The organism is Frankia sp. CgMI4, assembly GCF_001756285.1.
GTDB lineage: Bacteria > Actinomycetota > Actinomycetes > Frankiales > Frankiaceae > Frankia > Frankia casuarinae.
Genome location: NZ_MAQZ01000082.1, coordinates 1 through 49,460, shown reverse-complemented (window position 1 = coordinate 49,460; position 49,460 = coordinate 1). Strand labels below are relative to the sequence as shown.

The 49,460-nt window shown below is 70.8% G+C and carries 34 protein-coding genes and 2 pseudogenes; 10 read left to right on the top strand and 26 right to left on the bottom strand.

Annotation, left to right across the window (positions count from 1 at the left end; genetic code table 11):
• The coding region (locus Manayef4_RS15520) for an acyltransferase family protein (protein ID WP_305773817.1) at positions 1-2,342 on the bottom strand (2,342 nt) is incomplete at its 3' end.
• A 189-nt stretch (positions 2,343-2,531) separates the two neighbouring features.
• Between Manayef4_RS15520 and Manayef4_RS15515 the strand changes: the two genes are divergently transcribed.
• The 3 genes from Manayef4_RS15515 to rpsA all read left to right on the top strand — a co-directional run bounded on the left by Manayef4_RS15515 (position 2,532) and on the right by rpsA (position 7,644).
• Entirely contained in the window at positions 2,532-3,833 is a 1,302-nt protein-coding gene (locus Manayef4_RS15515; protein WP_070132054.1) for a glycosyltransferase family 39 protein, read from the top strand.
• A 193-nt stretch (positions 3,834-4,026) separates the two neighbouring features.
• Entirely contained in the window at positions 4,027-5,682 is a 1,656-nt protein-coding gene (locus tag Manayef4_RS15510) for an acyltransferase (RefSeq protein ID WP_070132053.1), read from the top strand.
• 483 nt (positions 5,683-6,165) lie between these two features.
• Positions 6,166-7,644: a 30S ribosomal protein S1 gene (gene rpsA / locus Manayef4_RS15505; RefSeq protein ID WP_070132052.1), complete on the top strand. Its 1,479-nt coding sequence runs from the start codon at positions 6,166-6,168 to the stop codon at positions 7,642-7,644.
• 149 nt (positions 7,645-7,793) lie between these two features.
• Here rpsA and Manayef4_RS15500 read toward each other — a convergent pair whose 3' ends face one another.
• On the bottom strand, positions 7,794-7,976 hold the full coding sequence (locus Manayef4_RS15500) for a Trm112 family protein (RefSeq protein WP_011435508.1): 183 nt from the start codon (positions 7,974-7,976) through the stop codon (positions 7,794-7,796).
• A 287-nt stretch (positions 7,977-8,263) separates the two neighbouring features.
• Between Manayef4_RS15500 and Manayef4_RS15495 the strand changes: the two genes are divergently transcribed.
• On the top strand, positions 8,264-8,800 hold the full coding sequence (locus Manayef4_RS15495; protein WP_011435509.1) for a glutathione peroxidase: 537 nt from the start codon (positions 8,264-8,266) through the stop codon (positions 8,798-8,800).
• A gap of 94 nt (positions 8,801-8,894) precedes the next feature.
• Here Manayef4_RS15495 and Manayef4_RS15490 read toward each other — a convergent pair whose 3' ends face one another.
• From Manayef4_RS15490 to Manayef4_RS15405, 18 genes are all read right to left on the bottom strand, one after another.
• The gene (locus Manayef4_RS15490) at positions 8,895-9,950 is read right to left on the bottom strand and encodes a glycosyl hydrolase (protein ID WP_070132051.1); all 1,056 of its coding nucleotides are present in this window, start codon (positions 9,948-9,950) and stop codon (positions 8,895-8,897) included.
• Positions 9,947-10,951, bottom strand: coding sequence for a hypothetical protein (locus Manayef4_RS15485; RefSeq protein WP_070132050.1), 1,005 nt, complete (start codon positions 10,949-10,951; stop codon positions 9,947-9,949). Before Manayef4_RS15485 ends, Manayef4_RS15490 begins: the two co-directional genes overlap by 4 nt.
• A 127-nt stretch (positions 10,952-11,078) precedes the next feature.
• The gene (locus Manayef4_RS15480) at positions 11,079-12,719 is read right to left on the bottom strand and encodes a hypothetical protein (protein ID WP_175443401.1); all 1,641 of its coding nucleotides are present in this window, start codon (positions 12,717-12,719) and stop codon (positions 11,079-11,081) included.
• A gap of 746 nt (positions 12,720-13,465) precedes the next feature.
• Positions 13,466-15,340 (bottom strand): choline/carnitine O-acyltransferase, encoded by a 1,875-nt coding sequence (locus Manayef4_RS15475; protein ID WP_070132049.1) that lies wholly within the window; start codon positions 15,338-15,340, stop codon positions 13,466-13,468.
• A gap of 211 nt (positions 15,341-15,551) precedes the next feature.
• Positions 15,552-16,409, bottom strand: a complete 858-nt coding sequence (locus Manayef4_RS15470) for a methyltransferase type 12 (RefSeq protein WP_108913794.1) — start codon at positions 16,407-16,409, stop codon at positions 15,552-15,554.
• A 194-nt stretch (positions 16,410-16,603) separates the two neighbouring features.
• Positions 16,604-17,473: a hypothetical protein gene (locus Manayef4_RS15465; RefSeq protein WP_011435515.1), complete on the bottom strand. Its 870-nt coding sequence runs from the start codon at positions 17,471-17,473 to the stop codon at positions 16,604-16,606.
• Positions 17,474-18,092: 619 nt separating this feature from the next.
• Positions 18,093-18,557 carry a hemerythrin domain-containing protein gene (locus Manayef4_RS15460; protein WP_070132048.1) on the bottom strand — a complete coding sequence of 155 codons (465 nt, stop codon included), beginning with the start codon at positions 18,555-18,557 and terminating at the stop codon, positions 18,093-18,095.
• Positions 18,558-18,906: 349 nt separating this feature from the next.
• The gene (locus Manayef4_RS15455) at positions 18,907-19,530 is read right to left on the bottom strand and encodes a hypothetical protein (protein ID WP_070132047.1); all 624 of its coding nucleotides are present in this window, start codon (positions 19,528-19,530) and stop codon (positions 18,907-18,909) included.
• A 2-nt stretch (positions 19,531-19,532) separates the two neighbouring features.
• Positions 19,533-20,144, bottom strand: coding sequence for a hypothetical protein (locus Manayef4_RS15450; protein ID WP_011435518.1), 612 nt, complete (start codon positions 20,142-20,144; stop codon positions 19,533-19,535).
• A 194-nt stretch (positions 20,145-20,338) separates the two neighbouring features.
• The gene (hypE, locus tag Manayef4_RS15445) at positions 20,339-21,400 is read right to left on the bottom strand and encodes a hydrogenase expression/formation protein HypE (RefSeq protein ID WP_070132046.1); all 1,062 of its coding nucleotides are present in this window, start codon (positions 21,398-21,400) and stop codon (positions 20,339-20,341) included.
• The gene (gene hypD, locus Manayef4_RS15440) at positions 21,393-22,499 is read right to left on the bottom strand and encodes a hydrogenase formation protein HypD (protein WP_011435520.1); all 1,107 of its coding nucleotides are present in this window, start codon (positions 22,497-22,499) and stop codon (positions 21,393-21,395) included. The genes hypE and hypD overlap by 8 nt, the downstream gene beginning before the upstream one ends.
• The gene (locus Manayef4_RS15435) at positions 22,496-22,777 is read right to left on the bottom strand and encodes a HypC/HybG/HupF family hydrogenase formation chaperone (protein ID WP_011435521.1); all 282 of its coding nucleotides are present in this window, start codon (positions 22,775-22,777) and stop codon (positions 22,496-22,498) included. Before Manayef4_RS15435 ends, hypD begins: the two co-directional genes overlap by 4 nt.
• Positions 22,778-22,780: 3 nt before the next feature.
• Positions 22,781-25,342 (bottom strand): carbamoyltransferase HypF, encoded by a 2,562-nt coding sequence (hypF, locus tag Manayef4_RS15430; RefSeq protein ID WP_070132045.1) that lies wholly within the window; start codon positions 25,340-25,342, stop codon positions 22,781-22,783.
• Positions 25,339-26,427 carry an NHL repeat-containing protein gene (locus Manayef4_RS15425; RefSeq protein ID WP_035733752.1) on the bottom strand — a complete coding sequence of 363 codons (1,089 nt, stop codon included), beginning with the start codon at positions 26,425-26,427 and terminating at the stop codon, positions 25,339-25,341. The genes hypF and Manayef4_RS15425 overlap by 4 nt, the downstream gene beginning before the upstream one ends.
• A 146-nt stretch (positions 26,428-26,573) precedes the next feature.
• On the bottom strand, positions 26,574-27,824 hold the full coding sequence (locus tag Manayef4_RS15420; RefSeq protein WP_011435524.1) for a hypothetical protein: 1,251 nt from the start codon (positions 27,822-27,824) through the stop codon (positions 26,574-26,576).
• A 62-nt stretch (positions 27,825-27,886) separates the two neighbouring features.
• Positions 27,887-28,453, bottom strand: a complete 567-nt coding sequence (locus Manayef4_RS15415) for a hydrogenase maturation protease (RefSeq protein WP_011435525.1) — start codon at positions 28,451-28,453, stop codon at positions 27,887-27,889.
• Positions 28,454-28,466: 13 nt separating this feature from the next.
• Positions 28,467-30,074 carry a nickel-dependent hydrogenase large subunit gene (locus tag Manayef4_RS15410; RefSeq protein ID WP_070132044.1) on the bottom strand — a complete coding sequence of 536 codons (1,608 nt, stop codon included), beginning with the start codon at positions 30,072-30,074 and terminating at the stop codon, positions 28,467-28,469.
• Between the two features lie 75 nt (positions 30,075-30,149).
• Positions 30,150-31,121, bottom strand: coding sequence for a hydrogenase (locus tag Manayef4_RS15405; protein ID WP_070132058.1), 972 nt, complete (start codon positions 31,119-31,121; stop codon positions 30,150-30,152).
• Here Manayef4_RS15405 and Manayef4_RS25045 point away from each other — a divergent pair.
• The 3 genes from Manayef4_RS25045 (at position 31,075) to hypB (ending at position 32,976) form a co-directional block, all read left to right on the top strand.
• Positions 31,075-31,236 carry a hypothetical protein gene (locus Manayef4_RS25045; protein ID WP_175443400.1) on the top strand — a complete coding sequence of 54 codons (162 nt, stop codon included), beginning with the start codon at positions 31,075-31,077 and terminating at the stop codon, positions 31,234-31,236. The two genes, Manayef4_RS15405 and Manayef4_RS25045, sit on opposite strands and share 47 nt — an antisense overlap.
• 162 nt (positions 31,237-31,398) lie before the next feature.
• On the top strand, positions 31,399-32,076 hold the full coding sequence (locus tag Manayef4_RS15400) for a hydrogenase maturation nickel metallochaperone HypA (protein ID WP_254665675.1): 678 nt from the start codon (positions 31,399-31,401) through the stop codon (positions 32,074-32,076).
• A 96-nt stretch (positions 32,077-32,172) separates the two neighbouring features.
• Positions 32,173-32,976 carry a hydrogenase nickel incorporation protein HypB gene (gene hypB, locus Manayef4_RS15395; RefSeq protein ID WP_254665674.1) on the top strand — a complete coding sequence of 268 codons (804 nt, stop codon included), beginning with the start codon at positions 32,173-32,175 and terminating at the stop codon, positions 32,974-32,976.
• 277 nt (positions 32,977-33,253) lie between these two features.
• Here hypB and Manayef4_RS15390 read toward each other — a convergent pair whose 3' ends face one another.
• The 6 genes from Manayef4_RS15390 to Manayef4_RS15365 form a co-directional block, all read right to left on the bottom strand.
• A complete protein-coding gene (locus Manayef4_RS15390; protein ID WP_070132056.1) occupies positions 33,254-33,475 on the bottom strand; it encodes a hypothetical protein in 222 nt (73 codons plus the stop codon).
• A 193-nt stretch (positions 33,476-33,668) separates the two neighbouring features.
• The gene (locus tag Manayef4_RS15385) at positions 33,669-34,973 is read right to left on the bottom strand and encodes a TIGR02679 family protein (protein WP_070132042.1); all 1,305 of its coding nucleotides are present in this window, start codon (positions 34,971-34,973) and stop codon (positions 33,669-33,671) included.
• Positions 34,970-39,301, bottom strand: coding sequence for a TIGR02680 family protein (locus Manayef4_RS15380; protein ID WP_070132041.1), 4,332 nt, complete (start codon positions 39,299-39,301; stop codon positions 34,970-34,972). Before Manayef4_RS15380 ends, Manayef4_RS15385 begins: the two co-directional genes overlap by 4 nt.
• A complete protein-coding gene (locus Manayef4_RS15375; RefSeq protein WP_011435533.1) occupies positions 39,298-40,566 on the bottom strand; it encodes a TIGR02678 family protein in 1,269 nt (422 codons plus the stop codon). The genes Manayef4_RS15380 and Manayef4_RS15375 overlap by 4 nt, the downstream gene beginning before the upstream one ends.
• Positions 40,563-42,410 carry a TIGR02677 family protein gene (locus Manayef4_RS15370; protein WP_254665673.1) on the bottom strand — a complete coding sequence of 616 codons (1,848 nt, stop codon included), beginning with the start codon at positions 42,408-42,410 and terminating at the stop codon, positions 40,563-40,565. Before Manayef4_RS15370 ends, Manayef4_RS15375 begins: the two co-directional genes overlap by 4 nt.
• A 973-nt stretch (positions 42,411-43,383) precedes the next feature.
• Positions 43,384-44,820, bottom strand: a complete 1,437-nt coding sequence (locus Manayef4_RS15365; protein ID WP_070132039.1) for an FAD-binding oxidoreductase — start codon at positions 44,818-44,820, stop codon at positions 43,384-43,386.
• Positions 44,821-45,196: 376 nt separating this feature from the next.
• Here Manayef4_RS15365 and Manayef4_RS15360 point away from each other — a divergent pair.
• The 3 genes and pseudogenes from Manayef4_RS15360 to Manayef4_RS15345 form a co-directional block, all read left to right on the top strand.
• Positions 45,197-47,494: pseudogene (locus Manayef4_RS15360) on the top strand (helicase-related protein); the annotation flags it as partial.
• A gap of 967 nt (positions 47,495-48,461) precedes the next feature.
• Positions 48,462-48,761: pseudogene (locus tag Manayef4_RS23155) on the top strand (zinc ribbon domain-containing protein); the annotation flags it as partial.
• Between the two features lie 21 nt (positions 48,762-48,782).
• Positions 48,783-49,460 (top strand): transposase (locus tag Manayef4_RS15345; protein ID WP_349257448.1); only part of this gene is annotated, 678 nt, incomplete at its 3' end.

Here is a 49,460-nt window from a genome sequence, read left to right as displayed (position 1 = left end):
GGCGTGGTCGGCGCGGGTGCGGCGGCCGCTGCTCCCCGGGCGATCCGGAGAAGCTGGGGAATGATCGCGACACCGATCCGTCGGGCACCGCCATTGGAGATGTGCACACCGTCGTCGTCGCGTAGCCRGACACCGTCCAGTTCGTCGACGTACTTGTCACCCGGAGTGAGAATTGACGTGATGTCGATCACGGTGACGCCGGGATGGCGAGCCGCCGCGGCCCGCAGCAGCGCGTTGAACCGCACCACCCGTTCGGCCTTCGTCTCCGGGTAGATGCCGCCGTTCGGCGCCTCGGTCGGCTTGAACACCGGGGTCGTCAGGAGCACCACCTTGGCACCCTTGGCGCCGAGCGTGTCGATGGCGAGGTCGAGTTCCCGGCCGAGGTAGGCGTCGAACCCCGGATCGCCGATGTGCGTCCACCGGCCGTCCCGCATCTGGTCGGTGACCTCCCAGCGACCGACCAGCAGGATCGCGAGCGCGGGGTTGACCTCGTTCACCCGTTGGGCGAACMGTTGCGGCCACTGGTCGCATCCGTCGGTGGTGGGACCGGCGCTGCCGAGGATGCRCCGCTGCATCCCCCGTGCGACGCCACACCCCAGCTTGGAGAAGTCGTGGATCTCCATACCCTGCTGGGCGGCCATCGAGGAGAAGTCGCTGAACCCCAGGGTGAGAGCCACCGAGTCGCCGCCGAGCAGGACCTTGATCGGGGGGTTCCCGCCGGCCTTGACGGCGACGGCCGGTTGTGGGGAGGTCGCCGCCCGCCGCGCCAACGCCTCCAGGTCCGCGGGAGTGCGCACCGACGCCGACGTCCCGGCGGTCGCCAGCAGGATCACCGCGAGCACCCCGCCCAGGGCGGCGGGCACCGTCACCCGCGGGACGGGGAAGCGTACTTTGCCCCGCCGGATCGGGTTCTCCACGAGGTGGAACGAGGCCAGTGTGATCGCCAGCGTGGCGGCGAGGCGGAGCCCCAGCAGGACCACGCCGTTCGTCCCGGTGCGGGTCGCCGTCAGCGTGAGGAAGATCGGCCAGTGCCACAGGTACAGGCCRTACGAGATGCGGCCGACGAAGGTCAGCGGGGCGGTGGCCAGCACCCTCGCCACCGGGCCTCGGGGCGCTTCCACGAGCGAGGCGACCAGCAGCATCACGATGATCGCAACCCCGAGGAAGCCGCCGGCGTAGAGTCCGCGGCTCTCCCCACCCACCGTTGTCCAGAGGAGGATCATCGCAGCCGTGGCGACACAGCCGACGACCGACATGACCGACCGGGCCCGGGCGGAGATCGGGGTCGTCCGCTGGGCCCGCCAGACGGCGAGGGCGGCCCCGACCAGCAGGGCCTGGGCGCGGCTGTCGGTGCCGTAGTAGATCCGGGAGGGGTTCGTCCCGACCACGAGCAGGGCGAGGCCCACCAACGCGGACGCCTCGGCGCCGAGGACCGCGACCGTGAGCGCGAGCGACTGGGCCTTCTGGCGCTGCCGGCGCCAGCGGTCCACGGTCTTCGCGCTGTGCCGCATCAGCAGGTAGACGATCAGCGRCCACAGGACGTAGAACTGCTCCTCAACGGACAGTGACCAGGTGTGCAGCAGAGGTGACGGAGCCGAGAAGTGGTCGAAGTAGCTCTGGTCGGACAGCGCGAAACGCCAGTTTGCGACATAGAGCAGCGTGGAGAGCGCGTCCAGCCGCAGGGTTCCCACGTCGCCGGGGGAGGCGATCCAGCGGGCGTAGGCCGCCACCCCGAGCAGCAGCAGCAGCAGCGCCGGCATCAGGCGGCGGGACCGGCGGATCCAGAAGGCGCGAAGGTCGATGCGCCGGTTGTAGCGGTACTCGGCGATCAGCAGGCCGGTGATGAGGAACCCGGAGAGGACGAAGAAGGTGTCGACGCCGAGCAGGCCGCCGGGCATCCACGAGACGCCGGCGTGATATGCGATGACGGCCGTGACCGCGAGCGCGCGCAGGCCGTCGAGCGCGGGGGAGTGCCCGAGCGGCGCGAGCACGGGTCCGGTGGCGTCGAGATCCTCCTCGACCCGCAGCGGCCCCGTCGCCTCGCGCGTGCCGGTCCGCGGCCGGGTGCCGGCCCGGGCTCTCGCCCCGGGTGCCGTCACCGTCCCGGGAGACCGGTAGGGAGGTCCGGYCGGCGGCCGGGTGGCCCCGGGCGCCGGGCGAGTCCCGCCCAGGCGGGTATTGATCGGGACGGTGTCGGTGGGCTCCGGTCCGGGTGCCACCCGGCGGTGGCGCCCACCGGAGGCGAGCGGGAAGGTGTCGGCGTCGTTGCTGGTCAGCCTCGTTCCCTCCTCGTCGCCGGGGGTTGCGTCGGCTGCGACCTCGCCAGGACATACGACAGGCAAGGCTAATCGCAGCGGCGTGGAAGGACGTACGCGCGGTGTGCTCGCCGCTGTCGCGGCGGACGCGGTGTCGAGCCGTTATCGGGACATTGGTACCTTCCGCGCGTGTCTGAGACCACGGCGGGGCTCCCCCGGATGGTGGCCCCGGCGCCGGCGGTGTCCACGGGCCAACCCACGTCTCGATTCCCCGTGATGTCGGGGTTCTCCGCGATGCTGGGGCGGGCGCGGCCCGTGCGCTGGCACCTGTGGCTGGCCGCGATCGGGCTGCTCGGTCTCGCCGTCCGCCTGTTCTACCTGTTCCACTGGCTGCATCCGGCGGTCGTGGAGGGGGACCCGTACTACTACCACGAGGCGGCGAACCTCTTCGCAGCCGGCCGGGGCTGGCCCGATCCCTACGAACTCGCCCTGTCCGGCCGCTACGTCCCCGACGCCCAGCACCCCCCACTGACCAGCGGGCTGCTGGCCGTGCCATCGGTGCTCGGATTCACCAGCTTCCTGTCCCACCAGCTGTTCTCATGTCTGCTCGGCGTGCTGTCGATCGTGCTTGTCGCCCTCGCCGGGCGGCGGATCGCCGGCCCCGTGACCGGACTGGTGGCGGCCGGGATCGCCGCTGTCTATCCGGGCATGTGGCTCAACGACCCGCTGTTGATGTCGGAGACGACCGGGATCCTCACCTGCGCGTGGATCATCCTTGCCGCCTACCGGTTCCGAGACCKGCGGACAGTCGCCGACGCCGCCTGGCTCGGAGCGGCCCTCGCTGCGGTGATGCTCGCGCGAGCGGAACTGGCGCTGCTCGCCGTGGTGCTGGTGGTGCCACTCGTCGCCACGGCCCGTGAACTCGCCTGGCGGCGCCGGATCGCCCTGGTGGCCGTCGCGGCGGCGGTGAGTGCGCTCACGATCGCGCCCTGGACCATCTACAACCTGTCCCGGTTCAGTGAGCCGGAGTACCTGTCCACCGGGCTCGGCTCCACCCTGGCGGTCACCCACTGCCCGGCCAGCTACTCCGGCCGGTACGTCGGCTGGTGGTCGTTTGACTGCATCCTGGCGTTGCCACCCTCGCCCCAGGAACGCTCCGAACGGGATGTGTTCTACCGCCGGGCCGCGTACGACTACATCAAACACAACGAGCGCAGCCTGCCCCGGGTGGCCGCGGCGCGGCTCGGTCGGACGTGGGGGGTCTACCGGCCCTGGCAGCAGGCCCGGCTGGACACCATCGAGCGGCGCCCCCTGCTCCTCAGCCAGGTCGGGATGGTCACGCTGTGGCCGTTGGAGATCGCGGCGCTCGCCGGGGTCGTGGTGCTGCGCCGCCGCCGGGTCGTGCTGCTGCCACTGCTCGCCGTGCCGATCGCCCTGAGCCTCGCCTCGGTCGCGATCTACGGGACGACCCGGTTCCGGGCCGCCGCGGAGCCCGCGATCGTGCTGCTCGCCGCCGTCGCGATCACGGCCGCCGCGCGGTGGCTCGGGCGTCGTGTAGTGGCTCGGGTGCCGCGGTAGGTTCGCGGACCGGCCGGCCGGGGCCCCTGGGTGCGGATCCGCTGGCGGGCTTCTGTGCGCGGACTGGCTGGCCGGGTAGACCGTCCGGCCGGGTAGAAAGGGTGGGTTCGCTCGGGGTGTCGACGTGGTCGCGCACACCGGACTGGTACGTTGCCTGGGTGCCGGACCTCGCTGATCTCCGGGCGCTCGGTCGGTGAATGGACCCGCCCTTTCCCTCACGGCCGCAGCCGATTCCGGCGCAGCCGCCGGCCCGGCCGGCACCGCTTCCATCCCCGAACCGCGCACTCCCGCGCCGGTCCGTCCACCCAAGGTCGTCTTCGACGGCTTCGACGGCCTGCGCGCGATCGCAGCGGTCCTCGTGGTCGTCGTGCACACCGCGTTTCCCGCTGGTTTCACCACCAGCAGCCGGCTGGGCCCCTACACCGCCCGGGGTGAGATCGGTGTCGCGGTCTTCTTCCTGATCTCGGGGTTCSTGCTCTACCGTCCGTTCGTCGCCGCCCGGTTCGCCGGCATCCGCGGCTCGGACGCCGCCGGCTACCTGGTCCGGCGGTTCATGCGGATCGTCCCGCTGTACTGGGTGGCGCTCGCCGTCACGCTGACCGTGGTCAGCAGCAAGCGGGTCGGCGTGCACGGCTTGGCCGGTCTGCTCCAGACGGCGTTCTTCGTCCAGGGTTATCAGGAGCACTGGGCGATCCAGGGCCTCACCCAGGCCTGGACCCTGGACGTCGAGGCGGCGTTCTACCTGGCGATACCGGTGTACGCGTGGCTGCTGCGGCGGCGGGACCGTCCGCCCGCCGCCCAGTTGCGCGTGGAACTCGCCGCGCTCGCGGTTACGTTCGTCGCCGCCAAGATCGTTCACTACCTGGTGATTCCGTCCACGCAGACCTGGATGAACGGCTGGAACGTCTGGCTGCCGGTCTGGTGGGACCTGTTCGCCATGGGMATGCTGCTCGCCGTGCTCTCGGCCTGGTACTCCCGGCAGGGCAGGTCGCCGCGCTGGGCGGAGCTGCCCGRCTCGGGCACGGTGTGCTGGGGCATCGCCGCGTTCTTCTACTGGGTGTCGAGCAGGCATCTCGRCCTGCCGCTCGTGCCGATCTTCGAAGCCACGCGGAGCCAGGACATGGGCAAGCACCTGGGCTACGGGTTGTTCGGCTTCTTCCTGCTGCTCCCGGCGGTGTTCGGCCACGGCGACCGCGGCTGGGTGCGGCCGCTGCTGGCCAGCCGTCCGCTGGCCTTCCTCGGAGCGATCTCGTACGGCATCTATCTGTGGCACTCGGCCGTCATCGACCTGGTGCTGGAGCACAGCGGCTGGCGGCTGTGGAAGATCCCCTACCCGCCGTTTCTCCTGGTGGTCCTCACCCTGACCGTCGGGGTCTCCACCGTGACGCACTTTTTGATCGAGCGTCCCTGCATCACCCTCTCCCGGGAGTGGGCCCGGCGGGCCGACAGATGGGTGGCGAGGCGCTTCGAAGGGGCGGCGAGGGGCGGGGAGGGCGGCCTCGTGAGCGGGGCCGGCGGATCGCCGGGCGAGGTCGAGGTGATCGGAAAGCCCGTCGATAGCCCGACGGTGCCACTCGCGTCAGGCCTCATGTCACCACGGAACATGACGGACCGGGACGCGCGAGACCCGTCCCCTCCGGTCCGGTCTCTCGATCCCGACCTGCCCGGCGTGCCKGATGGACGGGCGTCGCGCGCCGGGTGGAAGCAGCCCCGGGTCGAGTTCGACGGTCTGGAATGGCTCGGGCCGCAGCCCGCGCCGCAGCCCGGTGGGCCTGGGGCACAGCCGGCCGAGCGCGGGGGGCCCGAGCGCGGGGGGCCCGAGCGCGGGGGATCGGCGAGCCGGCGCTGACCCGAAAATGACCGGGCGTCGGGCGCCGCGAGGCCAGGCCGTCGGCAGGTGTCGGGAATCGGACGCCACGAACTCACCCATTTATCCACTTTTCAACCGATCTGCGCCGTCAGTCCCTGTCGTGTCCCGTCCGCACACGTTCCCACCCGTGTGCCGCGACGATCCGTGGGACGGCGTTGTCCCGCCTACCGCGGTGCCACGCCGCCACCAAAAACTACATATGGACGTCATGTGTCTGCGCAGAGTGAGAGTGATGGCGGACGGCGCACGTCTTGGTACGGGCGCCCGTTGACCACCCTGGACACCCGTCCCTAGACTTGGGGGCGTGCACGAGGGTCTGTGGGTCTCAGACCGAGCGGATCCACTCGAGCGTCGTTATCGTTTCTGACAGTTTCTTCGTTTTTGGCGTTGTTTCTGTCCCTCGGTCCCGGCGGTTCGATCCGGCCCTCGCGCGGACGACCACCCCTAGCCGGAGCCGACCCCTTGACGAGCACCACCGACGTACGACCCGTGGAGACCGTGACCATCTCGCCCAGYCCGACCACACCACAGGTAGCGGTCAACGACATCGGCTCGGCCGAAGACTTCCTTGCRGCCGTCGACAAGACGATCAAGTTCTTCAACGATGGCGACATCGTYGACGGCATCATCGTCAAGGTCGACCGCGACGAGGTGCTRCTCGACATCGGCTACAAGACCGAGGGCGTGATCCCGTCCCGGGAACTGTCGATCAAGCACGACGTCGACCCGCACGAGGTCGTCAGTGTGGGCGACCACGTCGAGGCCCTTGTCCTCCAGAAGGAGGACAAGGAAGGCCGCCTGATCCTGTCCAAGAAGCGTGCGCAGTACGAGCGCGCCTGGGGCACGATCGAGAAGCTCAAGGACGAGGACGGTGTCGTCACCGGCACCGTGATCGAGGTCGTCAAGGGTGGTCTCATCCTCGACATCGGCCTGCGTGGCTTCCTGCCGGCTTCGCTTGTGGAGATGCGCCGGGTCCGCGATCTGCAGCCCTACGTGGGCCGCGAGCTCGAAGCCAAGATTATCGAGCTGGACAAGAACCGCAACAACGTTGTGCTCTCGCGGCGGGCCTGGCTCGAACAGACCCAGAGCGAAGTCCGTTCCGAGTTCCTCGCCCAGCTGGCCAAGGGCCAGATCCGCAAGGGCGTGGTCAGCTCCATCGTCAACTTCGGCGCCTTCGTGGACCTCGGTGGTGTGGACGGCCTCGTGCACGTCTCCGAGCTGTCCTGGAAGCACATCGACCACCCGTCCGAGGTGGTCGAGGTCGGCCAGGAGGTTACCGTCGAGGTCCTCGATGTCGACTTGGACCGCGAGCGGGTCTCGCTGTCGCTGAAGGCGACGCAGGAGGACCCGTGGCGTCAGTTCGCCCGGACCCACGCGATCGGTCAGGTCGTTCCAGGCCGGGTCACGAAGCTGGTGCCGTTCGGTGCGTTCGTCCGGGTGGACGAGGGCATCGAGGGTCTGGTCCACATCTCCGAGCTGGCCGAGCGGCACGTGGAGATCCCCGAGCAGGTCGTGAACGTCGGTGACGAGATCCTGGTGAAGGTCATCGACATCGACCTCGACCGCCGCCGCATCAGCCTGTCGCTCAAGCAGGCGAACGAGGCGACAGGGCTGGCTGTCGACGGCGAGGCGTTCGACCCGAGCCAGTACGGCATGGAAGCCAAGTACGACGAGCAGGGTAACTAMGTCTACCCCGAAGGCTTCGACCCCGAGACCGGGGAATGGCTCGAAGGTTACGAGGAGCAGCAGGCGGAATGGGAGCGGCAGTACGCCGAGGCCCAGGCCCGCTTCGAGGCGCACCAGGTCCAGATCCGGGCCGCGCAGGAGGCCGATGCCGCCGCGGCGGCCCCCTCCTCCTACACCTCCCAGTCCGAGCAGCCTTCCTCGGCGATCGATGAAGAGGCGCTGCGTCGGCTGCGTGAGCAGTTCGGTCGGGAGTAGCCGACTCCCGTCACCGACGGTCGGGGCCCGGGGATCTTCTCCCCGGGCCCCGACCGATTTCCGATCCTTTCCCCTGCCCGTCCCAGACCCGGCGGAAGCCCAGTCCCGGGTAGAAGCTCAGCCCGGGCAGAGGGAGGTCCTGGGCCGGATCAGGACGAGGAGCGTGCCACGGCCGGGTCGACGTGATCCGGCCTGAGCAGGATCGGAACGTCGTCGCGGATCTCGTAGCGATGGCCGAGACGCGGGTTGACCAGCCAGCCGTCGACGAGCTCCAGCGGTCCCTTGTCGACCGGGCAGGCGAGGATCTTCAACAGTTCGGGTTCGATGGTCATCTCTGACGTTCCTGTTCGTCGTCTTGGGGGCCGTCGCGGGACCCGTGAGTATCCGTTCCGGATCCCATGAGCATCGCAGACACCCAGGTCGGCCCTGACCGGTCCCGACCGGGGGGCGCCAGCCATCCCGGTGTCGATCCCGGTCGTGAGGCACCGGTTCGCCTCGCTGACGGGTTATGCAACCAACTCGATGACATAAAAACTTCTGGGGGATAGCGTCGAAGTCGCTCGGCGGCCGGAGACCGGCCGCGAAGTCCCAGCTCGCCCTCATCGAGAGTCAGGTGTCCATGACTGTCCATGACTTCACCGTCGATGCCGCGGACGGAACCTCCCGCTCGCTCGGCGACTACGCCGGCCAGACGTTGCTGATTGTCAACGTTGCCAGCAAATGYGGTCTGACGCCGCAGTACGAGGGGCTGGAGTCCCTGTACCGGGATCTGCACGGCCGCGGCCTGGAGATCCTCGGCTTCCCGTGTAACCAGTTCGGCGGGCAGGAGCCGGGCACCGATGCCGAGATCCAGGAGTTCTGCGCCACGAAGTTCGACGTCACCTTCCCGGTCCTGGGGAAGATCGAGGTGAACGGACCCGACGCGGCCCCGCTGTACACCCACCTGCGTTCCGAGGCGCCCGGTGACTTCGGGCCCGATGCCGGTTTCCTCTACGAGCACATCAAGAAGACCCGGCCGGAAGCGATCGGCACCGACGAGATCAAGTGGAACTTCACCAAGTTCCTTGTCGACCCGGACGGAAAAGTGGTCCGCCGGTACGAGCCGACTGTCACCCCCGAGGAGATCCGCAAGGACCTCGAGGCCACCCTGGCCTGATGGTTCTCCCGTGCCCGGCCTGCCGCTATCGCCGGCCGGGCACGCCGAAGCCGACGGTGCCCGCCGGCTTCGCGGCAGGAGTAGGCGAGCGCGGTCAGCGGTCGCCGAACAGCGCCAGATAGCGTTCCGCCGCGTTCGGGTTCAGTACCGGCCTGTAYAGCGAGGACTCCACGTTCCCCTCCTCGGCGTTGTTGAAGTACGCCTCGTAGGCCAGGGCGTCGGCGTTCGCGGTGAAGGTCTCGTACATCTTCTGGATGTAGTAGGGGTTGTCGCCACCGCCGCCGGTCGTGCGCACCAGACCCCACTCCGGAACGGCGAACTTCTTGCCGTGGGCGCGGGCGAAGGCGATCACCGTGCACAGACCGGACCGCAGATGACATTGCCGGTCCCAGATCGTCTTACTGACGGACGCGGGGTAGGAGTCGTAGGAGTCGATGCTGACCACGTCGACGTAGTCGTCACCGGGATAGGCATCCCAGATGTCCTGACCGCTTACCGGCAGGTGATCCCGGTGCGCGGTCATGTTCCAGTCGATCCGCACGTGCGGCGCGGTCGACCGGATCGCCAGGACCGTGCGGCGGTAGCAGGTCTTCCAGGTCTCGACGTCGCGTGGATACCACCAGAACCAGTCACCGTTGAACTCCCAGCCGAGCCGGACGAAGGCGTCGCCGCGGCCGAACGTCGTCAGCGTGGTGCCGAACTGCCGCCAGTAGTTGTCGTAGGCGCCAGTCGCGCAGGTGGCCTCGTCGCCGTCTTTGGGAAACATCGGCTGGGCGACCGACAGGCCGCCGGGGAACTTGTCCCGGGTGAAGGCCTGCGTCGGCCAGCCGGCCGAGACCAGGTTGGTCCAGTCCTGCCGATCCGTGAAGACGACGGCCAGGTCCACCTTGCGGCCGGTGAAGACCGACCAGAGGTTGACGTCCGCAGGGTAGTTGCCGTTGGCGCCGGAGACCCAGCGCACGCCGCCGGGCTGGGGCGGCTTGGGTTTGTTCGAGCAGGAGCTGAGCCCGCCGGCGACCAGGCCGATGACCAGCAGGAGGAGCAGCGGCAGCGGGAGCGGATGGGCGGCACGTCTGTTCCTCGTCCGGGCGGYGCGGACGGTGCGGCGGCCGGCAGACCCCCACCCTCGCGGTGCCGGTCGCGGTCTCACGCGACGGAGGGTCTGTGCATGGTGGAGGGTCCGTGCATGGTGGAGGATCGCTGCGTACCCGAAGCCGTGGCAATGGCGCCGAGCAGCGGCGTCTCCACCGGGSCGGGCCGCCGAGCCTGTAGCCAGGCCTGCACGGCCTCGGCCTCGACCGCCCAGTCGTGACCGGGAACGAGCGCCTCACCCAGCTCCATGTGCGTGGCCATGGAGGGCTCCGGCACCAGCATCGTGCGGCGCAGCCGTTCGGGCCGCGCCAAGGCGACGGCGTTGAGTGTCGTGCGCAGCCCGCTCAGCACCACCCGACGAGCGATCCGCGCGGCGGGGGGTKGCGGGGCGAACGCAGGCGGTTCCCCGCTCAGCTCGGCCAGCCGGAAGGGCTGGAAACCCTGCAGAGTGAGACAGGTCGCGCGGTCGAAGGCGCCGCCGACGAACGGGATCGAGCGCAGCAGCAGTTCGTCCTCGAGCAGGGTGCCGACCCGCAGACCGAACGTGCTGGTCGTGGTGGCGGCCCTGGCCCAGGTCACGCCGTCGACCACCGGCGCGTGGGAGTGGCTGCCGCCGTCCCGGTGGATCATTGGCCGGCGGCGGGTGGTGGTTGAGGAGAATCGCAGCGTGCTGTAAAGGGTGAAGTAATCGACCGCGGGGAGCGCGGTCGCTGCCGCGACGAGACTGGAAAGCGATTTTTCCGTGTACAAATAGTCATCTTCGGCGAGCCAGACCAGATCGTCCGGCGACCAGCGCCGGACCCGCGGCATCCGCAGCACGTACCGGTAGGACGCGCGATTGCTGCCGCACTGCACCGACTGCACCTCGCCGGCGGACGTCATCACGGCAAGACGCTCYGCCGGCATAGGGCCGTCATTGACGAAGACGATCCGTACCGGGATGTCGACGTTCTCGACGGMCCGGAGGAGAGAGGCCAACGCAAGCATCTTGCTGTAGAAGGTCGGTCGGTTCTTCGTGTTCTCCGAACCGACCGACCGATAAAGAATACGCAGAATCATCGCAACCCCCCTACCGGCCCTGGCCCGGCAGCGCTCATCGTGGTGGCCTCGACGCCTCGGACACCGCCTCGACGCGGTCGGCCGAACATATTGCACACAGCTCGTACGTTACTGTGAAACATCATTATCATTGATCATTGCCGGTCCCGGTCGGGTGCTCCGGAACTCGGCCCTGTACGGCCGGTCCGGCCGGCTCGCCGGAAAGGGCGATCGCCGTGTCCCGTTCCACCTCCCGTKCGGCCCGGCGGACGAGGATGAACCAGATGGGGACGGTCACCCAGAAGGCAAGTATGTAACCGMAGACCGCGCCGGTGCCGCCGCCGATCTCCAGACCGACGATCGGATAGACGACAAGCTGGGGGGCGAGCACCGCATTCGCGCGGAAGGTGAGCTTGGCCTTGCCGAGCGCGTAGAGCATGCAGGCCGGCCCGACCGTCGCCGCGGGGCCCGCCTGCTGCACGATGGACAGCGCCAGCAGGTCGTGGGTCTGCTCCCAGGTCTGGCCGAGCAGCGAGTGCCCGATGCTCGTCGGCAGGACGAGAAAGATCGTCCCCCAGGCGGCGCCGGCCGCGACGATCACCGCGGACAGGGCGTAGGCGGCGCGGACCCGGGCTGCGGCCGAGAGGTCCTTGCGGCGGGAGAACTCGGGGATGGCCCAGCTCACGATCCCGACCGCGAGAATGGTCGTCGGTCCGAGCAGAGTCTGCACCCCGCGCAGCGCGCCGACCAGGTCGATCGCGCCCAGCGTACCGAGCAGCAGAGTGGATGCCTGCTGGGCGCCTTGGACGGTGAGGTACTCGGCGCTCATGTACCCGTTGACATCGCGGTGTTCGACGACCCACTGGCGCACGAGGCTCGGCRCCGGCTTGAAGCCGGCCTGCGTGACGCCCAGCATGGCGGCGACCGCGGCGGCGCCACCCCAGGCCAGCAGCATCGCCCACGAGGTGGAGACGTCGCGGACGATCAGCGCGTAGATGGCGGCGAACTGGACGATCGCCCAGATCCCGTCGTTGGCGGCGGCGGCGGCCGGGCGACCCTCGGCGAAGAAGACCTGCCGCCAGGCGTCCTGGAGCAGCAGCGTGGGAAAGACCAGTCCCATCGCGACCAGCGAGGCGCCGACCGAGCCGCCCATCGCCGCACCGACGGCAAGCGTCACGACCCCGCAGACCAGCCCGATCACGAGGGCGGTGCCGGTCCCCGCCGCGCCGGCCACCCGAAACACCCGCGGCGGCACGTCGGAGAACTTCATCCCCAGCGGAGCGGTGCCGACAGCCTTCGAGAACCCGATCATCAATGAGAAGATCGCGAAGGCGACGGCGAAGGCCCCGAACTCGGACTTGCTGACGCTGTGGGCGATGACGAAGGACATCACGGCGTTCGTCCCGCTGGAGAGCACCTGGTCGACGAGTGTCCAGATGGCCCGCGAGCGGCTGGAACCCCGGGTCGGTCGCTCGTCATGGTGGCGACCACCGGCCGGACCGCCGTCGTCCAGGATGGTCAGCCCGTAGTCGACCGGTTCCCCACAATCCGGGACTGCCGGTGCCTCGCGCCCCCGGTGGATCTCGCCGCGGCCGATCGGYGGGATGAGCCATTCGCCGGTCGCGGGACCCCACAGGGGGAGTAGCCCCTCGGGGGTCGGCCCGTCCAGTGCCGTCCCGAAGGCTTCCACGGCCGGGATCCGGCGGCCGCGCAGGCCGCGGATGACCTGGGTCCGCTCCCGGTCGAACTGTTCCGGTCGCGGCGACAGGGCGGCGGTGACCTCCGGCACGGGTTCCGTCCGGGGGCGTGGTGACTCGTGCTGCTGGGCCGTGGCCGGCGCGGATGTGTCCGGGCCGGTCACCGGAGCCCACCCGGCCCTCCGCCGGGTGGTACTCGGACGGTGGAGGGATCGCGGAGAGTCCTGATGATCGTCTTTTGCCGGGGGTCGGTGGCCGAACTCATTGATCCACCGCCGTCCGTCCTCTCCGTGCCGCATCGGTCCGACCCCGGCTCCCCGTGCCGGCCGGGCGAGCGACGCCGCCGCTTCCGCGGCGGACGACGATCGAGCCCACCGCGTCGCTTCTGACCAGGGCGCCAGTCGGCCAGGGTGCTAGCAGGATGGTAGCCCGATGGGATCGGAACGCTCGGCTAGGGCCGCTCGGGTGGATCTGGTCCGAGCGGACCCGACAACGGTGGTTGGCCAGAGCGGATCGCGGGGGCATGAAACGGGCGATGAGATCGCGATTCTCCGGCATGTGCCTGCCCCGTAGACGGTTCGCTCGCCTACGTCCGCAATCTTCCGCATCCAGGCTGATGGTCCGTAAGTTTAGCAGTCGGGCCTCGGCCCGATCCCCTTGTTACGTCGGTCACCCCCGGCAGGGCGGTACTCGGTGGCGGATCCAGTGAGGTGGGGTGYGCCATCCGATCCGCTTCCGGGACACCGGCTGCCGGCCGGATCAGGGCATCCCTGATGCCGGTGGCCGCGCTCGCGGAGGCCTGGACAAGGCAGGAGCGGGGCGTGGGCCGCATCATCAATTACCTGGAATAGCCCGCCTTGAATGGCCCGTCGCCCGTCTCATCGGTGGCGAGCAGGTCCTGCAGCTCGGTGACGACCTGCTGGAGCTGGTCGGCGAACGCGTACATCCCGTCCGCGACCGCACGCGGCGTGCTCAGGTAGAGGTTGAACCGGTCCGGCAGCAGCACGTAGGCGATGCCGATGCACTGGCTGCTGGTAGACCCGAAGCCGAAGAACTCGACGTTGGTGGACGGCGCGGAGCTGGTGCTCAGGTAGTCGTCGCGCGCCTTGAGCCAGCCCGGGGCCTCGTAGAGCGCGATCGGCTCGGTCACCCCCAGCCGCTCGCCTTGGCTGCGGGCGATGAACTGCAGCTCCCACAGGTGCTGCTCGGGGGCCCGCCCGGCCTGGCAGTCCTTCGCGCGCCGCACGTGCGCGTCGGCGGCGGCGCGGAACGCGGTCCGGCGGGTGGCGGTGTCGGTGTCCGGGTCGTTGAGTACGGTCACGAACCGCTGGATCTCCGGGGTGACGACCCGCATCGCTTCCGTGCGGCCGCGCCGCCAGTGCCGGGTGGCGATCGATTCGTAGGTGGCGCCGATGTGCCCCTTGGCCCGGCTGTGCGCCAGCTGGTAGGCGAGCTGCACGAATGCGTCCGGTGACGTCTTCAGTGMCTTGGCCCGGTTTTGCCCGAAGTCGGTGAAGGACAACACCGTTGAGGCGGTCGCCGCGGCGAACTCCGCGAACGACGCGCCGGCGGCGGCCACATCCGCCCGCAGGCTGGCGTCGAGGACGAACTCGACGGGCTCGATGACGGGTAGCCCCTGGGGCCGGGCGCCAGAGCTCGCCGAGTGCTCCGCGGGCGAGGTACCCAGCAGGTCGTCGACGAAGCTGAGGATCGTCGTCCCGTCCAGCCCGCAGTGCTCGACGTTGATGCCCGCCCGGCCGTCGGCGAAAACGATCAGTGACACCGCCTTGTCGAACCACCGGTTGGCGCTGTCGCYGTGGAGCAGGTGGTCACACGCGGCCAGGTTGTCCTTGGGGGTGAAGTCTTCCAGGCACAGGGCGAACAGCGCGGTCTCGATCGTGTCGAGCGCGGCCGCGTTGGCGGGGTCCAGAGCGAGCAGCGTCTGGYGGCTCGCGGCCCAGTCAGCCCGGGCCTTGGTGGTGAGCTGGCCGACGGCRGCGTCCGCCGGAATCCGCGACGCGGCGGCCTTCACCACGGCGCGCAGGCCCGCCGCGAGGTCGTCCAGGGTGTACGGGTGACCGTCCGGCCCGACGACGTCCAGCCGGACGATGTTTCCCCGGTGGAAGACGACGATGTGGCGGGCCTGGGACGGCCCGGGCCACTGCTCGCTGTACGGGGTGCGCACGGTGTCCTGGACCGTTCCCGGGATCCGGGTCGTGGAGAACAGGAACGTGTTCTGCGCCATCGACAGCGTCTGGCCGCGCTGGACGATCGGCTCGACCCGCTCGTCGTCGAGGCGCAGCTTGTAGTCGACGGCTGCCGCCACGAGCCCRGCGGCCCGCTCCACCTGCGGCTGCTCGGCGGACAGACCCTCGGCGTCCTTGAACAGGAAGATGTAGTTCGCGTTGAGCGCGATGCGGTCGCGCCGGCCGAGGTAGCGGGAGTCCCAGAAGCCGTCCAGCCAGCTGTGTACGCCCTCGGTGGCGTCGTAGCGCTCCAGCGCCGCGTGCAGGGTGGGGCCGGGGCCGCCCGGTGCCTGGAAGGCCGCGACGGCTGCCTCGGTCGTCGCCTGCTCGGCCGGGGTCAGCAGCGGCGCGGACCAGGCAAGGAAACGTTCGCAGCTCTCCGCCAGCGTGGGCAATGGCACCCGGGGCAGCAGATCGTCGTTCGCGAAGGTTCCGGTGGATCGCTGGGAGCTACTGATCGCATTCATGCTGGGCCTCGGGTTGTCTCGGGGAACTCGTCTCGGGGACACGGTCATGGTGAACGCCACAGGCTGCGTTGGGTCCATGGTCGCCGAGATTCCACGGGTGGCGGGCGTTCCATCGGACATTCGGCTCGTACGGTTCATCCGACTCGCATGATGGCCGGGGCGCCCTCGACCTACCGGCCGCGCGGGGGACGCCGCCGGCACCGGTCGCCCGTCAGCCTGGCGGAACCGGCCGGGTGGATGTCGCCGCCGGTCGCCGGCCGGAGGCGGGATGAGCGGTCGAGGGACTGGTCACCCCGCGCGGCCGAGAGATGTGCAGCTGGGCGTACAGCCAGCCCTCGGCCTCCAGCCCCCGTGGATCGACGCCGACGGTGGACAGCGTGTCGAGCACGAGCGACTGCTCCTCGGCGGAGGCGAAGCGCCGCTGCCGGAAAACGCCGTTGACGTGCACGGTCTCATACCCGAGCCCCGCGAGCGTCGCCTCGACCGGTTCGAACGGGAACATCCGCAGCACGAAGTGGGCCATCCACGGCCTGCGCTCACCGGCCGCGCGGGCCACCCGGGCGATGGTCCGCTCGGTGACGTACCCGAGGCAGCCCGTCGAGACGACGATGTCCGTTCCGACGAGCCGCTCCCGTTCGGCGTCGGTCGGGTCCCGGTCCTCCAGGTTGGCGTGCACGGCGTCATCGAGGAACCCAGCCGCGGACGCATAGGAGATGGCCGGCCCCGAGCTGTCCAGACCGAGGAACCGGCTCGTCTCCAGCCCGTCGCGGGACCGGACGAGTTCGCGGTCACGGGCGAGCAGCACGTCCCGGGTCGGCCGGGTTCCGGGCGGTGCGTAGCGCTCGTGCAGGTCGTCAAACGTCACGTCACAGCGGAGCAGCGCGGCGTTGATCCCGTAGGAGCAGCCCACGTCCAAGACCGTCGGCGGTCGTCCCCGGACCATCCGGAATTCCCGGATGAGCTGGCTGAAGTACGGTTTGGCGAGCTGCGGGATACGATAGTCGAGTTTCCGCAGGGTACTGAAGTAGGCGTGCGGGTCGGGCTGCGTGTAGATGTGGTCGAGCGAGATCTTCCCGCTGTCGTCGAACCGCCTCGTCCCGGTGGGGTACGCGGCCTCGGAGGAATTCGTGGTTCCGTCGGAGTCGGTGGTCTCGGCAGAATATCTGCTGTCGTCGGAATACACGCGTCTGGCGCTCCTTGTGACGGGCGGTCGGGGCAGACAGGCCGGTGCTGAAGCAGCTCGCCGACCGAGTTCTGGTCCAGCTAGTCCAGCAGCTGGTCGACGCGGACCGCGCTCTTCTCCGCCGCCAGGTGCCGCGGAAGGACCCGGCCGAAGAGCTGCTTCGTGCGCGCGACACTGCCGACGACCCCGGGGTGCCCGGTGTAGGCGAAGATTGCGGAATGCCGGGCCGTGTCGCCCTCGACCGGGCTCACCCGGTGCATCGAATAGCGGCCCAGGAAAAGCTGGAGATCACCCGGTCGGAGGGCGAGACGCCGGACCAGATGGCCGCCCTCGCCCGCCAGCACGGCCCGCACGTCGGCGAAGTTCTCCGCCTGCGCGGACCTGATGTTCGGGCAGTACTCGAAGTCGCCCCCGGCCCGCGGCGCCTGCGTGAGCAGGCTCACCGCGAATTCGTTCGTGTCGAAGTGCCAGGGGTGCTCCAGCCCGGGGGCGATGATGTTGAGGCACAGCCCGGCCAGCGGGTCGGCGAGTTCGTGGACTCTCGGCAGGTCGAAGCAGCCGGCGATGAAATGCTGGAAGAGCTCGCTGGTGTAGAGGCGGTGGACGGCGAATTCGGTGGGAATCTGGTCGCGGGCGACGAAGGCATTCCCCCGCCGCATCGTGAACCGGCCCGGATGATCGGCCGGCAACGACGGGTCGACCGCGATGTTGTAGGCGTTGACCGTCTCGACCTCGTCATACGCGAGCGGAGCGACGGTGGCGCACTCCTGCGCGACCGCGGTGAATGCGGAGGGCCGGACGAATTCCGGGAGGACACAGCATCCGCGAGTGCGCAGTTCCTCCCGGGCCCACGAGACGACGTCCCGCCAGGCGTGGCTCGAAGGTTCGGTGAGAGGGTAACGAACGGTATTGATCAGCTCGCTGATGGACCAGGTTTCCGTCGCAACCATGTGACTCCTCTCCGCCGCTACGCGGCGGCCCCGGGTCGCCGATGGGAACCGTCCACGACCTCGATGCGATTTGTCACATGGTCGCCCGATGGTCATGATGGCGAAAGTCAGTGTGAGATGTCACACGCCTGTGCTCGCGCGGGACGCGAATCCCGCCCGCCTGCCGCCATTCCAGCAACCCGGCCACGACCTGTCGCGGAGCCACCATCTTCGGGGCGTCCCGCGTCCTCGTCCTGAGCGGCTGTACGTGGGTGCCCGCGGGCCCGGCGGGCGACCGGCCCCGGCCACCGTCGATGCGAACTGGCCGTACCGGCCCCTGTCTGGCCCGGCCGGAAGGTGCCCGGCGCAGGACGCCAACCGTCGGGATCTCAGCCTTCTCGTGTTCACCGGAGATGCGTCCGGCGGGTCCGGTGCAGCGACGTCCGGTAGAGCCATATCTGGTATCGCCATGTCCGGTGCAGCGACGTCCGGTACCGCCACATTCGGTACCGCCACGTCCCGTACCGGCGTGCCCGGGAGCGATCCCGGCCCGACCCCGCCGCAACGGCCGATGCCCGAAGGCTGATCCGATGCCTGGAGCCGGCCGTTCCGGGGAGGGAGTCGGTCATCGTACGAGKTTTCAGGAGCTTACGAGCTTCAGCGCCTGGYGGATCTCGCCGAGACGGTTCCATTGTTCGTTGCTGAGAATCGAGACGGCGGCGTGGAACACGCCGTCCTGTTCCTTCGCGATGTGCCTGCGCAGCAGGCTCATCGCCTCGATGACCCGTGTCGGCCAAGCGGGATCGACCCGGGCGGTGCCGTCGRTCGCCCCGGCGAGCACAGCCTCGATCCGGCGGTGCTCGCTCTGCAGGATCGCGATCTGTTCGGGGAACTCGAGTGCCATCGCRGGGAACAGACCCTTCTCCTCCACCACCGTATGCGGCTGGAGAACCGCCGACATCTGCTCACAGAGTGTCACCATTGCCCCGACATCACCCTGTCGATATGCCTCGTGCGTGTCGGCGATGAGATCGGTGACCTGGTCATGTTCCCCGATCAGGGTCGCGATCGCCGGCAGTGACTGACAGTTGCAGTATTCACGCATAGTACCCACCTTGGGTAGAAGAAGATCAGCGACGACCCCGCGTCCCGCGTGCCCCACCGGCAGCGTCGCCATCCCATCCCCACTCGCACGGCGGCGCTCGTGTCGCGCCGCTCATGGTCATCATCGAATGGCCAGGGCGGCTCCCACACGGCCGATAGTCCTGTCCGGTGCCCTACCAATGGCGGCAGGGCAGCGGTCCGCGAGTCGCCCTTCCCCACGGCCGATCGGAACGAACGGGCAGCATCCGCGCGGTGCCGGCGACAGCGAGCAGCAGCCCCACGACGGCGACGGAGATGGTGTCGGCGGCTGCGACGACCGGTCAGTCCTGACTGTTAGTCCTGACTCTGGTTCAGTCCTGACTGGCGAGATAGCCGATGACCATCGCACCCCACCATCCGGCCTGGGAGAGCAGGTTACTGATTATCGATCGGGCCAGGAGCGCCCGGGACGGAACGGTGGCGGACTGCTCCAGCCGGTRCTGGATCGCCCAGATGTGCAGGCCGTTGAGGGCGATGAGGAGCACCAGTCCGATCTTCACCTGGGTCAGTCGCCTGGACAGGTCCGGATGCAGCAGGATGCYGCTGAGCACGAGCCCCGCCAGACCAGCCCAGATCATCACGTGCAGGCCGCTGGCCACCCGGATGACGTCCGGGAAGCTGCGCCGACCGAACAGCCATGACAGGGCGAAGAAGTCGATGGCGAGGACCGCGCCGAACCCGCCCACGAGCGCGGCGAGATGCACGAACAGGGCGGCGGTGTGCAGGGTCGGGTCGGCGGTGAGGTGGGCGGCGGTCCAGACGGCGGCCGCCCACCCGACGACGAGCGCTGTTCCGGTGGCGAGGAAAACGGCCCATCGTGGCAGAACCCCGCTGGCAGGCGGGGAGGGCTGGGCGATGACCAGGACCGGGACAGGCCGCGGGTCCGCGGGCAGGGAAACGAGCCGCTCGGGGACCTTATCTCCGTGATCACGCATGACTAGTGCCTGAGCGTGACGTTGGTGAAGGTGGCAGTCGTGCCGCTGGCCAACGCCGGCGTGTGGCCTTCCTCGCCGTGCCGGAAGAAGGTCGGTACCCCGATTGTTGCGCGCAACGTGTAGCTGCCGTCCCGCGGGATCGAGAAGTTGTTCGCGTAGTGGAAGAATTCGGCGTAGTAGAAGTTGAGTGTCTTCTCCTCCGCAACCGTGCCCTTGCCGTCGATGACCGCGAGCGTGATTGGTACGTTCGGCACGATCCGKCCCGTGGCCGCCTCCACGGGGATGATCTCAATGTGGTGCGTCTCGTCGGCGGCGGGCTTGCGGAGTATCTGCTGCCCGCCTTTGCCCTCGTACCAGGGTTCCGCGGCCTCGACGATGTAGCCGATTTTCCACGGTCCGCTCTGGACCTCGCCTCCTTCGGACCGGATCTCCTTGGCGAGCGTCGTGTACTGCTTGAACACGCCCTCCGGTACCGCGACGGAGAAGGTGGTCGAGCTGCTTACCGGGTGTCCCGGGGAAGCCGTCGTGGCGTCGGTCGTCGAATCGTCGGAGCAGGCGGTGAGACCGAGCAGCAGGGAGACGGCCAGTACGGGCAAGGCTGTTCGCTGGGGCATACGTCCTCCTCGGGGAAGCCTGATATTAGGTTAGGCTAACCTAAATTGATCAGGTTCCGTCAAGGGAATCACCCTTCCGGTCTATGTAAGCTACTCTCGGTAAGCATTAGCGCCGGGAGGCCTCGGCCTCCCGGCGCACCACGTGCCCTGGCCCGCCGATCGTTGGAAAGGTGGGCGCGGCCACGCCGCCGAACTCAGCAGATGCGGGGGAGCTGCTCGCCGAGCGGCCGGTCGACGATGCGGGTTCCCCCGAACGCGGTGCGCCCGACAACCACGCCCGGATGCTCCGCGGTGACCGTGCCGATGACGGCCGCGTCACGCCCCGCCGGATGCGCCCGCATCGCCGCGAGCGCCGCGTCGGCGTCGGCGTCGGCGACGAACGCGACCAGCTTGCCCTCGTTCGCCACGTGCAGCGGGTCGAGGCCGAGGAACCCGCAGGCCGCCTCGACCGCGGGCGGCACCGGCACGGCGCGCTCGGCGAACTCGATGCCCGTCCCGGACGCGGCGGCGATCTCGCACAGCGCGGTCGCGAGGCCACCTCGGGTCGGGTCGCGCAGCGCGTGGACCCCCGGGGCGGCCGCCAGCACCGCCGCGACCAGCCCGTGCAGCGCCGTCGTGTCGGAGCGGACCTCGCCGCCGAACTCCAGCCCGTCGCGCACGCTCAGCACGGCGACACCGTGCTCGCCGACGGGACCGGAGACGATGACCCGGTCGCCGGGTCTCGCCCGTTCGGGGCGGATGTCCACCTCGGCCGGGACGAGCCCGATGCCGCTGGTGTTCACGTACAGACCGTCGGCCAGCCCGCGCTCGACGACCTTGGTGTCCCCGGTCGCCAGCCGCACCCCCGCCGCGGCGGCGGCCCGGCCCATCGCCTGYGCCACCCGGCCCAGGACCGCGAGCTCCAGGCCCTCCTCGAGGATGAACCCGGCCGAGAGCGCCACCGGCACCGCGCYGGCACAGGCCAGGTCGTTGATGGTGCCGTGGACCGCGAGCTCGCCGATGGAGCCACCGGGGAAGAACAGCGGGCGCACCACGTACGAGTCGGTGGAGAACGCGAGCCGGGCGCCCGCGACATCCAGGACCGCCGAGTCCGCCGGTGCCCGCGCCGTGTCGGTGGTCCCGAACGCGGGCAGGAACAGATGCTCGATCAGCTCGCTCGACAGTACGCCGCCGCCGCCGTGCCCCAGTACCACCTGGTGATGGTCACGCAGCGGAAGTGGGCAGGTCCAACYGGTCGGGTCGACGGGGTCAGCCACGGCTGCCCGCCGGAGTCAGTCGCCGGAACTGGAAGTAGGCGGCGCATGCCCCCTCCGCCGAGACCATCGTCGCGCCGAGCGGGGTGCGTGGCGTGCAGGAGGTTCCGAACGCCGGGCACTGCGGCGGTTTGACCAGGCCCTGCAACACCTCGCCGCTGCGGCATTCGGCCGGTTCGGCCACCGTGAGGCCCTCGACGTCGAAGCGGACCTCGGCGTCGAAGTCCCGGTACGCCGCGGACAGCCGCCAACCCGAGTCCGGGATTGTCCCGATTCCCCGCCAGGCCCGGTCACACACCGTGAAAACCTCGGCGAGGATTTCCCGGGCCGCCGGGTTGCCCGCCGGCCGCACCGCCCGCGGGTAGGCGTTCGCGAGTTCTGCCCGCCCCGCCTCGAGCTGCTCGACGGCGTGRCGCACCCCGTCGAGCAGGTCGAGCGGCTCGAAACCGGTGACGACGATCGGTACCCGGTAGGTCGCCACCAATGGCTCGTACTGGAAGGTGCCCATCACCGTGCACACGTGGCCGGCTGCCAGGAACGCCGCCACCCGGTTCGCCGGCGAGGAGAGGACCGCGGTCATCGCCGGCGGCACCAGCACGTGGCTGACAAGTACGGAGAAGTTGTCGATTCCACGGCGCCGGGCCGTCACCACGGCCATCGCGTTGGCTGGGGCGGTGGTCTCGAAGCCCACTCCGAAGAACACGACCTGGCGGTCCGGGTTCTCCTCGGCGAGGCGGACCGCGTCGAGCGGCGAGTAGACCACCCGGACGTCCCCGCCACGCGCCCGGACCATGAACAGGTCCATGCCGCTGCCGGGGACCCGCAGCATGTCCCCGAACGAGCAGAAGATCACCTCGGGGCGGGCGGCGATCGCCAGCGCCCGGTCGATCGTCTCCAGCGGCGTGACGCACACTGGGCAGCCGGGGCCGTGGATGAACTCGACCTGGTCCGTGAGGAGCTGATCGATTCCGTTGCGGATGATCGAGTGGGTCTGGCCGCCGCAGACCTCCATGATCGCCCAGCGCCGGGTCGCGGTGGCGATGATCGCATCCAGCAGCCGGCGGGCCAACGCCGGGTCGCGGAACTCCGCCAGGTACCTCACCGGCCCGGCCCGGTCATGCCCGGTTCCGCCGCGCGCGATCCCAGCTCCTCCTCGAGCAGCCCCAGGTCCCGGAACATCGCGAGGGTCTCCCGCGCCGCGGCCTCGTCCAGCCTGATCAGCCCGAAGCCGGCATGGATGATCGTGTACTGCCCGACGGTCGCGTCGGGCAGGTAGGCGAGGCACACCGTCTTGGTGACGCCGCCGAAATCGACGATCGCCATCCGCGTACCACGGTCGTCCCAGATCTCGATGATCCGGCCCGGTATCCCCAGACACATGCCTCAGGCTTCCTTCCCGCCGAAGGTCGGCTCCGTCGGGCGGCTCAGCGCCGCGACCGCCGCCTGGCCCAGCGCCAGCCCACCGTCGCCCGGCGGCACCACCCGATGGACGAGTACGTCGAACCCGGCAGTGGCGAGCCGGGCGCGGCAGGCCCGCGTCAGCACTACGTTGGCGAACACCCCGCCGGTCAGACCGACCAGGCGGACTCCGTACCGCCGCCGCGCGAGCCCCGCGACCTCGGCCACCGCGTCCGCGACCGCCAGATGGAACGCGCCGGCCAGCACCGGCACCGCCACTCCCGCCCGCAGACCGGCGACGATCCCCGCGAGCACCCCCACCGGGTCGAGGACGCCGTTCGCCAGGCCGAAGGAGAGCCGGCAGGCACCGGCGCCGCCGAGTCCGGCGCCGCCGAGTCCGGCGCCGCCGAGTCCGGCGCCGCCGAACTCCGCCGCGGCGAGCGCCTCCAGCTCGACGGCGGCCTGCGCCTCGTAGGTGATCCGGTGACGCACCCCGAGCAGTGACGCCACCGCGTCGAACAGGCGGCCCATGCTCGTGCAGGGCACGCAGGCCACGCCCCGGTCCAGCGCGGTGCGCAGGGTGCGCAACTCCGCCACGGAGCAGGCCCGCACCGGCGCCAGGTCCGCGGTCCAGTCCAGGTCGGCGGCGGCCAGATGGGCGAGCGCGACCCGGTACGGATTGCGGACGGCGGCGTCGCCCCCGGGCAGGCCGATCGGACGCAGGTGCGCGACCCGCTCGGCGCGGGCGACGTCCGGGCCTACCAGCAGCACCTCGCCGCCCCAGATCGTGCCGTCGAGCCCGTAGCCGGTGCCGTCGAACGCGACCCCGAGGATGGTGTCGCCGAGCCTGCCGTGCTCGGCGAGTAGGGCGGCCACATGGGCATGGTGGTGCTGGACCAGGTGCGGCAATCGGCCGGCGGACCGTGACCCGTGGGTGGAGGTCTGGTTCGCCCCCGCCGCCGGGTCCCCGGCTGCCGCCTGTTCGGTCCCCGTAGCCGCCGCGCGTTCGGCCCAGGCCCGGGTGACGTATCCCGGATGGAGGTCGGCGGCGAGCGTCTCCGGCGCGACGCCGTACAGATCGGTCAGGTGCGCGGCGGAGCGCTCGAAGGCCCTGAGCGCCGCCAGGCTGCCCATGTCACCCAGATGCTGGGACACGAACGCGCGACGGTCCGTGGTGAGGCAGAACGTGCTCTTGCCCTCGCCGCCCACGGCGAGCACCGACCGGACGGGGCGGCCGAGGTCCACCGGCAGCGGAACGTATCCGCGGGAGCGCCGCACCGGCAGCACCTGCCCGTCGTCTCCGTCGTCCCCGTAGCCGCAGCGCACCACCGAGTCGTCACACGGCAGGAGGATCGGTCGGTCGTGCCGGAGGAACGCATCAGCGAGGCCGGCGAGCCGGTCCCGCGCGTCGTCGTCGGCGAAGCAGATGGGCTCGCCCGAACGGTTGCCACTGGTCATCACCAGCATCCGCGGCGGTCGCGGGCCGCCACCCGGGACCGGCGCGAACAGCAGGTGGTGCACGGGTGTGTACGGCAGCAGCAGCCCCACCAGCGGAGTGCCGGGGGCGACCAGCCGCGACATCCCCGATATCCCTGACATCCCCGCCGCGGGCGAGCGGCGGACGAGCACGATCGGAGCGGCCGGCGATGCCAGCAGCGCCGCCTCCGCCGACGACAGGTCGGCCACCAGGGCGGCCGTCGCCAGGTCGCGCACCATCACCGCGAACGGCTTGTCGGGCCGGTCCTTGCGGGCGCGCAGGCGCGCCAGGGCCGTGTCGCCGGCCGTGTCGCCCGGGTCGTTCTCGGCCGAGCAGGCCAGGTGGTAGCCGCCGACGCCCTTGACCGCGACCACCGCGCCGTCCGCCAGTGCCCGCTGGGCCGCCGCCAGCGCGGCGTCCGTGCCGTGGACCTCCGGTCCGGTGCCGTCCGCGGGGCTGAACCACAGCTTCGGTCCGCAGGACGGGCAGGCGACGGGTTCGGCGTGGAAACGGCGGTCCGCCGGGTCGGCGTACTCCGCCGCGCACCGCGCGCACATCGGGAAGCGGGCCATCGTCGTGGCCGCGCGGTCATACGGCAGCGCGCTGATGATCGTGTACCGCGGGCCGCAGTTGGTGCAGGTGATGAACGGGTGGCGGTGGCGCCGGTCGGTCGGGTCGAACATCTCGCGCAGGCAGTCGGYGCACACCGCGGTGTCCGCGGGTACCAGGGTGCGATCGCCGGGAACGGTCGCGCCGGCCACGATCCGGAACCCGGCGTCGCCGGCGGTCGACCGGGTCACGCTCGTCACCGTGACGCGCTCGATGCGCGCGAGCGGTGGCGCCTGCGGTTCGAGTCGGCRCAGGAACTCGGCCACGGCCACCTCGTCGCCTTCGACCTCGGCGAACACCGAGGTCGAGTCGTTGCCGACGAATCCCGCGAGCCCGAGGGTGCCCGCGAGCCGGTGGACGTAGGGCCGGAAACCGACGCCCTGGACGACGCCCTCCACCACGACCCGGCGCCGGACCCGGCGCCCGGTCCGCCCGGTCCGCCCGGTCCGCCCTCCGGTCATACCCGCCGCCAGATCATGACCCGGTTGTTGCCCGAGTCCGCCACCGCGAGCCGGTCGCCGCGCACCGAGAGGCCGTACGGCCAGCAGAAGGTGTCGGCCTCGACGCGGGTCCACCGGTTCTCCCCGGTCTCGGCGAACGACGGCTGGCCGAGCACACCGGTCGCGGGCGTGGAACTGCGCCGCGGCAGCTCCTCCCACAGCAGGACGCGGTTGTTGGCGGTGTCCGCGACGGCCAGCAGGTGCCCGTCGCTGTCGACGGCGTAGGGGAAGCGCAGGACGTCGGCCCGGCCGGGCGCGTAGGGGAACTCCCCGGAGCATGCGAGATCGGGCTGGCCGAGCACCAGATCGGCGTCGCCGTCGGCGTCGGGATGGGGGGCCCAGCCGAGCAGCCGGTGGTTGCCGGCGTCCGCGACCAGCAGCCGGTCGGCGGTGCCGGCGAGGTCGTGCGGCCACCGGAAGCTCGCCGGACCGGCCGCGCCGCCACGGTTCTCGTCCCGGCGGGTGGGATCGGGCTGCCCCAGCACCAGGTCGGGTAGCCGGCCGGGCGAGGACGGCAGGCCATTCGACCAGCCCAGGATCCGCCGGTTACCGGTGTCGGCGACGTAGAAGCGCCCACCCACCACGGCCACCCCGAAGGGCCAGTAGAAGGTGTCTGGTCCGCACGGGCCGCCCCGGTTCTCGCGGACGGCGTCGGCGTCCGGCTGCCCGAGCACGAGGTCGGGGGCGGTGTCGGTGACCGTCGGGACCTCGTTCCAGACCAGCACCCGGTGGTGCCAGGCATCGGCGACCACGAGCCGGCCATCCGTGACGAGCACGCCGGTCGGCAGGTGCAGGCCGCGTTCGGGCCCGCGCCCCGCGGCCGCCGGCCCTTCGCTCGTCGCGTCGGCCTGGCCGAGCACGACGTCGGCGGGGGCGCCRTCGACGGCCGGCAGACCATGCCAGATCAGCACCCGGTGGTTACCCGAGTCCGCCACCACGAGCAGGTCGTCGCCGAGCCACACCCCGCGCGGCGCGTACAGCCGGGACGCCGACGGCCGCGCCGACGGCAGGGCCAGCCCGCCGGGCGCCGGGGCGCCGATCCACACCGCCGGTTCCCAGCTCCCCGCCCATCCGCCCCGTCCCGCCTGGCCGCCCCGTCCCGCCTGGCCGCCCCGTCCCGCCTGGCCGTCCTGCCCCACCCATCTGGTCGGAGTGCTCGGAGTGGCGTCACCGAGTGTTCCGCTGCCGGGCGTCACGTCGGCTTCGCGGTGAGTCGGCGGGCGATCTCGTCGAGCACCCCGCGCACGGCCAGGACGGCGTCGGGGTCCCCGACCTCCTCGAAGATCGCCCGTGCCTCGTGCAGCACCGCCTGCGCCGGGTCGAAGAGGCCGAGGTGGGCCAGGGCGTTGCCCTGGTTCGCCCGAGCCCGGGCGTAGCCGAGGGGGTCGGCGTCGCGGTCGCGGGCGGCGATGACCTCCTGGTAGCGCGCGACCGCCTCCCGCAGGTTGTCCTCCCGGTGTGCGGACGGCGCGTAGACCAAGGCGTTGGCCAGGTTGAGCTGGGTGCTGGCCCACCGCTCGGGATGAGTCTCGCGGGTGTAGACGGACAGAGCGGTCCGCAGGCCCTGCACAGCCACGCCGACCCGCAGCTGGTCGGACGCCTGCGCCATCGGCATGGTCAGATACGCCGTGGCGAGGTTGACCTGTGCCGCCGCGAACAGCTCCGGGGCGGTGTCGATGCGGACCAGGCGCAGCGCCGAGAGGTAGTGCTCCACCGCGACCTTCAGGCCCGCCGGATCGTCCCCGGCCAGCTCCTGGTAGGCCGAACCGAGGCTCAGGTGCAGCTCGGCCCGGCCGACCGTGAGGTCGGTGGCGGCCAGCGCGGCGAGCGCCGCCGTCAGCTCTGCGATGACGGCCGGGCTCGGTCCCTCGACTCCGCGACGCAGGTCCGCCGCGGTGGACCTGAGCTGGGCGGCGAGACCGGGGGAGGGTTCCCGCGCCGCGGCGATGGCCCGCTCCAGCAGCCCCGCTGCCTCGCCCGTCCGGCCGGCGGCCATGGCGTGGGCGGCGTGTGCGGACCACACCATCGCCGCGATCTCGTCGGTCTCCCCGCCGGGCGGCGGAGGTTCGTCCAGCTCGCCCAGGGCGAACCGGACTACGTCCACCAGGATCCCCAGCTCGTCGCCGAGCGCCCGGCGCAGTGCCACCGGGTCTTCGGGGTCCGCGCCCGCTGGTCGCAGCACGAAGCGGTTGTAGCGGTCGACCGGGTCGTCGCCGCGCAGCTGCCCGAGGGCCGCGACGACCTCCCCGCGGTAGGCGAGCTCCAGCGCGGCCAGCTCCGCCGGCCAGGCCACCGGCACCTTCCCGGCCGCCAATGTCCGGCGCAGGTCGGCCGTGGCCTCGCCGCCCGGCACGAGCAGGAAGCCGGCCGGCAGCGGAAAGACCCCGACGGGCTGCGGGCGCGCGCAGGTCACGCCCGTGCTGATGACGTCGTCCTCACCCATGCGCGTCCTCACCCATGCGTCTGGTCATCTGGACCTGTGCGTCCGGTCATCCATGCGTCCGGTCATCCGTCCGTTCCGCCGGTCCCGGGGGCGAGACCAGAGATGATCATGTCCCGGACCTGTTCCATCGCCCGGCGCACCGCGGGACTGAGATCGGCGCCGGGCTCCACGCCGCCCGCCTCGATGAGGTAGACGACGACGTCGTCCGGGTAGCCGTCGCCGAGCAGCCAGCGCCCGAACGCCAGCGCCTGGTCCCAGCGGAAGGCGTGCGGGTGCGGCGCGTCCAGGGGCAGGTTCTCCAGCTGTGCGCCCGGGACCTCGAACACGGTCCCGGGCTCGGCCCCGGTGCGGCTGGCGTCGACGACCACGACCCGGCGTGCGCCGCGCATCGCGAACGCCGTGTCCATCCCGGCGGTCCCCCCGTCGACCAGGCGCACCCCGGCCGGGACGCCCGTCTCGGCGAGCCGGCGGACCAGGATCGGCCCGACCCCGTCGTCACCGCGCAGCAGGTTGCCGCAGCCGATCACGGCCACCTCGCACCCTGGTGGTTCGAAACCGGGCGGATCGACCTGCACCCGCGGCCCGACCGGGGGCCGCGAGGCGGCACCCGCCTCGCGATCCCCGGTCATAGGTCGGTCCCGGTCATAGGTTGTCGTTGATGACGAACCTGCTGAGCTCCCGGCCGGTCCTGCCGTCGTAGGCGTGGACCGTGCAGACCAGGCACGAGTCGAAGCTGCGGGCCACGTGGCCGAGCTCGATCGGGTTCTCCGGATCCACGATGGGCGTGCCGACGAGGGCCTGCTCGATGGGACCGGGCGCCTCGGAGCCGTCGCGGGGGCCGATGTTCCAGGCGGTCGGGGTGACCACCTGGTAGTTCGYGATCTTGCCGTCCTCGATGACGATCCAGTCCGAGAGCGAGCCGCGGGCCGCCTCCGTGGAACCGAAGCCGCGCCCTTCGGTGTACTCCACCGGCTTGAGGTGAAACGGCTCGCGTAGGTCCAGCTGGTCGAGCCAGGCCCGCGTCCACTGGTAGTACCTGGCGGCCTCGTGCATCCGGGCCAGCAGGCGGACCATCACCGACGGGCCGATGGCCGCCAGGATGTCCCCGAACAACGGGTCGTCGTCCTGGTGGGCACCCGCGCCGGGAGCCGCGGCTGCGACGCGGCGGGCGAGTGGCCCGGCCTCCAACGGCAGGTATCCGTGGTTCGGCACCTCGTACCGGGGTGACTTCGCCCAGCTGTACTTGCCCTCCTCCCGGCCGCGCGCCGGATCGATGGGCCGGGTCTCGCCGTCGAACGGGTGGCGCGCCTCGGTTCCCTCGTAGAACRAGTGGGTGACGTCCTCCCGCACCCGGGCCTGGTCGAACTCGAAGTACCCGCCGCCCGCGTACACCCCGGACCGGCCGATGAGTGCCGCGTTGCGGCCGGAGATGGTCGGCCGGGTGTAGAGGTCGGGGGCGAAGTACGTCCCGGTCGCCAGGTAGTTGCCGACTCCCTGGCCGTAGCGATCCAGGCCGATGTCTAGGCAGTACCGGAGGAAGAAGCCGCAGTCGCTGTCGTGCTGGGCGGGGTTCTCGTCCACCCAGGCGAGCACGTCCTGCCAGGTACGGTTGGCCAGCCAGCGCTCCACCGAGCAGCCGAGCCACTGCTTCTCCAGCCAGTTGACCTTCCAGTGCTCCAGGATGGCGATGGAGCGGGTCACGTCCGACAGCGTCGGCGCGCACATCACCCCGCCGGGCACCATGAAGCTGGAGTGCGGCCACTGCCCGCCGAAGATGGCGTAGACCTCCACCGGCTTGGCCGACAGCACCACCGCCGGGCCGTAGCTGCTGCCGGTGTAGGGCGCGAACCGCCGTACCGCCTCCTCATACAGCGGCGAGGAGGCGTATTTCCGGTTCGTGAGGTCGATGGCGAACAGCGCGTAGAAGCAGCGCGGGATGCTCTGCAACGTCTCGCACGCCTGCGCGATGTTGCGGACCAGCGTCGCGTTGGGCGGCATCTCGGTGCGCCACGCGACGTCCAGCGCGTACGCCGACTTGTACAGGTGGCTGCCCCCGCAGATCCCGCAGATCCGCGGGGTCACGATCAGGCCCGCCTGCGGGTCCTTGCCGCGCAGGATGATCTCAAAACCCCGGAACATCGCCGCCTCGGTCCACGCCGAGGTGACCACCCCGTCGTCGATCGTGACCCGGACGTCGAGGTCGCCCTCGACGCGCCCCAACGGGCTGACGTTGAGATCGACGGTGGCCATTGGAATCCTCTCTTCTCCCCGTCCGTTCCTCGCGGTCTCCGGTCGGAGCACGCGCGGCTACCGGCTACCGGCCGGCTAGACGACGAACATGTCCTCCTTCGACCACTGCGGGGCGACTATCCGGGCAGCTGCCGCGTGTGCCAGGTAGCCGAGGTGGCCGCTGCCCGCCGGCACCTCCCGCGGAATGAGCCCGCCGACCTTCCGGGTCCTGAAGATCGTGCCGGGGGCGAGGTCGAAGAATGGGAACTCCGGCTCCGTGCACCCGATGCACGGCATGCCGGCGCGGGTCTTCGACGACTGGCGGTTCCACAGGATCCGGTTGCACGGGGAGTGGGTCATCGGGCCGCGGCAGCCGAACTCGTAGAACAGGCAGCCCTTGCGGGTCCCGTCCCCGAAAGCCAGGGTCGACTGCTTGTATTCGAAGTACTCCGCCCTGGTGCAGCCGGTCTGGGTGAATGTCGTGAAGAACGTCCGTGGCCGGTGCAGCTCGTCGAGCGCGATGTCGGYGGCCCGGCCGGTGGCCAGCGCCACGATGATCTGCGTGATCCAGTCCGGGTGGGCCGGGCAGCCCGGAATGTTGACGACGGGCAGCCCGGAGCGCGATCGGAAGTCCGGGCCGAGGAAACCGCCGCGTTCACGCTTGTGGAACTGCAGCCCGGTGGAGTCCGTCGGGTTCGGCGCCGTCGCGGGGATCCCGCCCCAGCACGCGCAGTCCCCGATCGCCACCACCACCTGGGCCCGGGCGGCCAGCTCGCGCACCCAGTCCTGCATGGGCCGCTCGGCGAAGACGTCGAAGCCGCCGGTTCCGTTCGGGCCGCGGATCACCGAACCCTCGAAGACGAAGATGTCGACCGGCCGCTCACCCCGCGCGCAGTCGGTGAACAGCTCCCGGGCCTGGGCGCCGTTCTCCAGCCCCAACGACGGGTGCCAGAGCAGTTCCAGCCCGAAGTCGGTGATTAGGTCGACGACGTTGGGCTCGTCGGCGTTCAGGAAGGACATCGTGTTGCCGCTGCACGCCCCGCCCTGGAACCACAGCACGGATGACATCAGTACTCCCTTCGTCGGACGGGCCGTGGTCGGCACCGCGGTCCGCCGCACCGCCCACCTCCACGAGCGGACCGAGCCCTCCGTCGAGGTGATCAGAAGCCGCTGGGCCGGGTGATCGTCRGGTGGCCCGTCGCCTCACGGAGACTTCCGGCAGAGCAGACGCTATGTCCCCCAGCGCCGGACGCCTATCGACAGTGCGCGGAGGCTGCCACCAACGCGCAGTCACCAACGCGCAGTGCGGTTTGGTGAAGCGCACACGACCGGGCGAGAGTGGGGCATGCACCGGCCATCCCAGCCCGCCCTCATCGACGCCCGTGGGGCGAGCGCCGAGGTACGGCCCGGCGAAGTGGTGAGCCGGTGCGATGCCGGCTCGGGCGGGTCACCGGATCAGGCGGGTCGCCGGAGGGTGCCGGGGGAGGACCGGGCGATGCACGAGCTGTCCGTCTGCCGATCGATCGCGGACGTCGTCACCCGGCACGCGGCCGGTCGGCCGGTCACCCGGGTGCACGTCCGGGTGGGTCAGCTGCGCCAGATCGTGCCGGAAACCCTCGCCTACTGCTGGGAGCTGATGAACGCTGGGCCCCCGGAGAACGCTGGGCCCCCGGAGAACGCTGGGCCCCCGGAGAACGCTGGGCCCCCGGAGAACGGCGCCGATCCCCCCGGCGGGCAGGTGCTGGCCGGGTCCGTGCTGGCCGGGTCCGTGCTGGCCGGGTCCGTGCTGGCCGGGTCCGTGCTGGAGGTCGAGAGCGTGCCGGTCAGTGTGTGCTGCCGGGTGTGCGGGACCCGCGGCGAGTTGGCGGACCGGGCGCTGCGCTGCGGCACCTGCGGTGCGGCCGGCGTCACCATCGTCACCGGCGAGGAGTTCCTCGTCACCTCGTTCGAGGTGGCTTCCGACCCAGTAGTTCCCGACCCGGCGGCTCCCGGCTCGGCAGCTCCCGACACCGTGGAGGCGTGACACGCCGTGGGTCGCTTCCATCCCCACCCGGAAGGGGCGCATCCCCACCCGGAAGGGGCGCCGCACGAGTACTCGGGTCCRCACCCACCGGCCGGGGTGTCCGTCGGGGACCATGCCGGCTATGGCACCGGGCCCGAACGGGTCGAGGTCCTCGAGCGGATCCTCGGGGAGAACGAGCGGGTCGCGCTGGCGAACCGGGCCGCCTTCGACGCCGCCGGCGTCACGGTGGTGAACCTGATGTCCGCTCCCGGCGCCGGTAAGACCACCCTGCTGGTCGGGACGCTGCGCCGTCTCGGCCCGCAGCTGCGGGTCGGGATCATCGAGGGCGACATCGAGACCAGCATCGACGCCGACCGCCTCGACGGGCTCGGCGCGGCGATCGCCCTGATCAACACCGGTAACGGGTTCGGCGGGGAGTGCCACCTGGACGCGCCCATGGTCGCCTCGGCGCTGGGCCAGCTGCCCCTGCGCGACCTCGATCTCGTCGTTATCGAGAACGTCGGCAACCTGGTGTGCCCCGCCGAGTTCGAGGTCGGGGAGGACCTGCGCGCGATGGTGTTTGCCGTCACCGAGGGCGAGGAGAAGCCCCTCAAGTACCCGGTCATGTTCCGCTCGGCCGACCTGGTGCTCGTCAACAAGACGGACCTGCTTCCCCACCTCGACTTCGACCTTGACGCGTTCCGGAAGAACCTCGCCGACGTCAACCCGGACGTGGCTGTGCTGGAGGTCAGCGCCCGTACCGGCCAGGGGGTCGACGCCTGGTGCGCGTGGCTGCGCGCCCTACCCGGACAGYGCCCGGAGCCTACGATCGGCGGGGCCGCGCTCGATGACGACGGGGATCCAGCGCGGGCGGGCGCTCGACGGCGGGCGCCTGGAAGGCGACGGTCTCGACGTCCGTGACCGCGACATCGATGATCTCGACATCAGACAGCCCGAAGTCGGGTGCCTGGAAGAGGCGGATCGTCAGAGGCGGGGGCTCCTGCCGCGGCAGAGAGCGCGGCGGCTCCGACGCGGAGAAGAGGGGGATCGAGGCGGTGGCGATGAGATGTCTCGCTTTCGGGGTGGGGCTGCCGAGTGGAACGAGGGGTAGGACGTCAGGGCGGTGACAGGCTTCTCCGCGGGACCTTCCGCCGCCTACGTGGCGTCTTCGGGTTCCGCGAATCGAAGCCTCACGGCGTCAGAGACGGGACATCTTGCTGAACGGACTCAGAATGCGTTCCTGCTGGGAACCGAAATCGACGAGGACGGCGACTTCTGCTTCGACCCTGGTTACCTGGCCGAGACCGTACATGTCGTGGGTGACCCGGTCTCCTAYGGCGAACCGCTTGCACGGCGGGGTGACCGGGGCCTTGAAGGGGCTGGTGGACAGACGGGGCCTGGGTAGCGCTGACTTGGTCATCGCCTCCAGTATGCGCCTGCCGCACCGGGCGCCGCTGGTCGTCGTTGACGAAGACCAGACGATCACCGCTGCTCTCACCGGCCATGGCGCCCGGACGAGCGAGGTTGCCGACCTGCTGCCCGCGCGTGTCGCCGGGACTCTACCGGCCGCACCCTTGAGCGCCTGGCCTTTATCTACCGAGTGTTATCGAGTGTTACCAGGCGTGTGGGGCGCCGAGGTCGTTGATCAGCTCGGCGAGGACGAGTTCCTCGTCCACTCTGATCGCATGGTGCTCCAGCGCGGGGCGCAGGTCGGGGTCCCAGGCCGCGTCGACCGGCCGGCCAACCAGCTCGCCGCCGGTCACCGTGGTCAGCGCCGCCTGATAGGACCGGGCGTCGAAACGCCATGGCCGCCAGCCGATCCGTTCCCGCAGGCCGTTGGCGATGCGGATGCCGCCCCAGTCGAAGTCGCCATGGTAGGCAAACCGCGCGCCCTGGCCGGCGAGCGCCGCGAGCAGGCTGATGACGGCGGCCGACGGCTGGCCGTTCACGCACACCAGCGGCGGGGTGCGGCCCGCCAGCTCGTCGGCGGCGCTGGCCAGCACGATCGGATTCTCGCACAGGTACACCACTCCGAGGCCCACCCCGAGGTCGCCGCGGTCCTGGCCCGGGCCGACCTGGCGCAGAGTGAGCACGCAGGGCTCCCCCGCCTCGCGACAGATGGCCAGGATCCGGCCGGTCGGGCTGTCCGCCCCGCCCGGCAGACCCAGGCAGAGCACCGTGGACGACAGTTCGTCACGGTGCACCCCGACAGCGGCCCACGCGGCGCGACGGCCCGCGGCCGAGCCGTCACCCGCCGGGTGGGATCCGCCCAGTACCCGGGCCGCCGCCAGGGCCAGCGTCGCCAGCGGCCGGCCGTCGTCGAGCGCGTGCGCGTCACCGGTGCTGGTGGCGGCCAGCCGGCCCAGCGCCACGCCGGGTGAGGGCAACGCGTCGAGCACCCGGAGCAGGTCGGCGGCCAGCGGCCCCGCCGCGTCCGGGGTGCCAGCCAGCCGGCGCAGCAGGCCGGTGCTGTCCAGCCAGGACCGCCAGGGGGTGAGTTCGGGGCGCCGGGCGAGGAGGTCGTCCAGGGGCTGGTGCGCCTGCGCCCAGGCTCGTGACTGCGCCGCGGCCAGCTCCGCCCGCTCCGTGACATCCCCGGTGAGCTGGCGGACGGCGGCGGCGAGTCCGTCCGGCGCGGCGCCGCTGGACCGCAGCACCGCGTCGACCTCGTCCAACGACACGGACAGCGAGGCGCCGGTGCCGGCCCRGCGGCCCAGCAGCCGCTCGACCCCCCGCCGCTGGTCCGCGCTGGCCCGGCCGAGGGTGACCGTCCCGGTGAGCGGCCGGCCCAGCTCGATCCTGCGCCGCACCCGGTCGAGCAGCCACGCCGTGTGCTCACCGCCCAGCAGACGACGCAGCCGTTCCACATCGCGGGCGGCTTCCGTACCGCGGGAGGCCCCGGTCGACGACGCGCTCACTCGAACGGCAGGGGCTCGGTGTTGCCGCTCTGCGCCGGACGGAGCGGCTGGGGCTGGTCGGGTTGGTCGGGCTGGTCGAGTAGCTGGGGCTGGTCGGGTTGGTCGGGCCGCTCGGGCTGGTAGGGCACCGGCCGGTCGACGCGGGTGCGCTCGTGCCCGTCCCACCGCCACGGCGTGACGAGCACGGCATCGATGCCGTCCCGGCGGGACAGCTGCGCGATCGCCAGGCCGGGAACCTGCGGGTAGCAGCCCCACTCGCGCTCGCTGGTCATCACCACATCGAGGTCGAACGCGGCGAGCAGACCCAGGCACTTGGCCCGCGAGTCGTCGTCCACTCCGGCGAACGCCTCGTCCAGGGCGACCAGGCGGGGTGCGTGCCGGTTGCCGGAGGAGTCGTAGAACGACGAGGCAGCCGCGAACAGCGGCACCGACGCCGCGAGCACCCGCTCACCACCGGACGCCGGACCGCTCGCCGGCCGCCACTGACCGTCCTGGAACCGCTGCACAGCGAACTCGTGCCAGTCGCGGTAGTCCAGGGCACGGGTCAACTGCTCGGCCCATCCGCCGGTGGTGTCCGCGCTGTGCTCCCGGTTGATCTCCTCCTGGAGGAACGCGCCGACGGCGGTCCGCTCGGCGGGGCTCCAGGCGTCGGCCGTCTGCCGCAGCAACCGGTCGCGCACCGCGCCGAGCCCCTCGGGGGCGCTGCGCGCGACCCGCCACTGCAACCGCAGCCGCATGCCGGTCGACGTGGGCCGCTGCGCGAGGTCCGTGTTGATCCGGCGAACCTGGCCCTCGGCGTCGCTGATCAGTTCCTGCAGGGCGCCGGCCACCTCGTTCACAAGGTGGTTCTCCAGGATCTCGCGTTCCTTCGCGGACAGCAGCATCGCCCGCTGCCCGGTCTCCGTCTCCAACGCGGCGACCAGGGCCGGGATGTCCTGCTTGCGGCCCTGGAACAGGACGTCGACCACGATCACGCCGTCGGAGACGACCATCCCGACCGAGTGGCCGTGCCGGGACAGCGCGTCGGTGAGAACCTTGTGCTCGGCCGACACCCGCTGCTGCGCCAGCTCCCACCGGCGGTCGGTGTCGTCGACGTCGTCGAGGGCGGCGTTGACCGCCCGGGCGAGCGTGATCGCGGGGTACGGTGCCCAGCCGGCAGCCGGGTCCGGGATCTCCAGGTCCGGGACGGCGACCGCGAGCAGGCCGGTGGCCGCGAACGCCCGGAGCCTCGCGACAGCCGCCTCGCGTTCGGCCGCGGCGGTGGTGATCGCCTCCCGCAACGTCTCACGCCGGCCGTGAGCCCGGCCCCGGGCGTCGAGCGCATCCCGTTCGGCGGCCCGGGCCTGCTTCTCCCGCTGCCCGCACCGGTCGAGTTCGGTGTCGACGGCGGCCAGTTTGCGGAACAGTTCGTCGACGGCGGCGCCGGCCGTCTCGACCAGGACCCGGTGACGTTCGGCGGCCGCGTCGGCCTGCGTCTGCGCCTCGGCGACCGCCTCGGCGGTCTGTTCCTGGCGTTCCAGCGCGAGGGTGAGTTCGTGTTCCGCCTCGGTCGCCGCGCGGCGGGACCGGTCCAGCGATTCCGCCGCCGGCCACAGCGCGGCCAGCTCCGCCCGGTAGTCACCCAGGGCGTCCCGGACGTCGGCCAGCGCGGCCGGCTCCGCGGGCAGGCGCACGTCGCCGGCGAACTCCTCGGCCGCCGCCCGCGCCTCACCCGCGGCCTGCTGCCGGCGGGCCGCGACAGCGGCCGCCTCCTGGTGCTGGGCGTCGATCCGCCGCTTGGCCTTGTGCTCCGTGGCCAGCTGCGCGTGCGCCTCGCGCAGGTCGCCGTCGGAGGGCCGGGCCCCGTGCTCGGCGGCCAGCGAGAGCTGCCGGTCGGCCAGCTCCGCGGCGGCCGCGGCCAGCTCTTCGAGCCGTAGCTCGATCCGGGTCGCATCGGCGCGCAGGTGGTCGAGCCGGACCCGCCTGGCCGCCTCGCGGGCACCCTCACCGATGTAGCCGGCGGTTTCCTTGCGCCAACCGCCGGTCAGGACCCCGTTACCGAACCGGCCGTCCACGGTGACCCAGGTCTCGGTGCCCGAGGTCCTGTTGGCCGTCGTCCCGTTGGCCGTCGTCCCGTTGGCCGCCGGCCCGTGGACCAAGGAGCCGCCGGCCGGGCCGGGCCCGCCGCGCAGGCCGATCGTCGCGAGGACGGCGGCGACCGCGGTGTCGCTCAGCCGGGCCGCGCGTGCGTCGTCGCGGTCGATCGCCGGCGTGAGCACCGCGGCCAGCCCACCCCCCGGCGCCGGCCGCCCGGGCGTGACCAGAACGTCGTCGCTGACGGGGTCGTGCAGCCGCCCGTCCGGGCCGACCCAGGCGTCGAGGATCCCGGCGGCCTCCAGCGCCGCCTCGATTCCGGCCCGGTGCTCGTCGGGCACGCCGTCGACGAAGTCGACGACCTTCCACAGCGGGGCGCCGTCCCGGCCGTCCCGCCCGTGCTCGTCGCGGGTGTGCGGGGCCGGCGGCGAGTCGTGGCCACCGGCCGCCAGCCGCTCGATCTCCTCGGCGAGCCGTTCGAGTTCCCGCCGGGCGGCCGTCTGCTCGCCGTCGAGGACGGCCTGCCGGCGCCCGAGGTCGGCGGTGGCCAGCCGCGCCGCCCCGTCCACCGCGGTGGCGACCGGGTTGGACCCGTCGAGTGTGTCCACCCAGCCGGCCAGGGCCGCCAGCGCGGCGTCCGGGTCGGCCGGCCGCAGGTACGCGCAGCCGGCCAGGTAGGCCGTGCAGGCCACGACGAGGCCCGCCCCGCGCTGGGCGGTCAGGTCCTCGGCCGCCGCGATCCGCTCGGCGGCGGCCTGCTGCTCGGCAGTGATCCGGTCCAGGTCGTCCCGGGCCGCGCGCAGCGCCACGCCGGCGTCGGCCGCCGCGCGCAGCAACCCGTCGAGACGGTTCACGGCGGTGCCCTGCTGCCCGACCAGGGCCTCGGCGGATCGCCGGGCGTCGCGGTACGGCGGTTCCCCGCCGTCCAGCTCGGTGAGCACCGCGGCGTGCCGGCCGGTGACCAGGGCGGCCTCGGCCGCCAGCCCGGCGGCCCGGATCGCGGCGTCGAAGCCCGCCGCGTCGGCCTGGACCGTGCGTTCCGCACCCGTGAGCCGGCGCTTCCGGTCGCCGGCAGCCTCGGCCGCGGCCCGGCTGTCCCGCTCCCGCTGGGCGGCGAACCGGGCGAGCCGCCCGGCATCCTCCTCGGCGCCCCGCAGCGCCGCCGCGTCGCGCATCTCCGGGCTGTCCCGCAGCGCGTCCCGCCGGGCGGTCAGTGTGGCCTTCGCCTCCTCCACCTCGGTGAGCGCCTGCTGCGCGGCCGTCAGGGCCTCGACCGCCGCCTGATGCGCGGCGTCGGCCTCGGCGAGATCCCGCCCGTGCTGCTCGTAGCGGCTGTGCGCCTGCCGCGGCGGCGCGGCGTACCGCTTCGCGGCCACTCGGGCGTACCGGCGGTAATGGGTCAGGAATGCCTGCGCAGCCGTTTCCGCCTCGGCGAGGGCGCGCAGCGTCTCCCGTTCCTCGTCCAGACCCCGGAACGCCTCGGCCACGATGACCACGAGCGCGGGGTCCAGCGGCGGCAACGCCTCGGTGAGCGCCCGGGAGAGCAGCTTCTCGTCGGGCTTCTTGGACAGTTGCGGCTGGCGTAGCTGGATCAGGAGGTTGACCAGGGCCTCGTACCGGTGCCCGCCGAGACCGAACAGCGCTTCGTCCACGGCACGGCGGTAGTCCGACGCGGTGTCGTACACCGCGCCGTGGCCGTCGACGGCTTCTTTCAGTTTGTCCCTGGTCAGTGGCACCCGGGTCGGGCTGACCAGGGACAGCTGCGGACCGATCCGCTGGCGGGTCACGAAGAACCAGTGCCGGACGATGCCGCGCCCGCTGACCGCCTTCAGGCCGGYCCCGATCGTGCGGTACTCGGGGATGCCGTCACCGCCCAGCCGGCCGAACTCCAGCCAGGTGTAGCCGAGCCGCTCGGGATGCGGATGCYGGCCGCCCAGCAGCAGGTTCCATTCCATCCGCTTGTTGCGGTCACCGTCCGGTTCGACCCGGTGCGCGGCCAGCTCGCCGTCCAGCAGGAACGGCAGCGTCAGCGCCAGGACCTTCGACTTGCCGGTACCGTTGTTGCCCCGCAGCAGCAGCCGCCCGTCGTGGAAGTGGAACTCTTCCACGTCGTAGTAGAAGAGGTCGACCAGGCCGGCGCGCAGCGGCTGCCAGCGGTCCTCCCGGGCCGGTACGGGAATCGAGGCCGACGCCGGTGCCGGTGCGGGAATCGAGGCCGGTGCCGGTGTCGCGGGCATGCGGGTCGAGGTGCTCATCGGCGGCTCGTCTTCTTCCTTCTGGCCGGACCGCTTCTGACCGGGCCGGCGCCGCCCGCCCGGCCGTCGTGGATCGTCGGCGCCTCGACGGCGTAGCGCGCGATCGCGGGCCGGGCGAGCACTGCCGGCGGCTCGCCGGCCCGGCCCGGCACGTCCGTGACCAGCCGCAGCGCGCGCAGCTTGTCCAGCGCCATGGCGAGCAGCTCGGCGTCGGCACCCGGTTCGGTGACGCCCCGCCGCCAGTAGGTGGAATGCTCGGCCGCCATCTTCCGAACGTATCCACGCAGCCGGCCGACCGGCACCGGCTCCGCGGGATCCGGCCGGGTGGCGAGATACTCGGCGACTAGCAGGGTCACGTGGCCGTCGGTGCGCTGTTCCGGCATCCGTACGTCGGTGAGCTCGTCGTCGGGGTCGACCATCGCGATTCCCTCCGCGCGCATCTCGGCGATCAGACCGGTGGCGTCCTCGATCCGTCTGGTGATCGCCCGGCGCTGGCTGATCAGGTAGGCGCGCTCGTCCTCGGCGAGCTCGTCGTAATAGACGACGGGATCATCGAGCAGCCGGCGGGTCAACCGGCGGCGAAGCGACCGGTTGCGCAGGTCGTCGGTGTCGGGGACGGGCTCGTGGGTCAGCTCGGCGAGCCGCGCCCCGATGTCGTCGGCGTCGATGGTCGACGGGCCGCGGGTACCGGTCAGCAGCGACGCGAGCACCCTGCGGCGTACGTCGTACAACGCGTCGCCGCTGTCGCGCAGATAGGCGTCCTCCTCGCCGGCGACCCGATCCAGCACGCCGAGCGTGAGCAGCAGCCGGACCACCGCCACGAGGTCGGAACGTTCGTCCCGGCGGCTGAGGGTGAAGGTGACCCCGGTGCGGGCCAGTTCCGGGTCGCTCGCCGCGACCAGCACCCCTTCGGCCAACCGGCCGAGGGTGATCTGGGTGTCCGCCCCCTCCAGCACTGACAGCGCGAGGCACAGCAGGACGTAGCGGCGCCGCCCGAACGGCGCTCGGCCCTTCCCCTCCCGCGCCGGGTGCGTGTCGTCCTGGATGGTCGCCGCCGTCTTGAACAGCCGCGCCGATTCGGCGTCGACGACCAGCCGCCAGCCGGTTTCGGCGGCGAGCCACTCGCGCAGCTCGGACGCGTGCCGGCGGACCAGCCGCAGGACCTCGTCGTCCGCGCCGGCGGTGCGTAGCGGCCCGGCCAGCAGCGCGCGCAGGGCCCTGCGCCGCGCGGCCCGGTTCTCCTCGGCGACCGAGTCCGCCGTCATCCGGACACCCGTCCGGTCTCCAGCAGCTCGAGCCGGTCCGGCCCACCGGCGAGTACGACCGGAGCGAGGCCGTCCATCCGGCCATTCAGATCGTTTTGCCGGTTTCGGTCATTCCTGTCGTTCGAGTCGCTCCAGTCGTTCAGGTCGTTCAGGTCGTTCCAGGCCGCCGGACGCGATGCCGCACCGGCCAGGTCGACGATCTCGACGGTGTGTTCCGGGCCGTCCAGGACGCCATCCTCGGTCTCGATCCGCGCCAYCCCCCCGCCGGGGACGAGGGTGAGGCGGATCAGGACCGTGCCGTCGCTGGACGTGGTCTCCACCTCGGTATCGCCCGCCAGCCTGGCGGCGAGCGCGTCCCCGAGCAGGCCGAGGAACAGCCGGAACGCCTGCCGGTCCAGGACGCCGAGCTGGGACAGCAGCACTGGCCCGTCGGTGGCGAGCCGGGCCCGAGCGGACGCGGCCTGCTCCGCCTCCCGCGCGGCCTGCTCGGCGAGCAGCCGCCGCTGCCGCGCGCGGTCCGTGACCCGGTTCGGCGTTCCGCGCCGCTCGTAGGAACCGGTCCGGCGTAGCTGCGGGCTGATCCGCATCGGCGGCGCATCCTGCCACGGCGTGTTCGGTGTCGGCTCGTCCTCCTGCCAGGCGGCGACGGTCTCCTGGCTGACGGTGAGATGCCGGGCCGAGGCCAGGCCGAATGCGGCCCGCCACAGCCGGTGGGCCGCCGCGTCGTCAGGAGCCTCGGCAAACCAGCGAGCGAGCGTGCGGAAGTCCGCCGACCGGTCCGAACGGCCGGTACGGCGCTCGTTGAGTGCGGCGACGGTATCGATGAGCTGGGTGATCGCGGTGATCGCCGCGCCCCGCAACAACCGTGCCTGGGAGGGACGGCGTGAATCCGCCGACACGAACCAGTCGTGCAGGCCGCGCCAGCGGTTGCGCCAGCCGTCCAGGGCCGCGGCGACCGCGGCGTCGTAGGCGGTCCGAATCCGCTCAGCGTCGGTTCGCCCGGCTCCGGTCCGGCCGGAATCGGATGCCCCGGAGCCGGATGCCCCGGAGCCGGATGCCCCGGAGCCGGATACCTCGGGCACGTCGGGCACGGCGTCGGTCGCCTCCCGACGGGCCGCGAGTAGCAGCAGGCGTTCGACGCCGGCCCCCTCGACCTGACCCAGCAGGGTGGCGATCTCCGCGCCCCGGTTCGCCAGCTCGGCGATGAACCGGTTGATGTAGTCGATGAGCCGTTGCTTGTAGGCGAGGAACGCGTCCACGTCACCGTCCGAGAAGTCGATCACTCGGCGGAGGGACGTCATGAACGCCTGAGCGTTGTCGGCCAGTCCGGTGAACCGCTCCGCCAGCCCCAGCAGCAGCAGGTGTACCTTCGCCGGGTCGAGATCGGCGGCGTCGCCGGCCGTCATCTCCACCAGGGCGCGCAGCTGGGCGGCGATGTCCTCCAGCGCCACCGACTGCAGGGCGCCCCGGCGGCCGATCGCCACCTCGTAGACGGCGATCGCCTCCTCGGCCGCCTGCCCGGCCGGGGTCAGCTGGTACAGGTAGCGCGCCCGGTGGAAGTCCGCCACCGTGGTCACCCGGCCGGTGTCCGGGTCGGCCCGCAGGTTGCCCCACTCAACGAGCTTGTCCAGCGCGGCGACGATCGACTCGGTCTGCCCCGGCCGCCCCAGATCCGCGATCACGTCCTCGGGGCGCATGTGGACGATGAACCGGTCCCGCGCCCGCGCGAACGTCGTCAGCACCTCCCGGTAGACGTCCGCGTTGGGGGCGCTCAGGTGCGCGAACGGCTGCCGGGGCGGCGCATCACCGCCGGCTGCCGGCCCGGTCTGTCCGTCGCTCGTCACACCGCCCAGTATCGCCCACCATGCTACCGCGTGAACGGCGGGTGACCGGCTACCAGTGACACTGCTGGGGAAGACGGGAGTCTGCKGGGTCGTCGGTGGCTGAAGCGACGGCCGAGTCTGGMAGGCCTGGACCAGCACCTCGATGCCTCACCTACTCCGCGAACTGATCGACATGCTCGCCGCCGGACACCGGCTCTGCTTCTACCTACCCAGTAGGTCACAAACCATGAACTATCGATCACGGCAAATCGCCGTCGATTACGTTGGAGATTGCTGCGATTCACGTCATTGGTGAAAGGATTAGAGCCCGATGGCGGGGGTATCTCTGGCTCGCAATCCAGTGGGGAACTTCCCCGAGGAGATGGCGGTGCGACACTGGAGGGGGCGGAAATGGCGCTCAGGAAAAGCCCGAAGTATTTTCTGATGGTTGTGATCGTTGCGCTCGGGACAATTTTGTCTGCGGCTCCTTCGATGGCTTCTCCGCCGAGAAGCGCGCCTGGCGCGGTCCATCGCAGTGATGTACATTGTTATTGGCGCCATATGAGCGGTCACTGGGTCTGGAGGCATGGACACCGGACCTGGATTCCCCCGCGCACGGTCAGGGTCTGTCGCTGAGATTCCAATAAAACAGGCATCGATCGCAGGAATCCCTGCGGTCGGTGAGGAGATCTTTTAGAGACAAGTGTTCCGTCCTTGTGCGCTCGCGCGGGGACGGAACGCCAAGCCTCGGATGCCCGTTACAACGTCCGCCTCGCCCACGACCGAGGATGAAGAACTGTGCGCCGTGTGGGCCACGGCGCGCCAGCGAGCCTGGCCGGTCGTCTCGGTGGACGAGCGGGAGAGCCTACAGGAGACCCTGGAGATTCTCGCGGACAGTGATGCGGTGGCGTCGATCCGTCAGATGCGTGAGGAGATCGCCCGAAAGGTGGGGACGGTCATCAGCCCCAGCCCCAGCCCCAGCCCCAGCGCCGGCTCAGCTTTCGGCGGGGGGGATGTTGGGGTTGAGCCGGAAGCGGTTCTCCGGGTCATAGGTGCGCTTCACTCGCCGCAGCCGCTCGACGTTGCGCCCCCAGGCCCGTGCCCGGTCGGCGTCGTCGAGATCCGCGTCGCCGCCGAAGTTGAGGTAAGTGCCCGATGYGGCCCGAAGCCTGACGGCCTCGCCGTAGGCATTGCGCACCCAGCGGATGTTTGCGTCGTCTTCGGCGGGGTCCAGCCAGTTTCCGTCGATGCTCAGCAGGTACCGAGCGCTGCGGTCACCGAACGCGGTTTCGGTTGTCCCTACACGTGACATGGCCCCTCCCAGGAGAGGCAGGTGCACCATCGTCGTCGGGTGCGGGCGGTCGTGGCTGATGCGCGCCACGAACGTGGTCGCGTCCTCATCGAGTCTGTCCAGGTAGACGGACTTCCAGTAACTCTGGAGCCCACCCTTGGGGAAGAAGGGATCGAGGGAGGATTGCGCTGTCCGGTACGACCGGGCCTGGCTCATATCGGCAAGCGGCGCGCCAAACCCGGAAAGCGCCCGGCACGCTCGCTGACCCTCGTCCGGGGTGCCGGCATACAGGGCGGCCGTGATGAGCACGTCGCGGTTGTRCACGGCGGGCGGGAGCGTCGGTRCATCCGGCAGCGACCACAGGAGGGCACGGCTGGTGACCTCGTCAGGGACGGTGGACGTCCAGTCMTGCCAGCGGGAAAGCACCTCGGTAACGGCATCGACCGGGTGAACGATCATGCTATTCCAGACCATCGGGCCCAACGGATAGGCCTCGAACTCGAAGGACACCACCACACCGAAGTTGCCGCTCCCGCCACGCAACGCCCAGAACAGGTCCTCATGTTCGGTCCCGTCGCACCGTATGATCTTGCCGCTGGCTGTCACGACCTCGGCGGCGCGCAGCGCATCACAGGCCAGACCGTACTTGCGGTGGAGCCAGCCGATTCCGCCACCGAGTGTCAGACCCGCGACGCCCGTGGTCGACACGACCCCGCCAGGTACCGCGAGCCCGTACAGCTGCGTCTCACGGTCGACGTCGCCCCAGGTCGCACCACCCGCCACCCGCACACGTCGCTGATCCGGGTCGACCCAGACACCCCGCATCATCGACAGATCGATCATCAAACTGTCGTCGGCCGTGCAGGTCCCGGCGATGCTGTGGCCGCCGCCGCGGACAGCGACGAGCAGGTCCCGCTTGTAGGCGAGGCTGACGGCGTCGACGACGTCGGCGGTGCCGGTGCATCGGATGATCAGACCGGGTCTGCGGTCGAGCATGGCGTTCTGGACGACCCGGATGTCGTCATACCCCAGGTCGTCCGACGTCAGAACCTGCCCGCGGAAGATCGCGCGAATCTCCTCGACCGTCTCGTCCGAGAGCGTCTGCCGTTCGCCATCCAGCGTGAGTATCTGTGCCGACATCGAGCGATCTCCCCTCCGCGCCTGCCGATGTCTCCGGTGGGCATCGGTCTGCGTTACTCGCTTCTTACAGGGTGACGCCACGGCTGGATCGTCGCTAGCGTGTTCGTCCCGCAGGACGGCAGCCAGTTCGGCGAGTGCGGCCAAGATTGCCACTCCGAACCCGGCCCACCGCCATCCCGTCTCTGCGCCGGACAGCGGCGTGCCTGCGGAATTAGGAAGCTGGCAGGTCCGTCGCTGGCGCCTGGCGTGGCTGCCGGGGGTGCGGGCGCAGCCCGCCCCGGTCCGCCAGCGTGTCGGTGGCCGGGATCCGGGTCCKCGAATCGGACTGTCGGACCGCTCCAGTAGCGTTGGTCGGCTGTCTATCGGGAGGTCAGTCGTGCTGCTGGAAGGACTCAAGCCAGGGCTGCGCGTCGACGGGCTCATCCCCGCCGAGGTCGTCACGGTCATTGCCGCGCAATGGCACGGTTCCGACGCGCTCGAACTGACCTACAAGACCGCCGCCGGCGGCCTCGGCCAGCAGGTCGTGTTCCGCAAGGACCAGGACAAGCTCAGCGTCGCCCAGACCGGCAGCCGCGCCTTCGATGCCAACGCCAGCGACTTCAAACTCGTGGCCGAGGCGCAGCGCATCTCGCTGGCCGGGCTCTTCGACCCGATGCTCGCCGTCGCCACCAGCGACGTGCAGCCCCTCCCGCACCAGATCCGCGCGGTGTACGGCGAGCTGCTCCCGCGTACCCCGCTGCGCTTCCTGCTCGCCGACGACCCCGGCGCCGGCAAGACGATTATGGCTGGCCTCTACCTCAAGGAGCTGCTGCTGCGCGACGACGTGAAGCAGTGCCTCATCGTCGCGCCCGGYGGGCTCGTGGAGCAGTGGCAGGACGAGCTCTTCTTCAAGTTCGGCCTCCGTTTCGATCTGCTGACCAACCAGCTCATGGACTCCCAGGTCAACCTCAACGTCTTCGAGACCAACCCGCTCCTCATCGCACGAATGGATCAGCTCTCCCGCAACGAGCAGCTCCGGGCCCAGCTCAGGGAGACCGAGTGGGACCTGATCGTCGTCGACGAGGCCCACCRCATGGGCGCCCACTACTTCGGCGGCAAGCTGGAGAAGACCAAGCGCTTCCAGCTCGGGGAGCTCCTCGGCGAGATCACCCRCCACCTGCTGCTGATGACCGCGACCCCGCACTCGGGCAAGGAGGAGGACTTCCAGCTCTTCCTCACCCTGCTCGACAGGGACCGGTTCGAGGGCCGGCAGAAGAAGACCACGGACACCAGCGGGATCATGCGCCGCCTGGTCAAGGAGGAGCTGCTTACCTTCGAGGGCAAGAACCTCTTCCCCGAACGTGTCGCCGAGACCGTTCCCTACGAGCTGACCGCGTTGGAGTACGCCCTCTACGCGGACGTCACCCACTACGTCCGCGAGGGGATGAACCGGGYCGACCGGCTCGGCGGCAAGCGCAAGAACACCGTCGGCTTCGCGCTCACCGTTCTCCAGCGGCGACTCGCCTCCAGCCCGGAGGCGATCTACAAGAGCCTCGTCCGCCGTTCCGAGCGCCTGGAGGGCAAACGGCAGGAGATCCTCAACGGCACCTACCGCGAGTCCGAGCCGACCGTCGACCTGGGCGAGATCGACGAGGACGGGTACAACGCCGAGGAGATCGAGGAGCTGGAGGAGGACCTGCTCGACGCTGCCACCGCAGCGCAGACCGTCGAGGAACTCAACGCCGAGCTGATCGAGCTGGCCGAGCTGGTGAAGACCGCCAAGATCGTCCGCGACGCCGRCACCGACCGCAAGTGGACCGAGCTGTCGAACATCCTCCAGGACGAGGTGCTGACCGCCGACGCCAACGGCTGGCCGCGCAAGCTCATCATCTTCACCGAGCACCGCGACACCCTCGACTACCTCCGGGCCAGGATCGGCTCGCTGCTCGGCAAGCCCGACGCGGTCAGGGCGATCCACGGCGGCGTCCGCCGCGGCGAGCGTCGCCAGATCACCGAGGAATTCACCAAGAACCGCGACGTCCAGATCCTCCTGGCGACCAACGCGGCTGGGGAGGGCCTCAACCTCCAGGCTGCCCATCTGATGGTCAACTACGACCTGCCGTGGAATCCCAACCGCATCGAGCAGCGCTTCGGCCGCATCCACCGCATCGGCCAGGACAAGGTCTRCCGACTGTGGAACCTCGTGGCCTCCAACACGCGGGAGGGTGAAGTCTTCACCCGTTTACTGGCCAAGCTCGACCAGATGCGCCAGGATTACGGCGGCAAGGTCTTCGACGTCCTCGGTGAAGCCTTCACCGAGACCCCGCTGCGCGCCCTCCTGCTCGACGCCATCCAGTACGGCGAGCGCCCCGACGTGAAGGCGAAGATGCACGAGGTCATCGACGCCAGCGTCGGCGATGGCCTCAAGGACCTGCTCGACGAGCGGGCGCTCGCCTCAGAGCACCTCGCCGAGGCCGACCTCCAGCGGCTCCGCGCAGCGATGGATGAGGCCCGGGCCAAGAGGCTCCAGCCGCACTACGTCGAGCTGGCGTTCAAGGCGGCCTTCACCCGTCTCGGTGGCCGGATCRCCAGGCGTGAGCGGGGGCGCTACGAGATCGCGAACGTGCCCCAGCACCTCCGCTCGGCCGGCAGGGGACCGATCGCGACGAAGTACGACCGCGCCACCTTCGACCTTGCCCACTGCGATCATGGCTGCAAGGTGGTTCGTTGGTTGATCGAGTTMCGGCCTRTGCTTCGGATGTCTTGYTTCCCGTCGGTAATGCTACGAAACGCGCGCGAATACCCACRCACTGTCGGTACCGTACCGGCGCGACACCTAGATCCGAGGAGCGGCAGAGCCAGACGAGGAGGGCCGTCGTGGCGATGAAGGTCAAGGTGGGCAACTATGCCTATCTGTGGGACGGTGCTGAGCCCCTCGTGCCGGGGGACCTTGTACTCCTGCCCGAGAACTGGCTCAGTCCCAAGATCCATGGTCCTGGACCCTTCGAAGGCACCGTGACCGCTGTCGGAAGTGACTATGACGGTCCGATCTCGCGGATCATCGCCAAGATCGGGCACGATCMGGAGTGGAAGCCACCTGCGTCGTACATCCCACCCGCACCGCGTGTGTYCCTCATCCACGAGGGTCGGTATCGAGTGGCCCTGGCCGAGTACGAACGGCAGCGTGACGAGTGGCGCCAGCGCGCAGGCGGGTCCCCGTCTGATCCGGTGACCGTCGAGCGGGCCAGGCTCGTCGCGTGCCCAAAGTGTGGTGCTCCTGAGTCAAGCCCGTGCACAGATGCCACGAAGCCCCGAAAAGCGAACCATCAGGAGCGGGTCCGTCGCTTCCGCGAGTGGATGGAGGAGACCCATCCTCGATTTCCATGGCACGGAGCGCCGTAGCTGCCAGTCTCGGCCTGATGAATTTTGCATGATGTGCGAATTCCGAGAATAGTCATGCGGACTCGATGCGGCGGATCCAATTTTTGCCGTCAGCGGCTACTCCTTCGAGAATATGGATCGTGTGTTGGAGGCCGCCGGCGTCCTGGGGGCGGCTGGCCACCGATGCCGCAGTTTCGTCCTCCGTTAATTCATCGGGTGCGGATTCCGTCGTTTTCATCTGGATTTTTTGGCCGTTCATCAGGGCGAGCTGGAACTTCTGTGTCGCGGACCGCTGGTATCCAAGCTCGAAGACCTGTTCCGACTGCGGCYGGCGAAACCCAGGCCTCACCCTGTCGGACCGTATCTTCGCCTGCCAGTCCTGCGGGCTGGTAGGCGACCGCGACCTGAACGCCGCGGTCAACCTGTCCAACCTCGTCGCCGCCAGTACGTCGGAGACAGTAAACGCCCGTGGAGCCGACCGTAAGACCCCGTCCGCGGGGCGGGCGGCTGGGAAACGGGAACCCGGTACGGCTCCGGCCGGTCAGACCGGGAGTGCCTCACCGCAAGGTGAGGCGGCATGAGCGCCGCTATCGGGCGCTCTTATGCAACGGCTGCTGACCGACGGCAAGCGCAAGAGCATGGTCCCGATGGCCGCCCGCCTCGGTGTGGACCCTCAGCAGCTGCAGCAGTTCGTCACCAGCTCGACCTGGGACTACCGCCAGGTCCGGCGGCGCCTCGCCGGCTGGGCGGCCGGGTTCTGCGACCCGGTCGCGCTGGTCGTGGACGACACCGGCTTTCCCGAAGGACGGGCCGCCTCCCCCGGGGTGGCCCGGATGTACTCCGGCACCCTGGGCAAGGTCGGGAACTGTCAGATCGGGGTGTCCGTGCACGCGGTCACCGACTGGGCGTCRGCCGCGGTGGCCTGGCGGCTGTTCCTCCCGACCTGCTGGGACGACACCACCCTGACCGACCCGRCCGAGGTCGCCGCCGCCCGGGCCCGGCGGGAACGGGCCGCGATCCCCGACAAGGCGCGGCACCGGGAGAAATGGCGGCTCGYCCTGGACATGATCGACGAACTGGCCGGCTGGGGCATGCCTGTGCGGCCGGTCGTGGCGGACGCCGGCTACGGCGACGCCGCTGCCTTCCGCCAGGGGCTGACCGACCGGAACATCCCCTACGTGCTGGCGGTGAAGCCGACCGCGACCGCCTACCCGGCCGACGCGGTGCCGGTCACCGCCCCCTACCCGGGAAACAGCCGGCGGCCCACACCCGCCTACCCC

What these genes read in the sequence shown, in the direction of transcription:
- Manayef4_RS15435 (WP_011435521.1), bottom strand. Translation starts at nt 22,777, where the DNA reads ATGTGTCTGGGGATACCGGGCCGGATCATCGAGATCTGGGACGACCGT.
- Manayef4_RS15400 (WP_254665675.1), top strand. Translation starts at nt 31,399, where the DNA reads ATGCACCGGCCATCCCAGCCCGCCCTCATCGACGCCCGTGGGGCGAGC.
- Manayef4_RS15420 (WP_011435524.1), bottom strand. Translation starts at nt 27,824, where the DNA reads ATGGGTGAGGACGACGTCATCAGCACGGGCGTGACCTGCGCGCGCCCG.
- Manayef4_RS15500 (WP_011435508.1), bottom strand. Translation starts at nt 7,976, where the DNA reads ATGACCATCGAACCCGAACTGTTGAAGATCCTCGCCTGCCCGGTCGAC.
- Manayef4_RS15465 (WP_011435515.1), bottom strand. Translation starts at nt 17,473, where the DNA reads ATGGTTGCGACGGAAACCTGGTCCATCAGCGAGCTGATCAATACCGTT.
- Manayef4_RS15375 (WP_011435533.1), bottom strand. Translation starts at nt 40,566, where the DNA reads ATGACGGCGGACTCGGTCGCCGAGGAGAACCGGGCCGCGCGGCGCAGG.
- Manayef4_RS15415 (WP_011435525.1), bottom strand. Translation starts at nt 28,453, where the DNA reads ATGACCGGGGATCGCGAGGCGGGTGCCGCCTCGCGGCCCCCGGTCGGG.